This is a genomic window from Amycolatopsis sp. NPDC049252, assembly GCF_043197175.1.
In the GTDB taxonomy this organism is placed as follows: Bacteria; Actinomycetota; Actinomycetes; order Mycobacteriales; family Pseudonocardiaceae; genus Amycolatopsis.
This window is the reverse complement of record NZ_JBICSQ010000062.1, coordinates 1-55,155: the sequence shown is the minus strand read 5'-3', so window position 1 is coordinate 55,155 and position 55,155 is coordinate 1. Positions and strand designations below refer to the sequence as shown.

Genomic DNA, 55,155 nt, shown 5'->3' with positions numbered 1-55,155 from the left:
GAGTCCAAGGGCGGACGAAAGAGGTGAGCCCGTGCGGAGCCGTTCCTTCCGGCACAGTGTCCTGGCCGTTGTCGTGGCGCTCGGCGCAGCCGCCTGCACGACGTCGACGGCCGGCCGGCCCCAGCCGGTGCCGACCGTGACCGCGGCCGTCCCGGCGGGCGACCGGATCGACGTCGGGACCATGCACGTCACGGTGCCGAAGGGCGCGAAGTACACCACGCACAGCCAGGACGGCCTGCTCGACGGCTGCCTCACCGAAGGCACCGTGGTCTGCGAAGCACGGCTGCTGGACCTGCGCGAAGCCACTTCGGACCCCAACGCGCCCATCAACCTGCCGAGCGCGAAACGCCCCTTCGGCTGGTACACCGGCACCGACGTGCCGACGTGCATCACCGCGGCGTCGCCACCCGGGGAGGCCTCGGTGGCGACCGGCAGCAACCTCGTCGACTCCGGGTTCCGGCCGGTCGGGACCAAGAACGCCGAGTACGGCGCCTGGCAGGTCAGCTGCGAGGACGCGACGCAGAACAACAAGGTCCGGATGTGGTGGCTGCCGACGAGCAAGATCCTCGTCGTCGAGTACGGGTCCTTCGAGGGCTGGGACGCCAAGATGGACACCCTGCTCGCCGGCGCCACGTTCGCCTAGGCGACTTTTCTCAGGCCACCACGTCCAGCGCCGCGCGGATGATCGAGTCCGTGTCGATGCCGTGGTGGCGGTAGACCTCCTCCAGCGACCCGGACTGGCCGAAGCCGGTGACGCCCAGGGGCGCCGACGGGACGCGGTTGATCCCGGCGAGGAACGCCAGCGTGTGCGGGTGGCCGTCGAGGACGGTGACCAGCGGCCGGGCCCGCGCCGCCGGGAAGACCTGGTCGAGGATCCAGCTGTCGCCGCTCCCCTGCCCGGCCCGCGCCCGCGTCGCCTCGAACAGCAGGCCCGGGCTCGTCACGCAGACAACGTCCGCCTCGACGCCGACCTGCGCGAGCCGCTCGGCGGCCGCCAGGGTGTCCGGCACCAGCGCGCCCATCGCCGCGAGCGTGACCACCGGCGCTTCGGCACGGCGCAGCAGGTACGCACCCGCCACGACCTGGCGGCGACGGCGTTCGCGCGCGGCGGGATCGGCCGGGACGGCGGCCAGCGTCTGGTCGACCGGGCGCGTCGAGAGCCGGAAGTAGGACGACGTACCGCCCGCCTTGCCCAGCCGGCCCAGCGCCGCCAGCAGCGTCCACTCGGTGTCGATCGCGAACGCCGGTTCGTAGCTGACGCAGCCGGGCTGCTCGATGCCGATGGACGGCGTGGTGATCGACTGGTGCGCACCGCCTTCCGGGGCCAGCGTGACGCCGGACGGCGTGCCGATGAGGATCGACTGGCCGCCCGCGTAGATCCCGAACGACCACGGCTCCAACGCACGTTCGACGAACGGGTCGTACATGACACCGATCGGCAGCAGCGGCTCACCCCAGCGGCTCCAGGTGGCGCCGAGCTCGCCCAGCAGCCCGACCAGGTTCGTCTCGGCGATTCCCAGCTCGACGTGCTGGCCGGTGGGCTTCTCGCGCCAGTGCATGATCGTCTCGGGGTCGTCCTCGAACCAGTCGCGGCGCTCGATCGCCGACCAGACGCCGACCTTGTTGACCCAGCCGCCGAGGTTGGTCGTCGAGCTGACGTCGGGGCTGACCGTCACGACGCGCTTCGCCGCTTCGGGCGCTTCGCGCGTCAGGTCGAGCAGGACGCGTCCCAGCGCCGCCTGCGTCGTCGCGGTCCCGGACGGCGTCCGGCCGATGTCGACCGGCAGGTCCACCGAGGGCACAGCAGGGACGTCCGGACGGCGAAGGCGCGAAGCAACTTCGGCGCACAACGCAGCTTCGGACGATCCGTCCGCGAAGCCCTGCCACGGCGTTGAAAGGTCGGTACCGAGCGACCCGGCCAGTTCCTCCATCTGCTCCACGGTCAGCAGCGACGAGTGGTTCTGCGGGTGCCCCTGGGTCGGCAGGCCGCGGCCCTTGACGGTGTAGGCGAAGATCACCGTCGGCCGGCTGTCCGAAATGGACGCGAAGACCTCGTCGAGGGAGCCGAGGTCGTGGCCGCCGAGGTTCCGGATCGCGGCCAGCAGCGTCTCGTCGTCGAGTGACGCCACCAGGGCGGCGAGCGCGTCGTCGCCCGCCGGCAGCCGGTCGCGCAGCTGGGCGGCATCGCAGCGCAGCAGCCGCTGGTACTCGGGGTTCGGCATCGCGTCGATGCGCTCGCGCAGCTCCGCGCCGCCGGGCCGGGTGAACAGCTCCTCCAGCAGCCGCCCGTACTTCAGGGTCAGCACCTGCCAGCCGGCCGCGTCGAACATGCCCTGCAGCCGCCCGGCCGCGATGTTCGGCACCACGCGGTCCAGCGACTGGCGGTTGAGGTCGACGATCCAGACGATCTCACCCAGCTCGGCCACGGCCGGGTCGAGGATCGCCTCCCAGATCGCGCCCTCGTCCAGCTCGGCGTCGCCGACCAGGGAGTACTGCCGCCCGGTGCCCGCGTCACGCCCTCGTGTCGTCAGGTAGCGGCGGGCCAGCGCGCCCCAGATCGGCGCGGTCGCGCCGATGCCGACCGAGCCGGTCGAGTAGTCCACCGGGTCCGGGTCCTTGGCGCGGCTCGGGTAGCTCTGCAGCCCGCCGAACTCGCGCAGCGTCGGCAGCCAGTCCTCGTCCAGCTCGCCGAGCAGGTAGTTGATCGCGTGGAGCACCGGCGAGGCGTGCGGCTTCACCGAGACGCGGTCCTCGGGGCGCAGGTGCCGGAACCACAGCGACGTCATGATCGAGACCAGTGACGCGCACGACGCCTGGTGCCCGCCGACCTTGAGCCCGGACGGGTTGGGCCGCACCCGGTTGGCCTGGTGCACGATCGCGGTGGCGAGCCACAGCACCCGCCGTTCGATCGCGGCGAGCTCGTCCGAGCCGGTCGCCGGAGCGGTCGGGGAGGTCTGGGTCATCGTCGACACCTTTCGTGCAGGAAACGCCACCAGGACAGCACTGGCAGACGCATCGCACAACCGACGCCATCCGGACTGCGCAGAATGCACGCCGCCAGAGGATGGCTAGGTCTCCGGCTGGGCAGAATGCACGCGCTCCAGCAGCGGCTTCAGCCGGTACGGGACGAGCTCCCGCATGACGAGCGAGATGTTCGTCCGCTCCACCCCCGGCGAGGCGAGGATGTGCCCGGCGATCCGGTAGAGGTCGTCCGCGTCGACGGCGACGACCTGCACCATCAGGTCGCTCGCCCCGGTCAGCCCGCAGACCTCGGTCACCTCGGGGATCGCGGCCAGCGCGTCGGCGATTTCGGCGAGGCGCCGCTGGTCGACCTGCGCGTTGACGAACGCACGCAGCGGGTAGCCCAGCCGCGCCGGGTTGATGCGGCGCTCGAACGACTCGAGCACGCCGCGCTGGTCCAGGCGGGCGAGCCGGGCCTGCACCGTGTTGCGGGACAGGCCCAGGCGCTCGGCCAGGGCGACCGCTGTCGAGCGCGGGTCCGCGCCCAGCGCCAGGAGGAGCCGCGCGTCGATGTCGTCGATGGTGTCGGGCACGCCGCCGATCTTCGCAGGCCGTGAGCGGTGTCACTACGAGCGGGTTGCGATCCGACTGTTTCCGATATATCGTGAGCGTGTCGCAACAGTTCGAGAAAGGAACACAGACATGCGTAGGCAACGACACCCCTTCACGCAAGATCACCCCTTCGCCCGTGAACGCGGGCGCACCCCCTTCGGTGGTTTCGGCGACTTCCCCCCGGGCTTCGGCCCTGGAGGCGGACGCGGCCGGGGCCACGGTCCGGGCCGGCGCGGCCACGGTGGCCGTCGCAGCCGGCGCGGTGACGTCCGCGCCGCGATCCTGGCGCTGCTCGCCGAGCAGCCCCGGCACGGCTACGAGATCATCCGCGAAATCGGCGAGCGCTCCGGCGGCTTCTGGCGGCCGAGCCCCGGCTCGGTCTACCCGACGCTGCAGCTGCTGGCCGACGAAGGCCTGGTCATCAGCAAGGACGAGCACGGCAAGAAGCTCTTCGAGCTGACCGACGCCGGCCGCACCGCCGCGGAGGAGCAGGACAGCACCCCGCCGTGGGAGCAGATCGCGCAGGACGTCGACCCGACCGAGATCGGGCTCGCCAAGGCGGGCAAGAACCTCGCCGCCGCCGTCGTGCAGATCATGCGCGCGGGCACCGAGAGCCAGCAGGCCCGCGCGGCCGAGGTGCTCAACGACGCCCGGCGCTCGCTCTACGGCATCCTCGGCGAGGACGAGGACGAATCCTCGGCCCCCTCCGAAGAGACCGCCGAGTGACCTGGCAGGACGAGGCCGGTGGGCTTGACCCGCGTGTGCACGCGGTAGCCCACCGGCAGCGTCAGGTCGGTTTCCCGATTCCCGTTACGCTGCAAGGACTTCGCGATCGCCTGTTCGGCGACCGGTTTGCTGAATTCGATCTTCAGGACCGCTTCGAGGTCCGCGGCGGTCGCAAACCGCCACTCGGTGGCGACGCGGCGGCAGCCGAACCCGGCCCGGGCGAAGAACCTTTCGACCGCGGCCGGGTCGTACTGGGGTAGGTCGGCGCGCATCCAGCCGCCGTAGGGCTCGCTGGTGACGTCGAGATCGACGATCAGCACCACTCCGCCCGGCCGCAGCACCCGCTCGGCCTCCGCCAGCCCGGGCTCGCACCCGGGCCCGAAGAAGTACGCGGTGCGCGCGTGCACGACGTCGACGCTCGCGCTGCGGACCGGTAGCCGCTGGGCCCGGCCGTGCCGCACATCCACGTTCGCCAAGCCCCGTACCCGCTTCAGCGCGTCCCGTACCAGCGGCTCGTGCGGTTCGATCCCGAGCACCGAACGCGCTTCGCGCGCGAAGTGCGGCAAGTGGAACCCGTCGCCGCAGCCGACGTCCAGCACGTCCAGCCCGGCCCAGTCGCACTCCTCACGCAGCACGCGCCAGATCTCGCCGCCGCTGTCCTGCGCCCGGTTCTCCAGCTCGTAGTCGGCCTGGTAGTACCAGATGTTCGGACTCGGCACGACCTCCGCGCGCCGGGACGAGAACCGCACCGCTGCTCCTTCCGGGGCCTACTTCGCCGACAGTGATTTTCCGGCGTCGAAATCTTGGCGGAAACCTTACGGATCACGCCTAGAATTCGGTGGGTCTCGGGAGGAGCACTTCATGGCATTCGGCCCGCCCAGTACCCCGTCCCCGGTCCCGGCCGGAATTCCGTGCTGGATCGAGCTCGCCTGCCGCGAGCAGGCCATCGCGGAGAGATTCTACGGCGCCCTCTTCGGCTGGACCTACGCCACGCAACGAGATCCCGCGACGTCCGACGGGCGTTACGCGATCGCGACGCTCAACGAGCTCCCGGTCGGCGGGCTCTACCGCGCCGCCGAGGGCGCGCCGCTGGGCTGGATGCCGCACATCTCCGTGCCGCACACCGCGAGCGCGGCCGAATGGGTGGAACACCTCGGCGGCCGGCTGACGCTCGGCCCGATGCCGATCCCGCAGCGGGGAACGATCCTGCACGCCTACGACGCGTGCGGCGCGCCGGTGGTGTTCTGGGAGGTCCCGCCGGACTGGGAGTTCGTCACCGGCATCCCGAACACCTTCAGCGGCGCCGACCTCAACACCCACGACGGCGTCGCGGCGGATCACTTCTACACCAAGCTGTTCACGTACTCGAGCCACCAGATCGGCGACGGCGAATCGCTCGACTACGCCGAATGGCTCATCGAGCACCAGCCGGTGCTGTACCGCTACGTGATGGGCTCGGAGTACAGCCTCGACACCCCGCCGCACTGGCTCGTGTACTTCGACATCGACCCGGCACGCGGTGTCGACGCCGTCGCGGGCGAGGCGCTCATGAACGGCGGCACCGTGGTGATCCAGCCGTACGACACCCCGTTCGGCCGGATGTCGATCCTCGCCGACCCGGAGGGCGCGGTGTTCGCCGTGATCGACCACTCCCGCATCGCCGAAGGCTGGGGCCGCGCCGAGGTCGACGACCCCTACGACGACTGACGCCCGAGCGACGCCAGCACCACGACCAGCGCGTACCCGCCCGCCACCAGCCACATCCCGGTGGCGGGCAGCAGCGCGCCCACGAGCGCGACCCCGATCGCCCCGCCGGTCTGGCGCGACGCGTTGAGCACGCCGGCCGCCAGCCCGGCCTTGCCCGGCAACGAGTTCATGGCCAGCGACGTCATCGCGGGCATCGCGAGCGAACAGCAGCCGAACACCACCGAGACCACGACGAACGGCACCAGCGCGCGATCGGCGGGCAGCAGCGCGAAGCCCGCCGAACCGGCGAATCCGGCCAGCGCGCCGGCGATCATCGGGACGCGCGCGCCGAAGCGGCCGGTCAGGCGTCCGCTGAAGAACGCGTTGAGTCCCACCGCCAACGTCACCGGCACCAGCGCGAGACCGGCGGCGAGCGCACCCAGCCCCCACTGCCGCTGCAGGTACAGCGCCAGGGCGAACAGGGTGCCGTAGAGGCAGAAGTTGAACAGGCCGCCGATGCCGGTCGCCACCGCGAAGTTCCGGATCTTCAGGACGCCCAGCGGCAGCACGGGATCCGGCACCCGCCGTTCCACCACGACGAAGACTGCTCCGGCCACCACTCCCCCGGCGATCAGCACGAGCGTCGTCGGTGCGGACCAGCCCGCGTGACCGGACTCGATGAACCCGGCGACGAGGCAGGCCAGCGCGGCCGTGCCCGCCAGCTGCCCGGCCAGATCCAGCCGGGTCGACTCGTGCCGTGGCGGTTCGGCGACCGCCCGGCGCGTCAGGACGATCGCGACGATCCCGACCGGCACGTTCACGGCGAACACCAGCCGCCAGTCGGCCAGGCCGACCGCGAGCCCGCCGAGCACCGGGCCGGCGGCGAGGCCGACACCGCTCATCCCACCCCACACACCGAGCGCGCGGGCCCGTTCCCTCGGGTCCGGGAACTGGTGGACGATCAGCGCCAGCGACGACGGCAGCAGCGCGGCGGCGCCGGCCCCCTGCACGGCGCGCGCGGTGATCAGCCAGGCGGCCGAACCCGCGAGCGCGCAGCCGATGCTCGCGACCACGAAGACGGCGACGCCTGCTTCGAAAACCCGGCGGGACCGCCACCGGTCACCGGCCGCGCCCCAGGTGAGCAGGAACGCGGCGAGCGTCACGGTGTAGGCGTCGACCACCCACTGCAGCGCGGCGGTGGACGGCTCGCCGAAGTCGGTACCGATCGGCGGGAGCGCGAGGTTCACGATCGTCGCGTCGAGGGTGATCATCAGGAAGCCCAGGCAGACGGCGGCGAGCGCGAGCCTGGCCGGGGCGCGGATCTCGGTGGGCATGCCCCGAGTCAAACCCCTGGACACTTCGGTGGTCCACGAACCATCCCCTACCTCTGGTAGGCGGAACCTCCCACCGCAGGTCAGCCCAGCGGTACGAACGCCGAAAGCAGCAGCCAGGACACCACGGCCGAGGGCAGCAGCGAGTCGAGGCGGTCCATGATCCCGCCGTGCCCGGGCAGCAGCGTGCCCATGTCCTTGACGCCCAGGTCGCGCTTGATCAGCGACTCGACGAGGTCGCCCAGCGTCGCGGTCAGCACGATCGCGACCCCGAAGATCACGCCCTGCCAGACGTGGCCGTCGAGCAGCAGGCTGAGCGTCAGCGCTCCGGCCACGACCCCGCCGACCAGCGAACCGCCGAAGCCTTCCCAGGTCTTCTTCGGGCTGATGGTGGGCGCCATCGGGTGCTTCCCGCCGAGGACGCCGGCGATGTACCCACCGGTGTCCGAGGCGACCACGCCGATCAGGAAGGTCAGAACCCGGCCGACGCCGTCCGACGGCGGTACGAGCATCGCCGCGAAGGCGCCGAACAGCGGCAAGTAGGCGGCCGCGAACACCGACGCGCTGATGTCGCGCAGGTAGCCCTTCGCACCACCGGGCAGCCGCCAGAGCAGGCAGGCGAGCACGGTGAGGACGAACGCCGTCAGCGCGCCTTCCCGGCCGAACGGCCAGGCCAGCCAGATCATCGCCTGCCCGCCGACGAGCACCGGGATCATCGCGACGCGGGTGTCGGCGACCCGGCGCAGCACCCCGGCGAACTCGAAGGTGCCGACCGCGATCGCGACCGCGACGATCCCGATGAAGATGAAGCGCACGGTGAGCAGGGAGACGATGATCGCGGCGCCGAGCAGCAGCCCGACGCCGATCGCCGCGGGCAGGTTCCGGCCCGCCTTGGAGGCCTTCTCGCCTTGAGGCGTGGCAGCCGACGCATTCGCCTCAGCCGCCGGAGCAGCCTCGGAAGCCCCGCCCGGCACCGCCGAAGGCGAGGCGGCAGCCGCGGCAGAGCCGAACCCGGCAGCCGCAGTCGGCTGCGCGGATTCCGGCGAGGTGGCCGCTGTCGGCACACCGGTCCCGTTCGACTGCGCCAAACCCGGCGCCGTCCCGTTCGGCCGGGCCGATCCCGGCTCGCCGGGCGTGGCCGGTTCCGGCGTCCCGGGACCGGCCACCGGTTCTTCGCCGGTGGCGTCCACCCGGTCTTCGCGTTCCTCGCTCACCTGTGCCATCAGACCTCGAGCAGCTCGGCTTCCTTGTGCTTGACCAGCTCGTCGACCTTGTGCGAGTACGTGTCGGTGAGGTTCTGCAGTTCCTTCTCCGCGCGCACGACCTCGTCCTCGCCCGCTTCGCCGTCCTTGCCGATGCGGTCGAGCTCTTCCTTGGCCTTGCGGCGGATGCTGCGGATGGTCACCCGCGCGTCCTCACCCTTGCCCTTCGCGACCTTGACCATCTCCTTGCGCCGCTCCTCGGTGAGCTGCGGGATGACGATCCGGATGACCTGGCCGTCGTTGCTCGGGTTGACCCCGAGGTCGGACTCGCGGATGGCCTTCTCGATCGCGCCGAGCTGGGTCTGGTCGTAGGGCTTGATCAGCGCCATCCGGGCTTCCGGCACGTTCACGCTGGCCAACTGGTTCAGCGGGGTCGGCGCGCCGTAGTACTCGACGACGATGCGCGAGAACATCGACGAAGTGGCCCGGCCAGTGCGCACCGAGGTCAGGTCGTCCTTGGCGACGGACACCGCTTTTTCCATCTTCTCCTCGGCGTCGAGGAGGGTCTCGTCGATCACGGCTACTCCCGGTGTTGTGATGGTGTGGCGCTTGCTGATCCCAGCAGGTCTAGGCCGGCACCCCGTCGGCGGGGGTGCTGACCAACGTGCCGATTCTTTCACCACTCACCGCGCGGGCGATGTTCCCCTCGGTGAGCAGGTTGAACACGATGATCGGCATGTTGTTGTCCATGCAGAGGCTGAACGCCGTCGCGTCCGCGACCTTGAGGTCCCGCTCCAGGACCTCGCGGTGGGTGATCTCGCGGAACATCTCGGCGGTCGGGTCGGCCTTCGGGTCCGCGGTGTAGACGCCGTCGACGGCCTTGGCCATCAGCACGGCCTCGCAGCCCAGCTCGAGGGCCCGCTGCGCGGCCGCGGTGTCGGTGGAGAAGTACGGCATGCCGACCCCGGCGCCGAAGATCACGACGCGGCCCTTCTCCAGGTGCCGCTCGGCGCGGCGCGGGATGTACGGCTCGGCGACCTGGCCCATCGTGATCGCGGTCTGCACCCGGGTGGGCAGGCCCTCCTTCTCCAGGAAGTCCTGCAGCGCCAGGCAGTTCATCACGGTGCCCAGCATCGCCATGTAGTCGGCGCGGTCGCGGTCCATGCCCCGCTGCGACAGCTCGGCGCCGCGGAAGTAGTTGCCGCCGCCGATCACGACGGCGACCTGGACGCCGGTGCGGGCGACGTCGGCGATCTGCTGCGCGACCGAGTGGACGACATCCGGATCGACGCCGATCGAACCACCGCCGAACATCTCGCCGCCCAGCTTCAGCAGCACCCGCCGGTAGCCACCTTCGACCCGGTCACCCATCTATGTCGCCTCCTAGGCGCTTCGACTCTCGAAAATTCTTCTTCTGGACCCGCCAGTGCCCCGTCCCCGATGGACGGAGACGGGGCACTGGGGGTGAAACCTATACCCGGACCTGGCCTCAGGCCTGGCCGACCTCGAAGCGGGCGAACTTCGTGATCGTCACGCCGGCCGCGTCGAGCAGGGCCTTGACGGTCTTCTTGTTGTCCTTGACCGACGGCTGCTCGAGCAGGACGTTGTCCTTGTAGTAGGCGTTGACCTTGCCCTCGATGATCTTCGAGAGGGCCTGCTCCGGCTTGCCCTCTTCACGAGCGGTCTTCTCCGCGATGGAGCGCTCGTTCTCGACGATCTCGGCGGGCACCTCGTCGCGGGTCAGGTACTTCGCGCGCAGCGCGGCGACCTGCATGGCGGCGGCGCGGGCGGCCTCGGTGTCGTCACCGGTGAACTCGATGAGCACACCGACGGCCGGCGGCAGGTCCGAGCCGCGGCGGTGCAGGTAGTTCGTGGTCTGGCCCTCGAAGGCCACGACGCGGCGCAGCTCGAGCTTCTCGCCGATGCGGGCGGACAGCTCCTGCACGACCTCGTTGACCGTCTTGCCGTCCAGCTCGGCGCCCTTGAGGGCGTCCACGTCGCTGGTCTTGAGGGTCTTCGCGACCTCGACGATCTTCGCGGCGAGCGCCTGGAACTCGGCGTTCTTCGCGACGAAGTCGGTCTCGGAGTCGAGCTCGATCAGGACGCCGCCGTCGCCGGCGACGAGGCCCTCGGCGGTGGCGCGCTCGGCGCGCTTGCCGACGTCCTTGGCGCCCTTGATCCGGAGGAACTCGACGGCCTTGTCGAAGTCGCCGTCGTTCTCCTCCATCGCCTTCTTGCAGTCCATGAAGCCGGCGCCGGTCATCTCGCGCAGGCGCTTCACGTCAGCGGCGGTGTAGTTCGCCATTCTGCTAAATCCGTCCTTTTCAGGTACGTGAAATCCTTGGGGGGAGCTACGTCCGAGCGGCCGGGCCGGGAGCCGGCCCGGCCGCACGGACGGTGGTGCGTCAGGAGGATGCGGTCGCCTGCTCGGCGGGGGCCTCGGCCGGCGTCTCGACCGGAGCGTCCACGGCCGCGGCGGCCTCGGTCGCGTCGGCGGCGGCGGTCTCGGAGCCGGCGAGCAGCTCCTTCTCCCACTCGGCCAGCGGCTCGTCGGTGGCGACACCCGGCTCCGGCTTGGAGTCGGCGGACGCACCGTTGCGGCTGGAGCGCTGCATGAGACCGGCGGCCGCGGCCTCGGCGACGACCTTGGTCAGCAGCGCGGCCGACCGGATGGCGTCGTCGTTGCCCGGGATCGGGTAGTCGACCTCGTCCGGGTCGCAGTTGGTGTCCAGGATCGCGACGACCGGGATGTTCAGCTTGCGAGCCTCGCCGACGGCGATGTGCTCCTTCTTCGTGTCGACGATCCACACGATGCTCGGCACCTTGGCCATGTCGCGGATACCGCCGAGGGTCTTCTCGAGCTTGTCCTTCTCGCGGGTCAGCGTCAGGATCTCGCGCTTGGTGAGACCTTCGAAGCCGCCGGTCTGCTCCCGCGACTCGAGCTCCTTCAGGCGGAGGAGACGCTTGTGCACGGTCTGGAAGTTGGTCAGCATGCCGCCGAGCCAGCGCTGGTTCACGTAGGGCATGCCCACGCGCGAGGCTTCGGCCGCGATGGCTTCCTGAGCCTGCTTCTTCGTGCCGACGAACATGATCGTGCCGCCGTGCGCGACGGTTTCCTTGATGAACTCGTACGCACGGTCGATGTACGTCAGCGTCTGCTGCAGGTCGATGATGTAGATGCCGTTGCGCTCGGTGAAGATGTAGCGCTTCATCTTCGGGTTCCACCGACGGGTCTGGTGCCCGAAGTGCACGCCGCTGTCGAGCAGCTGCTTCATGGTGACGACGGCCATTGCCGGAATCAACCTCTTCTGTGTCGTGCGCGCCGGAGCCCTGGGACCCGCCGCGCTACTCGGTTTTGTCGCTCACGGCCGGGAGGCCGCTCGCCCTGGTGCTCGTGCCGGTGTCCGGACCCTGAAGCGAAGGACCTCAGGGACCGCCGGACACCGTGCGACTCGCCCGGCAAGGTGTTCCAAGGCCGGGGAACGCGCACGTGCACGCGAAGTCAGCCCGCTCACGCGGACCGCGGAAAAGATTCTACCCCCTGCCACCAGCCCCTCCCCCACCGGCGGCCACGGCCGGGCCGGGTTGTCCACATCCGGGTGAGTTGTCCACAGATTCGGACATCGGGCCCCATGACGTCCGAGGCTGCCGCAGGGTGGACGAGTGGAGTCGATCAGACGGTACGGACATCGGGCGCGGGGTCGCGCCACGGGGCTGCTCGCCCTGGTCACAGCGGTTTTCGCAGGGGCTGTGGTGCTCGCGGCTGAAGGAACCAGCCCTGGCCCGGCGAGGGCTGCACTGCTCGCGACCGGCCCACCTTTCGCCGATGCGGTGGCCACCGGCGCTGCCGCCGCGGAGGCCACGCCACACGCGGCGGCGAGGGCAGCCCCCGGCTTCGCGAGCGCTGCGGCACTCAGGGCGGAAGGGACCAGCTCCGATCTGGCGGGTGCCGCAGTGCTCACGGCGGAAACGGCCGGCCCCGACCTGCTGGCGGGTGCCGCAGCGCTAACGGCGGAAGCGGCCAACCCCGACCTCGCAAATGCCGCGGCGCTCACGACGGAAAGGACCAATCCCGACCTCGCGAGCGCTGCGCTGCTCACGGTGGAAGCGACTGGCCCCGGCCCCGCTAGCACGGCGGCGCTCGGGGCGGAATCGACTGGCCCCGACCTCGCGAGCACGGCAGCACTCGGGGCGGATGCGACCAGCCTCGCCTTTCCGGACCCCGTGCTACTCGCTGCCGAAGCGACCAGCACCGGCTTCCTCTCGGCCTACCCCGGCCTCGCGGCAACCGAGCCTACCGTGCGCGGGGCGACCGGCGCAGCTTCGACCGGGTTGTGGGGAGCCGAGCCGGAACCGACTGGCTCCAACTTCCCTCCGTCATCCGGGGCCCGGACCGTGCCTCAGCCGCGGCTTTCCTGGCCACTTTCACCCGTTCCGGTGGTTACCAAGTACTTCGACGCGCCGGAAACGCCGTACGGCGCCGGCCACCGCGGGGTCGACCTCGCCGCCGTGGCCGGGCAGGAGGTTCTGGCGGCCGATGCGGGTGTGGTCGTGTTCGCCGGGATCGTCGCCGGGCGGCCGGTGATTTCCGTGGACCACGACGGCGGCCTGCGCACCACCTACGAGCCCGTCTCGCCGAGGGTGGCCGCGGGTGACCAAGTGTTTCGCGGCCAGGTGCTCGGCACCGTCCTCGCCGGGCATCCCGGCTGCGCGGTCGCCGCCTGCCTGCACTGGGGTGTGCGCCGGGGCGAGGAGTACGTCGATCCGCTGTCGCTGACCGGTGAGGTCGGCGAGTACCGGCTCAAGCCGTGGGCCGGCGGGTCGTGATCAGCCGCCGGTCTGCTCGACCAGCTTGGCGCGCAGCCGCATGACCGCGCGGGTGTGCAGCTGGCTGACCCGCGACTCCGTGACGCCGAGAACCTTCCCGATCTCGGCGAGGGTCAGGCTCTCGAAGTAGTAGAGGCTCACCACGATCTTGTCGCGCTCGTTGAGCTGCCCGATCGCCTGCGCGAGCTGGCGGCGGTTGTCCTGGTCGACGAGCACCGCGACCGGGTCGACCGCGTCGTCGTCGGGCAGCGTGTCGACCAGCGAGCCGCTGTCCTTGCCCGCGGCCACCAGGTCCTCGAGCGCGACGACACTGGTGAGCTGCATCTGGCCGTAGAAGTCGCGCAGGTCGTCGAGGCCGATGCCGAGCTCGACGGCCAGTTCGGCGTCGGTCGGGGTGCGGTGCAGGCGGGCGCCCAGGCGCTCCATCGCGCGCTCGGCTTCCTTCGCCTTCGCACGGATCGCACGGGGAACCCAGTCCTGCGAACGGAGGTCGTCGAGGATCGCGCCGCGGATGCGCTGCATCGCGTAGGTCTCGAAGCGCAGGCCGCGCTCGGGATCGAACTTCTCGATCGCGTCGACCAGCCCGAAGATGCCGGACTGCACGAGGTCGCCGACGTCAACGTGGGTGGGCAGCCCGGTGCCGACCCGGCCGGCGACGTACTTGACCAGCGGGGCGTAGTGCAGCACGAGCCGGTCGCGCGACACCTGGTCCGGGCTGTCGGCGAACTGCTGCCACAGCGCCGCGATCCCGGCGTCGACGTCGTAAGCGGCCCGAGATTCCGCGGGCGCGTCAGCGTCACCGCGGGTGTTCACCCCGGCGGCTTCGGTGACGTGCGGTCCTGCGGTCATTGCACAGTCGTCCTCGGCGTGCGGCTCAGTGTCGTCTCCGTGCTCGTGCGGATGCGCGTGCGCCGCCAGGCCTGCTGGTGACGACCCCAGCGAGGCTCCCGCGGCCGCTTCAGGCCCTGGGATGCGCTCGGTCATGGATCGCTTTCAACCGGTCGACGGTTACATGAGTGTAGAGCTGCGTTGTGGCGAGCGTAGCGTGACCAAGCAGTTCCTGAACGCTCCTGAGATCGGCACCCCCTTCGAGCAGATGCGTCGCCGCCGAATGACGCAGGCCGTGCGGACCCATGTCCGGCGTTCCGGGCACCGCCGTGACGGCGTCGTGGACCACGCGGCGCACCGCGCGCGGGTCGACGCGTTTTCCCCGGACGCCGAGGAAGAGCGCGGGCTCGACGCCCCCACCGGCGCTTTCGGCGAGGATCTTCGGACGCCCCTCCTCGATCCAGTCGCCCAGCGCCCCGGCGGCCGGGACGCCGAACGGGACCACCCGCTCCTTCCCGCCCTTGCCGAGCACGGTCACGACACGACGGGAGAAGTCGGCGCCGCCGACGTCCAACCCGCACAACTCGGACACCCGGATGCCCGTGGCGTAGAGCAGCTCGACGATCGCGCGATCACGCAGTGCGATCGGATCGCGTTCGGCCGCGCCGGCCGCCGACGCGCGCATGACCTCTCCCGCCTGCCCGGCCCGCAGCACCCCCGGCAGGGTGCGGTGCGCCCGCGGGGCGGCGAGCCTGCCGCCGGGATCGGTGGCGAGGTGCTCGGCGCGGTGCGCCCAGGCGGTGAACGTCCGGGCCGAGGCGGCCCGCCGGGCGAGCGTGGTGCGGCCGGCACCACCGGTCTGCTGCGCGGCGAGCCACGCCCGCAGCCGGGCGAGGTCCAGATCCGCGAGTGCGCCCCCGGCCTCGGTGACGAACCCGAGGAGCGACACGGCGTCACCGACGTACGCGCGGACGGTGTGCGCGGACAGGCCGCGCTCGAGCCCGAGGTGCCGTTCGTAACCGGCGATGACGGCCTGTACCGGCTCGGGCAGCGTGGCCCGGAGCCCGCGCAGGTCCGGCCGGCGGGAGCGGGGTGGCGGCGGCATGGACGTCACGCTGCGCGAACATCCGCCGCCGGTCAAGGATCGCCACGCGGGCCCACCGGACCGGCCGAACACATTCGACGATTTCGCCAGGAATCCGTGGTGCTCACGCGCTTTGCCTCCGTCGTCGCCAACCCGCCTCGCCGCGTACCGCGAATCCATCGATTTCCAGTTCCGGGAGCAGCGCCCGCACCGTCCGCAGCGGCACGCCGGACTCGGTCGCGATCTCGGCGTCCGACCGGTCCCTGCGCACGGCCAGTGCCTCGTACGTGCGCAGGGCGTCGGGGCCCAGCCGGTCGGTCGGGCGTTTCGGCCGGGTCGGGGCACTCGCCTCCGCGACGCCGAAGAGGCCCACGCTCTCGAGGATTTCGTCGACCGTCGAAACCAGAGTCGCCCGGGACTCGCGGATCAGCGCGTGGCAGCCGGCCGACATGCCGGAGGAGGCGGGCCCCGGCAGTGCCATCACCACCTTGCCCAGGGCCCCGGCGGTGCTCGCGGTGTTGCGGGCGCCGCTGCGCCGCCCGGCCTCGACCACCAGGGTGCCTTCGGTGAGGGCGGCGATGAGCCGGTTGCGGACCAGGAACCGGTGCCGCGCCGGCGGGGTGCCGGGTGGGTATTCGCTGACGACCGCGCCGCCGCTGCGGGCGATCCGGTCGAGTAGCGCGACGTGGCCCGCGGGATAACCCGCGTCGAGGGCGCAGCCCAGCACCGCGACGGTGACCCCGGACGCGGCGAGCGCACCCCGGTGGGCGATGCCGTCGATGCCGTAGGCCGCCCCGGAGAAGACCGGCACACCCCGGGTGGCGAGCCCGTGGGAGAACTCGGCGGCGTAGTGCGCGCCGTAATTGGTCGAGGCCCGGGCCCCCACCACCGCGACGGCGCGGTCGGCCACGGTGCCGAGCGGGACGTCGCCGCTGACCCACAGCGCCAACGGCGGCACGGCCTCCGCGACCCCGCGCCGGGCGGCGAGGTCGAGGGAGAGAAGTGGCCAGGCGGGCCACTCGTCGTCCTCGGGTACGACGAGCCGCGCCCCGGCCGCCGCGGCCCGCGCGAAGTCCTGGGCGACGAAGTCGTACGCCCGGCGGGCTTCGGTGGCCTTCACGACGTCGCTCGGGCAGTCACCCCGCCGCACCCGGGCGGCGGCATCCACCGGCCCGTGTTCCGCCACGAAGGCAACGAGCGCTGGTACCGGTGGCTCGGCGACACGCAGCAGGTAGGCGCGGGCTCGGTGCAGTTCGTCAGGGCCCACACCACCTTCCCGCTCTCCGAGGGGCAGGGGCGAGCCGCTCGGGTCGACCTCCTCGGCAGGCCGTGAGCCGCCGCTCTCGGTTTGCGGCGGCGCTGGACGATCGATCGCGTAAGCCACGTCGGGCTGCTCGTTGAGGCTCACGCCGCCACCCGCTCTCGGAAGTCCAAGGCCGCGCCCACCTGTTCGGCTCCGGGGCGGGGCTCCCCGTCCAGGTCGGCGAGGGTCCACGCGATACGCAGGCAGCGGTCCGCGCCTCGGCCGCTCAGGGCCCCGCGGTCCATCGCGCGGTCCAGGAGGACCGTCGACTCGGCCGGGAGGGCGAACTCGCGCCGCAAGGACGGGCCCGGGACCTCCGAGTTCGCGCGCCAGCCGTGGTCGTGCCAGCGGTGGGCCGCGCGGGCGCGGGCTTCCAGTACCCGGGTGCGGACCGTTTCCGAGGACTCCGCCGTTCCCGTGTCGTGGGCGCTGATCGCGCTCAACGGACGGAGGCGGACTCGGAGGTCCACACGATCCAGCAGCGGGCCCGACAGGCGGCCGAGGTAGCGGCGGCGGGCCATCGGTGAGCAGACGCAGTCAGCCTCCTTCGGCGGGGCGCACGGGCACGGGTTCGACGCCAGCACGAGCTGGAACCGCGCCGGGTAGGTGATCGCGCCCTTCACCCTGGCGATGCGGACCTCGCCCTCCTCCAGCACCGTCCGCAGCGACTCCAGGCGCTGACTGCCGAATTCGCAGACCTCGTCCAGGAAGAGGACCCCGCGGTGGGCGCGGCTGATCGCGCCGGGCACCGCGAGCCCACTGCCGCCGCCGATCAGGGCCGGTACCGAGATCGAGTGGTGCGGTGCCACGAACGGCGGCACCGTGACCAGCGGCGACGACTTCGACAGCGAGCCGTCGACCGAGTGGACCGCCGTGACTTCCAAGGACTCGTCGGGCGACAGTGGCGGCAGCAAGCCGGGCAGCCGCTTCGCGAGCATCGTCTTGCCCACGCCCGGCGGGCCGGTGAGCAGCAGGTGGTGCCCGCCCGCCGCGGCGACCTCCAGGGCCCAGCGCGCCTCCGGCTGGCCGACGACGTCGGCGAGGTCCGGAACCTGCGGTGGCGTCGCCGGGGCGGGCGGTTCCGGGGCGACCAGGCCGGTTTCGCCCTTCAGCCACCCCACCAGGTCGCGCAGGTGGGTCACGCCGCCCACCTCGATGCCGTCGACCAGCGCGGCCTCGACGAGGGATTCCGCGGGGACGACGGCCCGTTCGTACCCGGCCGTGCGCGCCGCCAGCAGGCCGGGGAGGACGCCGCGGACCGCGCGGACCCGGCCGTCCAGGGCGAGCTCGCCGAGCAGGACCGTCCCGAGCAGCCGGGTCGCCGGGACGGCGCCCGTCGCCGCGAGCACGGCCGCCGCGATGCCGAGGTCGTAGGCCGAGCCGACCTTCGGCAGGTTCGCCGGGGACAGGCCCAGCGTCACCTTGCCGTCGGGCCAGGGCTGCCCGGAGTTGCGCACGGCCGAGCGGACGCGGTCCTTCGCCTCGCGCAGCCCGGCGTCCGGCAGGCCGACGAGGGTGACGCGGCTCAGCCCGCCGCCGAGGTCGGCCTCGATCTCGATGACACGGCCGTCGATGCCCAGCAGGGCGACCGACCAGGACTTGGCGATCGGCATCAGAACGCCGCCTCGATGTGCTGCAACCGCGGGCGGGTGCCGGCCTCGGCGAGGATCGTCACGACGTCGTAGCGGACCGGGCACCAGCCGATGCGGAACTCGCGCAGCCAGCGTTGCGCCGCGCGGCGGACCCGGCCCGCCTTCTCGTCGGTGACCGTCTCGGACGGCAGCCCGAACTCCGTGCCCGAGCGGGTCTTCACCTCGCAGAAGACGACGCGCGTGCGGTCGGTCAGGACGAGGTCGAGCTCGCCCTCGCGGCAGCGCCAGTTGCGAGCGAGCAGGACCAGGCCGCGGTCCTGCAGGTGCCGGGCGGCCAGGTCCTCGCCCCAGGTGCCGAAGTCGCGGCGGTGTCTCGCGAGCTGATCGGTGCCCGTCATCGTGTTTCGTCCCCTCGCCGCGCCGTTGCGGTCACCGAGGCGGTCCCGGTGATCACGGTGCGTGCGCCATCGACGGTGCCAGGGTGCGGGGCGGGGTCACCAGACCCGGATCGCCGGGTTGTGGACAACCGGGGGGATGTGGACAACTTCCCGGCCGGGAGACGTCGTGGGACCGGAAATGTCGGTGCGGTGTGCTATCGACGCCGGGCCCGGAGACGACAAAACCGGCGAAACCGCGCCGGTTCAGCGCGGTTTCGCCGGTTCGACGAGCTTGCTCAGCCCGAGAACGGGCCGTCCTCGGGAAGCCGGAGGTCCGGCTTGTCGAGCTCCTCGACGTTGACGTCCTTGAAGGTGATCACCCGCACGTGCTTGACGAACCGGGCGGGGCGGTACATGTCCCAGACCCACGCGTCGGACATGCGGACCTCGAAGTACACCTCGCCACCGCCGTCGCGGACCTGGACGTCCACCGCGTTGGCCAGGTAGAACCGCCGCTCGGTCTCCACCACGTACGAGAACTGGCCGACGATGTCGCGGTACTCGCGGTACAGCGAGAGCTCCATCTCGGTCTCGTACTTCTCGAGATCCTCTGCGCTCATGAAATCCGCGCCCCTCCTCGGGATCGTGCTCCTGCTCCGCCGGCGGAGCGTTCATTGTGACCTACGCCGGCGCCCGGGGCATGCAGCGGCAGGCTGAGTTGTGGGTCGAGAGCTTCGTCGAGGACGGCGGCCAGCCCGGCGCCGGCGTCCTTCTCCATGGCTTTCTCCAGTGCGGCGTAGGTCAGCACGACCGGCCGCGCGGGGCGCATGCCGTGCGCGATCGCCGCCGTGGCGACGTTCGTGTACGACCAGCGGTGGACGTCGCTGGGACCGTGTTCGCGCAGCGCCGCCAGGTGGTCCGACGTGCTGTAACCCTTGTGCACGTCGAATCCGTAGTGCGGCAGCTCGTCGTGGTGACCGGCCATGATGCGGTCTCGTGTCACCTTCGCCAACACGGAAGCGCCCGCGATGCACGCCACCGTCCGGTCGCCCTTGATCACGGCTGCGTTCGGGGCGGTCAACCCGGGAATGCGGAACCCGTCGGTGAGGACGTAACCCGGCGACACACGCAGGGCCGCCGCGGCGCGGCGCATGCCCTCGAAGTTCATCACCCGAATGCCGTAGAGGTCGATCTCCTCGTGCGGGATGACGATCACCGAATAGTCGACGGCCCGGGCCAGGACCAGGTCGTAGACCCGGTCCCGCGCCTTGGCCGTCATCAGCTTGGAGTCCGTCAGCTCGGTGAGCTTCGCCGCGTCACCCTGCTTGAGGACGCAGGCGGCGACCACCAGCGGCCCCGCGCACGCCCCGGCGCCGGCTTCGTCCACACCGGCGACCGGGCCGAGGCCACGGCGGTCGAGTGCGCCCTGCAGACCCCAGAAGAGGTCGCCGCGCACCACGGCCCGCGGCGGCCGGATCGGCTCGGCCGCGGTGAGGGGAACGGGAACTGTCAAGGCTGCATCACCCGTCTGCCGGCACGTCCGGGTGGCTAGCTCTTCCGCCCGGCCGCCCGGCGCAGTCCGGACTTGAGCTTGCGCCCGAGGAACAGCGTGGGCCACGCGCCCGCGATCCCGGCGCCGAGCGGAACACCGCTCTGCCACGCCGGCGCGCCGAGCGCGACCGGCTGGGCCGTTTCCTGCGGGTTGTGGTCGGTGATCCCGCCCCACCGGCCCGGCGGCAGGACGATGATCCGCGCCTTGCCGATGATGTTGCCCACCGGGACCGCGCCGTTCACGCCGCCGCCGCCCTGGAACCGGGAGTCGTCGGAGTTGTTGCGGTTGTCGCCCATGACCCAGACCATCCCCGCGGGGACCTTGACCGGCTCGAAGGGCTTCTCCGCCTGGTCGGACGGGTCCTCCCAGTGGACGTACGGCTCGTCGAGCGCCTTGCCGTCCACGACGACCCGGCCCTGCGGGTCGCAGCACTGGACGGTCTGGCCGCCGACCGCGATCACGCGCTTGACGAAGTCGCGCTCGTCCGGCGGGGCGAACCCGACCAGCGAACCGAGGCCGCGGAGACCGCGGACCACGATGTTGCTCGACTCCTGCGGCGGGATCTCGTTGTTGACCCACGCCGGCGGGCCCTTGAAGACGACGACGTCGCCCGGCCCGGGCTCGGTGAAGTCGTAGGTGACCCGGTCCACCAGGATCCGGTCACCGGTGCAGCCGGGGCACCCGTGGAGCGTGGCTTCCATGGACCCCGAGGGGATCATGAAGACCTTCGCGAGGAATGTCTGGATCAAGATCGTGAGCACCAGAGCGATCACGAGCAGGATCGGCAGTTCCTTCCAGAACGACCGTTTCTTGGCGGGCTTGGCGCGCCTGCGGCGGGAGCCCCCGCGCTCCTCGGAGCGGGACCGGCGGGGCTGGTCCTCCTCGGAGCGATCGGGGTCATCCTCAGGAGCGTTCTGGGACACGGGTTCGGCCACGTCGTCAGGCTACCGGTACCGGGTGATGGCTCAGTTAGCCGAAGCCGTCTCGCGGTTCTCGCGGCGCTCCTTGATCTTGGCCTTCTTGCCGCGCAGGTCGCGCAAGTAGTACAGCTTCGCGCGCCGCACGTCGCCGCGCTTGTGGACCTCGACCTCGGCCACGTTCGGCGAGTGCACCGGGAAGGTGCGCTCCACGCCGACACCGAAGGAGACCTTGCGCACGGTGAAGGTCTCCCGGATGCCGCCGCCCTGACGGCGGATCACGACGCCCTGGAAGACCTGGTTGCGCTCACGGTTGCCCTCGATGACGCGGACGTGCACCTTGAGCGTGTCGCCCGGGCGGAAGGCCGGGATGTCGGAACGCAGCGACTGCTTGTCCAGCGCGTCCAGGGTGTTCATCGGTGGTCCGTCCTCGTCTTCGTATGGCTTGCGTACAAGTCCCCGGGCGCGCAACGATGCCGCTGCGGGCGACCCAGGGGGCTGATGGCGGGCTCGTGAACGAGGAAGTCCACTCACGCCAACCTGTCAAGTATTACAGACCGGGTTCCGGCGGAAGCACCGGCCCCCGCGCCTGCTCGGGATCCAAGCCCTCCAGGACCCCGCGATCGTGCTTGTCGAGGCTACCTTCCGGCAGCCGGGCCAGAAGATCGGGGCGCCGGCGGGCGGTGCGCTCCAGGGCCTGGTCGCGCCGCCAGCGGTCGATCAGGGCGTGGTTGCCGGACCGCAGCACGTCGGGCACGGCCAGGTCCCGCCAGACCTCGGGACGCGTGTAGCTGGGCCCCTCGAGCAGGCCGTCGGAGAACGAGTCCTCGGCGGCCGAGCGGACGTTGCCGAGCACCCCGGGCAGCAGCCGGACGACGGCCTCGACCATGACGAGCACCGCCGCCTCGCCGCCGACCAGGACGTAGTCGCCGATCGACACCTCGTCCACCGGCATCCGTCGGGCGGCGTCGTCGACGACGCGCTGGTCGATGCCCTCGTACCGGCCACACGCGAAGACCAGGTGCTTCTCCTCGGCGTACGCGTGCGCGAGCTCCTGCGTGAAGGGCCGCCCGGCCGGCGTCGGCACGACCAGCCGGGTCTCCGGACGGCAGACGTCGTCCAGCGCCGGGCCCCAGATCTGCGGCTTCATGACCATGCCGGGGCCGCCGCCGTACGGCGCGTCGTCGACCGCGCGGTGGACGTCGTGGGTCCATTCGCGCAGGTCGTGCACGCCGACCTCGATCAGGCCGCGGTCGATCGCCCGGCCCAGCAGCGCGGCGCGCAAGGGGTCGAGGTACTCGGGGAAGATCGTGACGACGTCGATCCGCAAGCGGTCACCAGTTCCAGTATTCGGTGGCCTCGGCGTGCCAGGGCGACTCGACCTGCTGGTCGATCGTGAAGGCCATGCCGAGCCCCTGCGCGATCCTGATGTCCCGGCGCAGCGTCTCGCGGATCGGCGAGCCGGCGGGCAGGTTCTGGTCGGACGACCAGGACTCGCTCTGCGTGATGCACGTCCGCGTGCCGAACTTCGCCGAGCCGCACGGCGCGGGCGCGTGCCAGGTCTGGACGTGCTTGAACCGGAAGCTCCGGCCGCTGCCCCGCTCGGTGACGGTGCCCTCGGCGCTCAGCTGGTAGTCGGAGGGCGGCACGGTCCACCGGACGTAGTGCTGCCGTCCCCCGTGTGGGGGCAGCGGTGTGCAGCTGCCGCTCTGGCAGATCGACTCGCTGGTGACGCGTTCGGTGTAGTACGTACCGTTGTCGTCCCAGCCGTCGAGCAGCACCCAGTCGCCGTCGCGGACGAAGTGCTCCGCGTACGACGGGGGCCAGGCGACCGGGTCACCCCAGGAGATCCGCGATTCGGTGGCCGACTGCGGCGACCACGCCCACTGGTAGGCCTTCTCCCCCGGCGGCGCGAACTGGCCGGCGCTGCGCTGGAACATCATCGAGAAGTCGCCGTAGACCGGGCTCGCGGCCTGCGCGGGCGGTGCGGCGAACGTGGCAACCAGCAGAGCGGCGGCCACGCAGAGAGCCTTCCTCATTCGGCGTCCAGAAGCCCTTCCGGCGGGTCCAGCACGACACGCCCGCCCGCGACGTCCACCGTGGGGACGATCGCCCGGACGAACGGGACCAGCACGTCACGGCCGTCGACGTCGAGCTCGAGGAGCTCGCCCGCGGGCGAGTGGACGACCTCGACGACCTTGCCGACGACGGTCCCGTCGAGCAGCTCGGCCCGCAGGCCGGCCAGCTCGTGGTCGTAGAACTCGTCGGGGTCGGTCGTCGGCGGCAGCGCGTCGGTGTCGACGAGCAGGAGGGCGCCGCGCAGCGTCTCGGCGACGTCGCGGGTCAGGACCTCCTCGAAACGCACCAGCAGCCGCCCGCTGTGTTCGCGGGCGGCTGCGATGGTGAGATCCCTTTTGCTGCCGTCGCGCAGCTTCGTCGTGACGACCGCACCGACCTTGAACCGCTCTTCCGGCGAATCCGTGCGCACGTCCACCGCGAGTTCCCCGCGGATTCCGTGCGCCTTGGCGATGCGGCCTGCTACGACGTCCATCTGACCGTTCTCTGAAAGGTCTGGATCAGCGGTCGGTGTCGACGACGTCCACGCGGACGCCGCGGCCACCGATGCCGCCCATGACGGTGCGCAGGGCGGTCGCGGTGCGTCCGCCCCGGCCGATCACCTTGCCGAGGTCGTCGGGGTGCACGTGCACCTCGAGCGTGCGGCCACGGCGCGTGGTCAGCAGCTCGACCCGGACCTCGTCCGGGTTGTCGACGATCCCGCGCACCAGGTGCTCGAGGGAGTCAGCCAGAAAGCTCACTCGGCCTTCTCACCCTCGGTGGCTTCGGCCTTCTCGGCCTCGGCCTTCTTGGGGGCGGACTTCTTCTTCGGCGTGGTGGCCTCGGTGGAGGGCTCCTCGCCGGCCGCGGCCAGTGCGGCGTTGAACAGGTCCTGCTTGGACGACTTCGGCTCGGCGACCTTCAGGGTGCCCTCGGTGCCCGGCAGGCCCTTGTACTTCTGCCAGTCACCGGTGATCTCGAGGAGACGCTGGACCGGCTCGGTCGGCTGCGCGCCGACACCCAGCCAGTACTGGGCACGCTCGGAGACGACCTCGATGAGGCTCGGCTCCTCCTTCGGGTGGTACTTGCCGATCGTCTCGATGGCCTTGCCGTCCCGGCGGGTGCGCGCGTCGGCGACGATGATGCGGTAGTACGGCGCACGGATCTTGCCGAGGCGCTGCAGCTTGATCTTGACGGCCACGGGTGTGGGTACTCCTCAAATCTCTCTGGTGCTGGGGTGGGCGCACGCGGTCCGAGTGGGGACACGGAAGCGGGCACCCGAAGGTCACAGCTTTCGCGCGGTGAGAGGGTCCGGCGGAAGCAGGCAGTGCACCATTCTGCCAGACGGGGTCCGGCGCCCCTGAAAGTGGCCTCAGAAAGAGGCCACGCCCAGCGCCCCGAGCAGGATGGTGAGCGCCGGGAGGAAGTTGTTCACCTGGTGCGCGACGATGCTCGCCGGCAGCCGCCCGGTGACGAGCCGCGCCAGCCCGATCGGCACCGCGATGACCAGCAGCAGGGTGGTCCGCAGCGGCTCGAGGTGGCTGGCCGCGAAGACCGCCGTCGAGAGCAGGAACGCGGCGACGCGGCCCCAGCGCTCGCTGCGCCACTGCAGCCGTTCGGCCGCGCCCCAGAGCAGGCCGCGGTAGATGACCTCCTCGCAGATCGGGCCGAGCAGCCAGAGGTAGACGAACATCACCACGGCCGCCGACACCGACATCTGCCGGTCCTCGACCAGGGCGCTGATCGCGGACGTCGCGTTGGCGTCGCCGACCAGCCGCGTCCAGAGGTAGGCGGCGACGGTCGTGAAGACCAGGCCGATGCAGCCGTACTTGAAGCCGACGCGCACGTCGGCCCAGCGCCACTCGATCCGCAGGTCGACGATCGGCCCGTTGCCGCGCACGTAGGTGACCAGCACCGCGACGGCGGCCGCGATCATCGTCGGCAGCATCGTGCCCAGCAGCACGACGCGGATCGGCAGCGGGCCGGGGCCGGTGTCGCCGACCAGCACGGACACGAACGCGGCCGAGGCCAGCAGGACCACTTCGACGAGCAGGAACGCCCCGAACCCCCAGCGGTGCGCGGGCGCCGGCGCCAGGAACGCTTCGGGCCCGGCGGGCACAGCAGGGTCGTCGGGGGGCGGCAGTGCGTCGGGAAGGGGCTCCCGAGGCTGGGAAGTGGTCACGCCTGCCCTCCGCGGGTCGCTCGGCTCCTGCCCCGAGCCTAGCGGCCGGAATGTGATCGCACAGTATCCGTCCAACTACTGTCCACGATCTTCGCAAGCACTCAGTGCGTGTCTCAGTGCGCGACGAACAGCAGCACCGCGGGCGGCAGGTTGTTGGCCGCGTGCGCGATCACCCCGGCGCTCACCCGGCCGGACAGGTGCCGGGCCAGCCCGATCGCGATGCCCTGGCCGAACAGCGCGATCGTGCGCGTCGGCTCGCCGTGCAGCTGGGCGAACACGAGCGCGGTGAGCACGAGCACCGCCCAGGGCGGGATCCGGTGGAACGACAGGGCTTTCCAGAGCGTGCCGCGGACCAGCAGCTCCTCGGTCAGTGGGGCGCCGGCGATGACGATCACCGCGGCCAGCACGAGCCAGACCGTGTCGCCGTCGAAGGTGTCGGCGAGGTCGGTGAGCGGGCTGTCGGAGACGTCGTCGGCGCCGTAGACCGCGATCAGCACCAGGTTGAGCCCGTAGCCGACGACGAGCGCGAGGGCGCCGCAGGCGAGGCCGATCCGGACGTCGCGCCAGGTCGGCGTGAGCCCGAAGTCGGCGCGCAGGCCGTGGCCCCAGAGCCAGGAGCCGGCGGCCGGGCCGAGGCCGAGCAGCAGGTTGGGCACGAAGGCCAGCAGCAGGAGCGGGCCGATGTCCCGCAGCTCGAGAGGGTCGAACTCGCCGACGTTGCGGTTGACCGCCGCCGCGATGATCAGGTTGATCAGGTAGTAGCCGGCGATCCCGGCGAAGAACGCCACGAAACACCAATGCGCCCCCAGTACGCGCCGTGCGCCGTCGTCGTCCGTCACAGGTCCAACGCTAAAGTGCCGCTCCCGCAAGGAAAACGGCGGGGGTCACGCGTACACGACGCCGCCGAGCACGATGTGCTCCGGGTGCCGCAGAACGCCCAGGTCCTCGCGCGGATCGCTCGCGTAGACGAGCAGGTCCGCGGGCGCGCCGTCGGCGATGCCGGGGTGGCCGAGCCAGTCGCGGGCGGCCCAGGACGCGCTCGCGAGGGCCTGCTCCCGGGTCATGCCCGCGCCGTGCAGCGCCTCGATCTCGTCGACGAGCCTGCCGTGCTCGACCATGCCGCCCGCGTCGCTGCCCGCGAAGACGCGGACGCCCGCTTCGATGGCCGCGGCGACCATCTCGCCGACGCCGGCGTGCAGCGCGCGCATGTGGTCCGCGTACGCCGGGTACCTGCCGGCCTTGTCCGCGATGCCCGGGAAGTTCTCGATGTTGATCAGCGTCGGCACCAGCGCGACGTCGTGGCGGGCCAGCTCGGACAGCTGGTTGGCGCTCAGGCCGGTGCCGTGCTCCAGGCAGTCGATGCCGGACGCGATCAGTCCCGGCAGCGCGGCCTCGCCGAACACGTGCGCCGTGACGCGGGCGCCGTGCTCGTGCGCGACCTCGACGGCTTCGGCGAGGACGTCGTCCGGCCACAGCGGCGCGAGGTCGCCCACACCGCGGTCGATCCAGTCGCCGACCAGCTTGACCCAGCCGTCGCCGTCCTTCGCCTGCTCGGCGACGGCGGCCGGCAGCTGCGAAGGATCGTCCAGCTCGATGCCCAGGCCCGGGATGTAGCGCTTGGTCAGCGCGAGGTGCTGCCCGGCGCGGATGATCGTCGGCAGGTCGGCCCGCCGCTGCAACGGCCGGACGTCGATCGGCAGGCCGCAGTCGCGGATCAGCAGCGTGCCCGCGTCGCGGTCGGTGACGGCCTGGGCCTCGGCCTCTTCGAGCGAAACGGGCCCGCCGACGCCGATGCCGGGGTGGCAGTGCGCGTCGACCAGCCCGGGCACCAGGAAGACGTCACGGGCGAGCGTCTCGGCGCCGGGCACCGGCTCGAACGAGATCCGGCCGCCGGTGATCCAGAGTTCCCCGGACTCGCCGCCGGGCAGGATCACCCCGGCGGCGTGGAGCGCGGTGCTCAATTGTCCTTGGGGTTCTTCGGCAGCTTGAACTTCGACGGGTCGAAGCCCGGGACGTCGTTCATCCCGCCGAGCTTGGACAGGTCGGGCATGCCGCCCGGCAGCTGACCACCCGGGGGCAGCATCGGCATGCCGCCGGGGAAGCCGCCGCGGACCTTGGGCTGCGTGGGGCCGCGGCCCTTCTTGCCCTTCTTGCCCTTGCGCGACTTGGAGCCGCCGCCCCCGCCGCCGAAGCCGAACCGGCCGGCCATCTGGGCCATCATCTTGCGGGCCTCGAAGAACCGGTTGACCAGGTCGTTGACCTCGCGCACGGAGACGCCGGAGCCGTTGGCGATGCGCAGGCGGCGCGAGCCGTTGATCATCTTCGGGTCGTCGCGCTCGGCCGGGGTCATGCCGCGGATGATCGCCTGCAGCTTGTCCAGGTGCTTGTCGTCGACCTGGGCCAGCTGGTCCTTCATCTGGCCGGCACCGGGCAGCATGCCGAGCAGGTTGCCGATCGGGCCCATCTTGCGGACCGCGAGCATCTGCTCGAGGAAGTCCTCCAGGGTGAGCTGGCCGCTGGACAGCTTCGCGGCGGCCTTCTCGGCCTGGTCCTGGTCGAAGGCCTGCTCGGCCTGCTCGATCAGGGTCAGCATGTCGCCCATGCCGAGGATCCGCGACGCCATCCGGTCCGGGTGGAAGGTGTCGAAGTCCTCGAGCTTCTCGCCGTTGGAGGCGAAGAGGATCGGCTGGCCGGTGACCTCGCGGACCGACAGCGCGGCACCACCGCGGGCGTCACCGTCGAGCTTGGTGAGCACGACACCGGTGAAGCCGACGCCGTCGCGGAACGCCTCGGCCGTGGTCACGGCGTCCTGGCCGATCATCGCGTCGACGACGAACAGCGTCTCGTCCGGCTGCACGGCGTCGCGGATGTCCGCGGCCTGCTTCATCAGCTCTTCGTCGACGCCCAGGCGGCCCGCGGTGTCGACGACGACCACGTCGTACTGCGCGTGCTTCGCCTCGGCGATGGCGCGGCGGGCGACGTCGACCGGGTCGCCGACGCCGTTGCCCGGCTCGGGCGCGAAGGTCGTGACGCCGGCGCGCTCCCCGACCACCTGCAGCTGCGTGACGGCGTTGGGGCGCTGGAGGTCGCAGGCGACCAGCAGCGGCGCGTGGCCCTGCTTCTTCAGCCACATCGCGAGCTTGCCGGCCAGCGTCGTCTTACCGGCGCCTTGAAGGCCGGCGAGCATGATCACGGTCGGCGGGGTCTTCGCTAGGTTGAGCCGCCGGGTCTCGCCGCCGAGGATCCCGACGAGCTCCTCGTTGACGATCTTGACGACCTGCTGCGCGGGGTTGAGCGCCTGGGAGACCTCGGCGCCCTTCGCCCGTTCCTTGATCCTCGCGATGAAGGTCTTGACCACGCCGAGGGCGACGTCCGCCTCCAGCAGCGCGATGCGGATCTCGCGCGCGGTGGCGTCGATGTCGGCGTCGGACAGCCTGCCCTTGCGCGTGAGCGTCTGAAGGGCGGCGGTGAGCCGATCGGACAGGGTGTCGAACACGGGTGTGCACGCTCCAGCTGGGTCGAGAGTGGCGCGCCGGACCAGGCCGGCCTCTCCCAGAGTAGTCGCTCCGGGTCTCCCACCTCGCGGGTACGCGAAAGTCGCGCACGCGATTAGTACACATAGGCGTACTACCTTGCGCACGAGCCGTCCCTAAAATTGGCTTTAACTTCCGAAATTCACTGGTCGACCGAGACGGATTCGGTAAACATGTGCGTATGACTTCTGCGACCAGAGCCCGGCCGTCGCTCGCCGAACCGGCCTCCGACGCCGACGAACCGGTCCCGCTGCGGCGGATCGCCGGCCTCTTCCGCCCGCACCGCGGGCCCCTCGCCGCACTGTTCGCGCTGATCGTCCTGCAGGCCGGGCTCGGCGTCGTCTCGCCGTTCCTCCTTCGCGAGATCCTCGACGACGCGCTCCCGCACCGCGACACGCTGCTGATCAGCCTCCTGGCGGCGGGGATGATCGTCTGCGCGGTCGGCAGCGGCTCGCTCGGCGTCGCGACGACCGGGCTGTCCAACACCATCGGCCAGCGCGTGATGAACGAGCTGCGCGTGTCGGTCTACGGCCACCTGCAGCGGATGTCGCTCGGCTTCTTCACCCGGACGAAGAGCGGCGAAGTCCTCTCGCGGGTGTTCAACGACATCGGCGGTGTCGACAACGTCATTACCACGACCGCCGGGTCGATGGTGCAGAACGCCACCACGACGATCGCCATCACGGTCGCCCTGATCGCGCTGGACTGGCAGCTCGCGGCGCTGTCGCTGATCGTCGTCCCGCTGTTCCTGCTGTTCACGCTCCGGCTGGGCAAGAAGCGGCGAACGCTGGCCCGCGGCCGGACCCGGCGGATGGCCCGGCTGACGACGATGGTCGAGGAGTCCCTTTCGGTCACCGGCGTCCTGCTCGCCAAGACGATGGGCAACGAGCGGGCGATGCGGGAGCGCTTCGGCGACGAATCGCGCGAGATCGCGTCGCTGGAGCGCGCCGCCGCGCTGGCCGGGCGGTGGCAGACCGCGTCGCGGGCGATGAGCCTCACGGTCATCCCGGCGCTGGTCTACTGGATCGCCGGGCTGGCCCTCGCGGGCGGCGCGTCGCCGATCTCGCTCGGCACCGTCGTGGCGTTCACCAGCATGCTCAACCGGCTGGTCGCGCCGGCCAGCGCGATGCAGACGATCGGGCAGAACGTGGCGACGTCCAAGGCCCTGTTCGGCCGGATCTTCGAGGTGCTCGACCTGCGCGTCGAGATCAGCGACAAGCCGGACGCCGGCGTGCTGGACGTGCGGCGCGGCGACGTCTCGATGCGCGGCGTCTCCTTCCGCTACGACGAAGACGGCCCGCTCACGCTGAAGGACATCGACCTCGACGTCCCGGCGGGGACGACCACGGCGCTCGTCGGCTCGACCGGCTCGGGCAAGACGACGCTCGCGTACCTCGTGGCGCGGCTGTACAAGGTGACGTCCGGCTCGGTGGAGATCGACGGCACCGACATCCGCGACGTCACCCTGGCGTCGCTGGCCGCGGGCGTCGGGATGGTGTCGCAGGAGACCTACCTGTTCCACGACACCGTGCGGGAGAACCTGCGCTTCGCGAAGCCGGACGCGACCGACGAGGAGATCGAAGCGGCCGCGAAGGCCGCGCACATCCACGACACCCTGGCCGGGCTGCCCGAGGGGTACGACACGGTCGTCGGCCAGCGCGGGTACCGCTTCTCCGGCGGCGAGAAGCAGCGGATGGCGATCGCGCGGATCCTGCTGCGCAACCCGCCGGTGCTGATCCTCGACGAGGCGACCAGCGCGCTCGACAACCGCACCGAGCGGTCGGTGCAGGCCGAGCTGGACCGCCTCGCCACCGGCCGCACGACGCTGACGATCGCGCACCGGCTGTCCACTGTGGAGCACGCCGACCAGATCGTGGTGCTGCACGAGGGCCGGATCGTGGAGCGGGGGACGCACGAGGAGCTGCTGGCGCGCGACGGCCGCTACGCCCGGTTGGTGCGCGGAACCGCCTAATCTGGGCGCATGCACCCCGATTCCGACGTCGCGTCACCGGTCAGCGCGGACCCCGAGCTGGCCGACCTGGCGCGGCAGGTGCGCGAGGGCGTCGGGCGGTTGAACTGGCGGATGCGTGCCGAGCGCGACCTGGGCGGCCCGGGCCCGGCGGTGCTGGCGGTGCTGAGCAGGCTGTACCGGGCGGGCACGCACACGCCGTCGGAGCTGGCGGCGGCGGAACGGCTGCAGCCGCAGTCGCTGACCCGGATCCTGGCGTGGGTGACCGAACGCGAGCTGGTCACCCGCACCCCCGACCCGGACGACGGGCGCCGCTCGCTGATCCGCATCACCCCGGCCGGCCTGGCGGTGCTGCGGGAGTACAGCATCCAGCGGGAACGCTGGCTGGCGGCGGCCATGGAGTCGACGCTGTCCCCGACCGAGCGGCAGCTGCTGAGGCTGGCGTCGGAACTGATGATGCGCGTGGCGGACGCTTGAAAGCTGCCGCGGAGACCCCTCGTCCCCTCCGCGGCAGCCTTCAAGACACCCCCTTTTCGCACCGCCTCCCCGCGGTGCGGGTCCCGGGAACGGACCGCTCCTCCCTCGGCCCGCCCCGGAACCCCTGGTGTCTGGACGGCACACCTCCCCAGGGGCCGTCCCGACCCCCTCACCAGCGGTTCCGGCATCCGCTGGCAGGAGGAAGTCTGCCGCGGCGCGGCGGCCACCAGCAGTGGGAGAACCCTCAATTACCCATGGGTAGTACTACTCAAGACGTCTTCGAGCGGCTGCGCGACGCAGCCCGCTTCGCCGTCGTACGCGCCTTCGCCGCGCGAGCCGCGGCAGCGCGCGCCTTCGTGACGGCCGCGGTGCGCTCGTCCTCCGCCTCGGCCGCGCTCTCCTGCAACGCCGCCAGCAACCGGGTGACGCCCTCGGACTGCTCGGCGGCCGTCGGCTGGACGACCTCGGCGCCGTCGATCTTCGACCGGATCAACGCGTCGAGGGCCTCGCGGTAACGGTCGGGGTAGCGGCCGGGGTCGAACTCGCCGGTCAGCTCCTCGACCAGGCTCACCGCGCGCCGCAGCTCGCCGGGCCGGATGTCGACGTCGGCGTGCCGGAACGGGAAGTCCGGCGTGCGCACCTCGTCCGGCCACAACATCGTTTCCAGGACGAGCACCTGGTCGCGCACCCGCAGCGCGCCGAGCACCTCACGGCGGCGCAGCGCCACCGTGACCAGCGCGATCCGGCCCGACTGCTGCAGGGCCTCGCTGAACAGCACGTACGGCTTCGTCCCGGCCGGCTCGGGCTCGAGGAAGTAGCTCTTCGCGAACCAGATCGGGTCGACGTCGGCCAGCGGCGCGAAGCCGCGGATGTCGATCGTGCGGCCGGGCATCGGCAGTGACGCGAGCTCGTGGTCCGACAGCAGCACGACGTCACCACCGGGGACCGGATAGCCGCGGACCATCTGCTCGGGCGGCACCTCGGCGCCGTCGACCTCGCAGACGCGCTTGACCCGGACGCGGCCGCCGTCGGTGCGGTGCACCTGGTGCAGCGGGATCTCGTGCTCCTCGGTCGCGCTGTACGCCTTCACCGGAATGGCGTAACTGCCGAACCCGATCGTGCCCGTCCACACCGCCCGCATAGGAGCCACCTCCGCAGCTCCAGGCTAGGCGGGCGAGCTTGCGGGACGACAGCTACAAACGGGTGTCGGGCGCGACGGATTCGCTCACGCATTCGAACGACGGGGTGACCTCGTCGAGCGCCTCGGCCGAGCAGCGGGCCGCGATGGCCGCCTCGCGCAGCACCTCGGCGACCACCTCGACGTCCAGCGGCGGTGCCGCGGCGAGCGCCTCCGAACCGGTCTCGACGCGGCGGGCGAGCCCGGCCAGCGCGTGGGAGATGGCCTCCTGCCCGGCGACCAGCTGCGCGACGACGTCGGTGAGCTCGGCCGTGGTGGCGCCCGGGCCGCCGCAGCGCAGGCCCGCGGCGAGTTCCTCGGCGCACGCACGCAGATGGGTGGCGACGACCGTCGGCGGCAGTGTCAGCTGTGGCGGATCCTGCATCGCGCACCCCCTCAGGCCGGTCAGAGCAGCCATAGTGCCACCGCACACGGCGTCACCGGACACGACACACCGCCGCCTGCATATTTGACCGATCGTTCTCGATGACGCTAGGGTTTTGATCATGTCCCGGGTCAAGGAGTTCGACGTCGACGAAGCCTGTGACGCCGCCTTGGCGCTCTTCCGGCGACAGGGCTACGAGGCGACGTCGGTCAGCGACCTCGTCACACACCTCGGCGTTGCGAAGGCGAGCCTGTACGCGACGTTCGGCACGAAGCACGACCTCTACGTCACGGCATTGAAGCGCTACGCCGAGCAGACGGACGCGCGTGTCATGGCCGAGCTTTCCCGGCCCGGCCCCGGGGTGCCCGCCGTGCGCGGGCTCCTCGACGGCTACGTGGCGGACATCCTGGGCGAAGCGGGTCCCATCGGCTGCTTCGTCGTCAACGCGGCCATCGAGCTCCTCCCCCGCGATCCGGAGGTCGCGCGAGTCGTCGAGCGCAGCTGGGACACCCTCGAGGTGGCGCTCACGATGGCGCTGGAACGCGCGAAGGCCCAGGACGAACTACCCGGCGACAGCGACCCGGCGACCCTCGCCCGGTTCCTGCTCACCGTGCTTCAGGGCCTGCGTGTCCTGGGCAAGGGCACGGACGCGGCGAGCCGGCTGAAGGCGGCCGTCTCGCAGGCGATGCGCGTACTCATTCAAGAATGATCGGACCAGAAAGAAGGCACTCAATGGGGGCACGGTTCGCAGGCAAGGTCGTCCTGGTGACGGGCGGCAGCTCGGGCATCGGACGGGCGACGGCACGCGCGTTCGCCGACGAAGGCGCGACCGTGGTCGTCGCCGGGCGCGACGAGCAGCGGCTCGCCTCGGCGGTACAGGAGATCGGTAGCTCGGCCAGCGCGATCGTCGCGGACGTCACCGACTCCGCGGACGTCGCGCGCATGGTCGAGACGGTCGTCGCGCGGCACGGCGCACTGGACGTCGCGTTCAACAACGCCGGCATCCTCGGCGAACCGGCGGCCACCGGCGATCTGCGCGAGGACGTCTTCGACGCGGTGGTCGGCACCAACCTCACCGGCACCTGGCTGTGCATGAAGCACGAAATCGCCCACATGCGGGCGCACGGCGGTGGCGCGATCGTCAACATGGCGTCGAACATCGGCTCGCACGGCCGGCTCCCCGGCATGGCGGCCTACGCCGCGTCGAAGGCCGCGGTGAGCGTGCTGACCCGCACCGCGGCGCGCGACCACATCGCCGAGGGCGTCCGCGTGAACGCCGTCAGCCCGGGTGCGACGGACACCGAGATGTCGTTGCGGCCCGGCGAGACGGATGCGGACCGCGCCGAGCGGCTCAAGTCCGCGATTCCGCTGGGCCGGGTGGGTGCCACCGCCGAAGTGGCCGCAGCGGTGCTGTGGCTGGCTTCGGACGAGGCGGGGTTCACGGTCGGCCACGACCTGGTGGTCGACGGCGGCGCGACCGCCTGAGCGGCCCCACCCGGGCCCGCGTCACTTCAGGATTCACGGTTGCGCATGGTGACGATCCCCTCTCGTACCGGGACGGACGGTGTGCGGCGTGGGTTCAGGACTCGCGATTGCGCACGGGGCTCCCCTTTCAGGCGTCGCGGCGGGTGGGCTTGGGTTCAGGACTCGCGGTTACGCATAGAGCTCCCTCCAGGCGTTGCAGCAGGTGGGCTTGAAGTCAGGACTCGCGGTTACGCACAGGGCTCCCCTTTCAGGCGTCACGGCAGGTGGACTTGAAGTCAGGACTCGCGGTTACGCACAGGGCTCTCCCTCCAGGCGTCGCGGGCGGGTGGCACGGGATCAGGACTCGCGGTTACGCACGGCAGCTCTCCTCTCGCGCGGGACGGACAGAACTGCGGTGGCTCAGGATTCGCGGTTGCGCACGACGGCCTCCCTCCGGCGATCCACGGCGGACATCGGGACGCGGGGGGCTCAGGATTCGCGGTTGCGCATGGCGGCGGCCTCCCCTCACTGGTCCGATCGTGTGGCAATCATCGATCGCGGCCGCCCGGTGTGATGGGGTGGAAGCGGATCGTCGGATCACCCACGGGAGTTGCACCGCCTTGAGTATGGACGGCGCCCATCCGGCCGAACCCCGTGCGGGTCGCGTTCGGGGGATGCTGAGTCCTGGTCACTGGACCCTCTGGCGGCAGCGCGGGTCACTGATCTCCTACGTCTTCCTGGTCGAGTCGGTGGCGCTCGTGGCCACCGTCTGGACCGCCGTCGCGGTGCCCGTGCGGCTCTGGGACCTGGTCGTCCTCGCCGTCCTGGCCGTGCTCGGCGTGCTGCAGGCCGAGCTGGGCCGGCAGATCGAGCGCGTCCGGCGGCTGGTGTCCGACACCCCGCACATCAACCTGACGTCGGTCTGGACGTTCGCCGGCGTGCTGCTCCTGCCGCCCGCGCTCGTCGCCGCCCTGGTCGTCGTCCTGTACGTGCACCTGGCGACGCGCAGCCTCGCGCGGATGAAGCGCGTCCCGCCGTTCCGGACCGCGCTGAACGCGACGCTGGTCGTCGTCACCTGCTACTCGGCCGAGTTCGTCCTGCACCGCCTCGGCGTGCCGGACATGTACTCGGCGCTGACGTCCGGCTGGCGCGGCGTCACGGCGATCACGCTGGCCGCGGTGGCGTACTTCCTGGTCTCCGCGATCACGATCGTCCCGGCGCTGACGATCACCAAGCGCACGGTGAAGGCGTTCTTCGGTGGCCTCGGCGACAACCTCCTCGAGGTCGCGACGCTGTGCCTCGGCCTGCTCACGGCGTTGACGCTGGCGACGCTGCCCGCACTGGCGATCGCCATCGTGCCGCCGCTGCTGGTGCTGCACCGGGCGGTGCTGATCAAGCAGCTCGAGATCGCCGCGACGACCGACGAGAAGACGGGCCTGTTCAACACGACCGGCTGGCACCTGCTGGCGTCGCGCGAGCTGGCCAGGGCGCAGCGCAGCACGCAGAGCAGCTTCGGCATCCTGATGATCGACCTGGACCACTTCAAGCTGATCAACGACCAGCACGGCCACCTCGCGGGCGACACGGTCCTGCGGGCCATCGCGACCACGATCAAGAACGCCGTCCGCGACTACGACTCGGTCGGCCGCTTCGGCGGCGAGGAGTTCGTCGTCCTGCTCCCGGACATCGGCCCGGCCGCCGTGCTCGCGGTGGCGGAACGCATCCGCGCGGCCATCGCGGCGCTGGAAGTCGAGTACGAGGACGGCAACCAGGTGCGCCTCATCGACGCCCTGTCGGCCTCGATCGGCGTAGCGACCTACCCCGACGGCGGCACGGCCGTCGACCGCCTGCTGCAGGCCGCGGACAAGGCCCTCTACCGGGCCAAGGACGCGGGCCGCAACAAGGTCGTCGACGGCACCGCCATCGCCTAGGAAGCCGTAGAGCTATCGGGGTTCAGCCGCCAGAGATCGCCGAGGACCTTCAGCAGAGTCTCCTGTCGCCCTTCGAGGACGGCCGGAGTCCACTCGGGGCTGTCGAGCACTTGTCCGGTCAGGACGAACGGCGGCCAGCTCGTCTTCTCGAAGTACTTGGTCTTCTTCACTTCGAACTCGAGGTTGCCGGCTTGGGAATTCTTCCGCCTCGAAAGCAGGACGAGGTTCGCCAGGCGGTGAACCCAATACAACCGCTCCTGCGGAGTGAACTCCGTAGTCCATGTGCTGTCTGCTGCGGGCGATTGGGGTAAAACGTGTTCCACACTGATCAGTGGGGAGTGTTCGTAGCTCTTCCCACCGTCCGACAGCGCAGAATCGAGGCGTAACAGCACGTACTGACGAATCCGTGTGACTGTGTAGATCTCGGCGTTGAGCCTCTCGACGGTCGCCGCTCGTTCGTCAGCGGACAACTGGAGCGGGGACTCGTCCGCATAGAGGTCGCGTTCCTTTTCCATCCAGTCCAGGACGCGTCCGTAACGCTCGATCCGGCGAGTGATGTCCACCCGGCGGACGAGCATGCTCGCCGCGAGTCTTTCGAGGTCGACCAGGAAGCGGAGAAGTTCTGCGGAATCGGCGGTCGGACGACTGAAGTAGCTGATGGCCGGAGGGATCCAGTCGGTGTTGTCCAGCTGTTTCAGCCAGCCCAGGAGTCTGTTGATCGCTTCCTCGTCGGGGCCTCCGGCGTAGCTCGCACGCGTGACCGCCTCGAAGGCGTCCGAGTACGGAACCAGCACGTCGTCGATGAACTTCTTGCCATCCGACACGCGCTGCAGGACCGACGCGCGGAACTCCTTCAAGATCGACTCACGAGCTTTCGTCTTCGCGTACACCATGCGGATGTGAGAGAAGAGATCGCCGAAGTCGCTGCGACCGAGATCGTCCTCTTCCCGGGCCCACTTGGTGGTATAGGCGTCCTGGTCGACTTCCACGATGCGGCCGATGATCTCCGCCTTGAGGATGTCGGTGTGCGTGAGATCCAAGCCGCGCTCGTTGAGCACCGAGAAGATGCGGTAGGCCGACTCGAAATCGGCAGTCGACACCACGACCAGGTACGTGTGCTGGTCGATGAACGAGACCAGACGCTCGCGCTCCACCATCTCCAGTTCGCTCAACCGAGCCTTGAGCTGGAGTGCGTTCTCGACCAAGCGTGCCTGGCTGTCGGGTCGCACGTCCACCAAGGACGCAAGCAGAGCGTTGCCTTCTCGTTCCTGAATGTACTTCTCGAAGAAGCCCTGGTCCTGGTTTCGCAGACGGAGACGAGGTTGATCCGCGGTCTGCTTGATCGGATCTCCCTTCTGGAAGATCCGCTTCTCCAGTGAAGCGGCAAAGGGTGGCGAGACGCAGTCGCGGAGAACGCTCAGCAGCACCGTGAGAGTGGTGAGACGCTGCTGCCCGTCGACCACCTCGGCCAGTGCTTGCTTTTCCGCTTTGACCAGCACGATGCTGCCAAGGAAGTAGGGATCGGCTTCGGTGAGCGAGTCCTTGGCGCGAGAAGCGGCGAGAAGGTCGTCGAACATCTCCCCCGCCTGGTCGGTCGTCCACGCGTATGGGCGCTGATAACGAGGGATCGTGAAGTGGTAGTCGTCGGTGAAGATGTCGCCGACAGTGTGCTCCGCTGCTTGGATTTTCGTCCCGGCCATGCGGAAGATCTCGGTGGCGAGACACCGGCTGTTACAAGATCCACCGCATCCTTCGGGAAGCTGTGGCCAAAACGGCCCGCTCAACCTCCCAGCCCGCTCGTCGACGGCACCGCCATCGCCTGATCCACTCCCCTTTCTCCAGCCCTTGACCAGGTGACTTGTCATTTTTGCTCGCTTGAGCTAACTTTTGCTCATGCGAGCAAGAACGTTCACCGAGTCCGGCAGGCGGGCCCAGATCGTGCGGGCGGCGATCGAAGTGATCGCCGAGGACGGTTACGCCAAGGCGTCGTTCAGCCGGATCGCGAAGCACGCGGGTCTGTCGAGCACCGGCATGATCAGCTACCACTTCGCGGGCAAGGACGACCTGCTCGCGGTGTGCATCACCGAGATCGAACGGGTCACCGGGGCGTTCATGCAGCCGCGCATCGACGCCGCCGTCGGGCACGTCGCGCAGCTGCGCGCCTTCGTCGAAGCCAACGTCGCGCTCGTCGGGGAGCACCCCGCCGCGATCCGGGCACTGATCGACCTGGTGAAGAACGCCGGCTCGCAGAGCGACGCCGTCAACGGGCGGCTCGCGTTGTTCGAGGAGCACTTCCGCACCGGACAGGCGGCCGGCGCCTTCGGCCGTTTCGACCCGCGGACCGCGGCACTGGCGCTCACCAGCGGCCTCGACGCCGTCGTCGCCACCGCGGCCGCCGCCGTACCCGAACCAGCCGAGCTCACGCGCATCGGCCGTGAACTCGCCGACCTCTACGTGCGGGCGACCGCACCCGAAACCACTGGGGAACCCGCATGATGATCGAACAGAAGTCCGAGCCCGACGCCGGCCTGCGCCGGGTCATCCGCGCCAACGTGCTGAACGTCGTGTTCGAAGTGATCGTGCCGATGGCGCTGTTCTACGGCCTGCGCGCGGCGGGCGTCAGCCAGTGGTGGTCGCTGATGGCCGGCATCCTGGTCGCCGCGCCGTACGTGCTGTGGACGATCGCGCGCAACCGCAAGGTCGACCTCGTCGCCCTGGTGACGCTGAGCGTCATGGTGCTGTCGGTGGTGCTGGGCCTGCTCTCCGACGACCCGCGCACGCTGGTGATCCGCGAAGGGTGGACAGCCGCACTGGGTGGCGTGTTCGGTGCGTGGATGCTGGTCACGGTGTTCATCGGGCGGCCGGCGCAGCTGACGCTGGGCCGCACGATCGCCGAGGTCAAGCGCGGTGCCGAGGGCGCGGACGCGTGGGCGTCCCGCTGGGACACCGACGCCCGCTTCCGGCGCGGCCTGCGGATCAACACGGCCGCCTGGGGCGGCGTGCTGGTGGCCAGCGCGATCGTGCACATCGTGCTCGTCTACACCTTGCCGATCGACCTGATCTCGCTGGTCACCACCGTGCAGTGGTTCGCCATGCTGGCCGCCCTGATCGTCTGGCACGTCTGGTACCTCAAGAAGGAGAACCTGGATGCCTGACGTCCTGATCGCCGGCGCCGGCCCGACCGGCCTGCTGACCGCGTTCGAACTGGAGCGCGCCGGGCTCGACGTGCTGGTCCTGGAGCGCGACGCCCGCCCGACGACGCAGTCGAAGGCACTCGGCCTGCAGCCCCGGTCGGTCGAGGTGCTCGCCGACCGCGGCCTGCTCGCCGCGATCGAACCGCACATCGAGGCCCGGCTGCCCGGCGGGCACTTCTCGAACATCCCGATCGACTACACCGACCTGCCGTCCCGCTTCCCGTACCAGCTCGGCGTCGAGCAGGTGCACGTCGCGGCGGCGATCGAAGCGCGGCTGCGCACGCCGGTGCTGCGCGACGCGGCCGTCACCGCGGTGGTGCAGGACGACGAGGGCGTCACGGTCACCGCGGGCGGCCAGGAGTACCGGGCGGGGTGGCTGGTGGCGGCCGACGGCGGCCACAGCACCGTCCGGACGCTGCTGGGCGCCGCGTTCCCCGGCCGCTCGGCGCGGATTTCGCTGGTCGTCGCCGATCTCACGCTCACCGGGAAGCCCGACGGCTACGCCGACGAGTGGCGGCTGCCGTCCCAGGCCTCGGGGTTCCTGCTGCCGCTCGCCGGTGGCCGGCACCGCCTGGTCGTCGTCGGCGAGGAGCAGCAGCGGCTCGGCCGCGACGAGCCCGTCACGGCCGGCGAGTTGCAGCGGGCGCTGACCGCCCTGCACGGGCCGGGGTTCGAGGTGGGCGAGGTGCTCTGGGCGTCCCGGTTCGGCGACGCGTCCCGGCAGCTGGAGCGCTACCGCCACGGCCGGGTGCTGTTCGCGGGCGACGCCGCGCACATCCACCTGCCGGTCGGCGGCCAGGGACTCAACCTGGGCCTGCAGGACGCGGTGAACCTCGGCTGGAAGCTGGCCGCGCACGTCCGCGGCCACGCTCCCGGCGGTCTGCTCGACAGCTACCACGACGAGCGGCACCCGGTCGCCGCCCGCGTGCTGGTCAGCACCCGCGCGCAGGCGGTGCTCGGGGTGCCCGACCCCGACGCGGTGGCCGTCCGGGAGATCGTCACGGGCCTGATCGCCGTCCAGGAGGCCCACCGCACGCTCGCGGCGGAGATCTCGGGCATCGGTGTGACCTACCCGGGTGTTTCCGGCCGCGCGGTCGACGTGCCGTCCACATCGGACGGTCGTGCGGTCCTGGTCGGCGCGGAGCTGCCGCCGGGGTGGGCCGACCGCGTCGAGACCCGTCCCGGTGCCGGGCCGCAGCTCGTCCGGCCCGATGGTTACGTGGTCTGGAACGGCGGCCCGGGTTTGGAAAACGCGCTGGCCACGTGGTTCGGCGAGCCCGCGGTCGTGCTGGGGTGAGGGTGCCTGAGCCGGGTGACGGCCCGGCTCAGGCACCACTCGTTCAGGAAGCCGCGGCCATTACCGCCTGCTCGACCTCGCGGCGCCAGCCCGGCTCGATGCGGCCGCTGCGGGGCGTCACCGCGAACGAGTCGACCACCGCGCCGCCCAGCGTCGCCACCTTGGCCCAGCGGACTTCCGCGTCGCAGCGGCGCAACGCCCCGGCGACGCGGAACAGCAGGCCGATCCGGTCGGCCGCCCGGAGTTCGAGGACCACCGTATCGGGGCCGCTCGTCTCGTCGTCGAACCACAACACCTTCGGCGCGACCGACGCCGCGTCGGGTGAGCCGTAGTCGCGTTCCTTCGCCGCCAGTCGTTGCGTCAGCGGCAAAGTACCGGCGACCGCGCGGGCGAACTGCTCGCGCAGCAGCGTCACCTCCGGCAGTGAACCGAACTTCGGTGACGCTGTGAAGATCCCGGCGCGCCCGCCGTCATGGCCGCGCAGGATCGCCGAGTGCACCTCCATCGAGTTCAGCGCCAGCACACCGGCCGCCGGGGCCAGCAGCTCCGCGCGGGCCGGCACGGCCAGCAGCACCGTGACGACCTTGCCCTGCGTGCTGATCCGGACCTCGCCGTTTCCCGAGGCGACGGCCTGCGCGACGAGCTCGCGCTGTTCGGAGTCCATCGGCTCGGGTGCGGTGAACCCCTTGCCGCGCAGCACTTCCTCACACCCGGTGACCAGCTCGGCGAGCAGCCGGGCCTTCCAGTCCGTCCAGACCCCGGGCCCGGTGGCCAGCGAGTCGGCCTGGGTGAGCGCGTGCAGCAGCTCGACCAGGACGAGGTCGCCGTCCAGGGTCTTCACCACCCGCGCCACGGTGGCCGGCTCGCTGATGTCGCGCCGCGTGGCGGTGTGCGGCAGCAGCAGGTGGTGGCGGACCATCGCCGAGACCGTCGCGGCGTCACCCGTGTCGAGCCCGAGCCGGGCCGCGACCTGGGCGGAGATCTTGGCGCCCAGCTCGGAGTGGTCGGCGTCGCGGCCCTTGCCGATGTCGTGCAGCAGCGCGCCGACCAGCAGCAGGTCCGGCCGCGGCACCGTGGTGGTCAGCTTGGCCGCCTCGACGCAGGTGCGCACGAGGTGCCGGTCGACCGTCCACTGGTGCACCGGCGACCGCGGCGGCAGATCGCGGACCGCGCCCCACTCGGGGAACAGCCGGGACCACAGACCGGTCCGGTCGAGCGACTCGACGGCGTCGACCAGGCCCTCCCCCGCGCCCAGCAGCTCGACGAGGGCGTTCAACGCCTCGGCGGGCCACGGCGCGCGCAGCTCGGGCGCGGACTCGGCCAGTGCCTTCAGGGTGCCGAGCGCGATCGGCTTTCCGGTGCGCGCCGACGCCGCGGCGACCCGCAGCAGCAGCGCCGGGTCCTTCGCCGGCACGGCGTCACGGGCCAGCGAGACCTCGTTCCCGTGCAGCACCACGCCTTCGGCGAGCGGGGTGCGCGACGGCCGCCGCCCGAACCGCGCCTTCGGTGGTTCCACAGTGGACCGGAGCGCGACGTCCAGCGCGTACGCGATCGTGCGTCCCGCGCCGGACAGCTTGCGCGCCAAGGTGAAACGGTCACCGAAGCCGAGCTCGGCGGCCACCAGCTCGGCCTCCGGCGCGGACAGGACGTCCCGCTCGCGCCGGATCTCGCGCCGCAGCTCGGTCCGGACGTCGAGCAGGAGTCCCTTGGCCTCCAGCAGTTCCTCGCCCGGGCGGGCGGTGAGCTGCGCCGCGGCCAGCGCTTCCAGGACGGCGAAGTCCCGCAGCCCGCCCCGCCCGTGCTTGAGATCGGGTTCGGCGGACTGCGCGATCTCACCGCTGCGGGTCCAGCGCTGCCGCACCGACGCCGTCAGATCGGGGATCTGCTTGCGTGCGGTGCGGCGCCACTGGTCCCGCGCCGCCGTGACGAGGCGGCCGCTCAGCTCGGCGTCCCCGGCGAGGTGCCGGGCGTCGAGCAGGCCCATCGCCGTACGAAGATCCTCCGAAGCGACCTTCAGCGCTTCGCCGGGCGTGCGGACCGAGTGGTCGAGCCCGACTTTCGCGTCCCACAAGGGATACCAGAGCGCGTCCGCGATCTCGCCGACCCTGCTGTTGCCGTTGTGCACCAGCAGCAGGTCGAGATCGGAGAACGGCACCAGCTCCCGGCGGCCGAGCCCGCCCACGGCGACCAGCGCGACACCCGGTTCCGCGGTGTCGACGCCGGCCGCCGAAGCTCCCCTGCCCAGCCAGAACTCGTAGAGGTCGACCAGGGCCGCCCGCAACGCGGACGCCCCCAGCCTCCCGTGCCTGCCCTCGAGCAGTCGCTCGGTGGCCTTGACCAGTTCGCCCCCGTCGGCCATCCCAGACGCCTATAGAGCGTCCGTGCCGCGCTCGCCGGTCCGTACCCGGATGACCGTCTCGACCGGCGTCACCCACAGCTTGCCGTCGCCGATCTTGCCGGTGTGCGCGGCCGTGGTGATGGCGTCGAGCACCTTCTCCACGTTGGTGTCGTCGGTGACGACCTCGATCTTCAGCTTGGCCACGAAGTCCACCGAGTACTCCGCGCCGCGGTAGACCTCGGTGTGACCCTTCTGGCGGCCGTAACCCTGGACTTCGCTCACCGTCATGCCCAGCACGCCCAGCTGCTCCAGCGCGGAGCGGACGTCGTCCAGCGTGAACGGCTTCACAATCGCCGTGATGAGCTTCATGCCTTGCTCTCCTCGAGTTTCGCGGCCGGAGTGGACTTGACCGGGATGGTGGACGGCGAGCCGAGGCCGCCGCCGGACAACCCGGTGAAGTCGTACGCGCTCTCCGCGTGCTGGGCCTCGTCGATGCCGGTGACCTCGTCCTCCGTGCTGACCCGGAAGCCGCCGGCCTTCTTGATCGCGAAGCCGATGATGAAGGTCAGCACGAAGGAGTACACCAGCACCGCGCCCGCCGCCGCGGCCTGCCTACCCAGCTGGGTGAAGCCACCGCCGTAGAACAGGCCGTCGGCGCCGAGCGAGTTCACGCTGGTGGTGCCGAAGAAGCCGATCAGCAGGGTGCCGACGATGCCGCCGACCAGGTGGACGCCCACGACGTCGAGCGAGTCGTCGAAGCCGAAGCGGAACTTGAGCGAGACGGCCAGGGCGCAGAGAGCACCGGCGATGACGCCGATCGCGATGGCCCCGAGCGGGCTCACGAAACCACACGCCGGGGTGATGGCGACCAGGCCGGCGACCGCGCCGGAAGCCGCGCCGAGGGTGGTGGGCTTGCCGAACTTGAGCTGCTCGACCAGCAGCCAGCCGAGGACGGCGGCGGCGGTGGCGACGGTGGTGTTGGTGAAGGCGACCGCGGCGAGGTCGTTGGCGGCCAGCGCCGAACCCGCGTTGAAGCCGTACCAGCCGAACCACAGCAGGCTGGCGCCGAGCAGGACGAACGGCACGTTGTGCGGGCGGCCGGTGTCCTTCGGCCAGCCCTTGCGCTTGCCGAGCACGATCGCCAGCGCGAGACCCGCGGCACCGGCGTTGATGTGGACCGCGGTACCACCGGCGAAGTCGAGTGCCTTGAGGTTGTTGGCGATCCAGCCGCCGACGGCGTCCGCGCCGATGAAGCCGTTGAACGAGAACACCCAGTGCGCGACCGGGAAGTACACGACCGTCACCCAGATGACGACGAACAGCGTCCAGCCCCAGAACTTCGCGCGGTCGGCGATGGCGCCGGAGATCAGCGCGGGCGTGATGATCGCGAACATCAGCTGGAACATCACGAAAGCGAGCACCGGCAGCGCGTCCGAGCCCGGCCACGCGACCTCGGGCGAGGAACTGGTGGCGGCCGTCACGAAGCCGGCGAGCTTGCCGACGGTGTTGCCGAGCCCGGCGAGGTCGAAGTTACCGACCAGGCCGCCGAAGGCGTCGTTGGAGAACGACATCGAGAAGCCGTACAGAGCCCACAACACCCCCACCACGGCCAGCGCGATGAAGTTCATCATCAGCATGTTCAAGACGCTCTTCGCGCGGACCATGCCGCCGTAGAAGAAGGCCAGTCCCGGTGTCATGAGCATGACCAGCGCGGCGCTGGCCAGTACCCATGCGGTGTCTCCTGCGTTCAGCACATCGTCCTCCCGTGCCCTGGGTTCATGCGAAGGCAGTTTTGGCGCGCGGTGTTTCACGGGACGGCTCGTCAGGTTTCACCCGCGTGAACTGTCCGCGCCACGTTGTTACGTCCAGGTTTCCCAGGACCTGTGCTGAAGTGTCCGGTTGCGAAACCTCGTGGTCGAATATCCCCATGACTTCAGCCGACCGCGGGAATGACCCACTGCCACCCCGGGTCGTGGAAGCGTTGCGATGTTCGGTGTGCGGCGACCCGATCGGGCTAACCGACCGCACACTGCGTTGCAGCAACCGCCACTCTTTCGATCTAGCGCGACAGGGTTACGTGAACTTGTTGCACGCGCGAATCCCAGCCGGTACGGCGGACACCGCGCCGATGGTTGCGGCGCGCGCGGACTTCCTCGAGTCGGGCGTGTACCGCGCCCTCGCCGACGAACTGGCGCGGGTCTGCGCGGACGCCGACGGCCTGGTGATCGACGCGGGCGCGGGCACGGGTTACTACCTGGCCCACGTCCTGTCCGCGGCCCCGGCAGCGACCGGCCTGGCGCTGGACGTCTCGGCGGTGGCCCTCCGCCGCGCGGCCCGCGCCCACCCCCGCCTGGGCGCGGCGGTGTGGAACCTGTGGGAGCCGTGGCCGGTAGGCGACGAGGTGGCGTCGGTCCTGCTGAACGTCTTCGCCCCACGCAACGGCCCGGAGTTCCACCGCGTCCTCCGCCCCGGCGGGCTGCTGACGGTCGCCTCGCCGACCCCGGACCACCTCCGCGAGCTGGGCGACCTGGTCCTGACGGTGGACGACCGCAAGGAGGAGCGCCTCGACGGCACCCTCGGCGAGTACTTCGCCCGTACGGGCCGCACGGAGGTCCGCCGGACGGTGGAGCTGACCCCGCAGCAGGTACGCCAGGCGGTGGAGATGGGCCCGGCAGGCCACCACCTGGACCGCGACGGCCGCCGGGAGCGTCTCGAAGCGCTGACCGAGGCACAGGAGGTCACGGTGTCGTTCGCGGTCTCGACGTACCGGCGCCTGTGACGCGGTGGTTCTGTGGCGGTGCTTGGACGGGCCTATGCGCAGGCCGTGCCGCCGCCGCGAACAGGCGCTCGCCGCCCTCGGCGCCGCGGACGGCGGTCCCCTCACCCTTACCGCCACTACCTGCCGCCCCCTCTCACCACCGCCGCGAGCTGCGGTTCCCGCCCTCCCTCCTCTCGTGCCTTCAGGTGCTCCACGTCCGCAAAACTGTGTCCAGGCCCTCCAGCGCCCTCCCCGCGTCGGTCGGGCGCGTCTGGGAGGGTGGAGGCGTGAAGCCCGACTGGACCGCCCCCGCGACCCTGCTCGCGGATCCGGAGTGGGTGCGGGCCCGGATCGGCGGCGCGGCGAAGCTCTACGGCTGCGCGCGGCCCGAGGTCCTCGGCACGATCTGGTGGTATTCGCTCTCCTCGGTGCTCGTTGCGCCCGCACTCGAAGGCCTGGTCGCCGGGATCCTCGTCGACCCGGCGCTCGCGGCGATCAAGCTGGATCTCGTCGCTGACGGCCGCTTCCTCGGCGCCCGCTCGACCCGCCCTCTGTCCGGTGGGCTGCCCGAGCTGGGCACGGCGTTCGCCGGGGCGCTCGGCACCGCGATCACGACGATCGTCACCGTCACCGGCGCCCGCGAACGCGCGCTGGGCGCGATCGCCACCGACTCGATCGCCAATCGGCTCCTCTGGACGCCGGATCCGGAGCGCGCGATGACCCTGGCCGAGCCGCTGGTGGCAGCGATCGGCCTCGGCCTGCCGAAGCCGCGCTTTATCCGCGTCGGCCGCACACCCGCTGTCCGCCGTGCCTCGTGCTGCCTGATCTACGAAGCCGGCAACCCGAAGTGCGTGAGCTGCCCACGTCAGACGCCGTCGGAGCGCGAAGGCCGCCTTCGCTCGGCCTTGGGCTGACCCGTCAGTCGAGGACGGCGACCTCCAGCCCACGCAGCCGCTCCGGGTCCGCGATGACCTCGATGCCGGTGATCCGGTCGTTGACGACGGTGAAGGACAGGACGACCGACAGCCGTCCGCCGCGCACCATCAGCAGACCGGGGACGCCGTCGACGAGCGCCAGTCCGCTGGCGCGAGCCCGCGTGGACGCCAGCAGCGCTCCCTTGCGGACGCTGGCGACCCCGCGCAGCATGACCGGTGCCCGGCTCGGGCCGACGAAACGGTCGGCGTGCAGGACGACGTCCGGATCGAGCAGGGACAGCAGCGCCTCGAAGTCGCCACCGCGCGAAGCGGCCAGGAAGGCTTCGACGACCTTGCGCCGCCGGGACACGTCCGCGTCCGCCGCGGCACCGCCCTTGATCCGGCGACGGGCGCGGCTGGCGAGCTGTCGTGTTGCGGCCGGAGTCTTGTCGATCATCGGCGCGATGTCGTCGAACGGCACCGCGAACATGTCGTGCAGCACGAACGCGACCCGCTCGGCCGGCCCGAGCGAGTCGAGCACCACCAGCAGGGCCAGCCCGACCGAGTCGGCCAGTTCGGCCTCCTGCTCGGGGTCGCGGACGTCCGCGTCCGGCTCCGGCTGCTGGTCCAGCGGCTCTTCGCGGTGGTTGCGCCGGGTGCGGAGCATCGAGAGGCACACCCGTACGACGACGGTGGTCAGCCACGCGCCGACGTTCTCCACGTCACCGGTGTCGGTGCGGTCGAACCGCAGCCAGGCCTCCTGGACGGCGTCGTCGGCCTCGCTCGCCGAGCCGAGCATCCGGTAGGCGACCGCCCGCAGCCGGGGGCGCTCGTGTTCGAACCGCTCGGTCAGTGCGTCCACCGTGTCCCGATCCTTTCGCGCCGGCGTTCGTAGCAGTAGACCCCGCGGTGACCACCGATGTGACACGAACGCCACGCCACCTGGCGTGATCTCGGTCATCGCCTCCCAGTCGTCCCGCCGTCTCAGTCCTCGGCGCGGTCCGGCACCCCGGCGGCCGCCCGGCGCAGGGCCTCGGCCAGCAGCGCCGCCGGTTCGGAGAGCGGGCCCGGCAGCCGGGCCAGCACCACGCGGCGCCGTTCCGACGGCCCGCCCCGCACCGTCACCACCCGCACCCCCGGCGGCACGGCCTCGGCCAGCGAAGCGGGCAACGTCGTCAGGCCGCACCCGGCCGCCACCAGGTTCAGCTTGGCGAGCCAGTCCCGGGCGGTGTGCGCGATCTCCGGCCGCTCGTCGAGTCCGGGCCACACGCCCATCAGCGTGTCCTCTCCCGCCGACGGCCCCGCGATCCAGCGCTGCCCGCGCAGGTCGGCGACGTCGACCGCGTCCGCGCCGGCCAGCGGGTGCCCCGCGGGCACGGCGAGGCACAGCGTGCGCTCGGCGAGCGTCTTGAGGCGCAACGCCGGGGTTTCGGAGTCCGGCGGCCGGAACGGTGGCACCGAACCCAGCACCGCCAGGTCCACCGCACCCGCACGCAGCGCGCGCACCAGGACCGGCGTCGTGCCTTCCCGGGTGGTGACGCGCACCGCCGGGTGAGTACGCCGCAGTTCCGCCACGGCACGCGGCACCAGGACGGCGCCGGCGCTGGGGAACCAGCCGAGCCGCACGCTCCCGCCGTCGGCGGGCAGCCCGGCCAGCTCGCGCCCCGCGGCGTCGATCTGGTCCAGCACCGCGATCGCCCGGCGCAGCACGACGTTCCCGGCGACAGTCAGGCGAACCCCGCCGGGACGCCGTTCCAGCACCGGTGTTCCGGCCACGCGTTCGAGCGAGGCGATCTGCCGCGACACCGCGGACTGCGTGTAGCCCAGTGCCGCCGCGGCCGCCGTGAGCGTGCCCCGGTCGGCGACCTCCCGGAACACGCGGAGGGCCACCAGGGAGACGTCACCGAAGTCCATGACGTTCACGCATACCAGGCTTGCCTGATTCTCGCTGGGCGCATGATCGTGCCGAACGTAGCGTGCAGGTATGACACGCACCGCCGTGGTGACCGGAGCCAACCAGGGCCTCGGATTCGCTCTCGCCCAAGGACTCGCCACCCACCTCCTTCCGGAAGACCTCGTACTCCTCACCGGTCGCGACGCCGGACGCGTCGCAGCCGCCGCCGAACGCGTCGTCGCGGACCCCTCGACGCGCAGCCGCGTCGAGGGCCGTGTCCTCGACGTCTCCGACGCCGACGCCGTCGCCCGCTTCGCCACCGACCTCGGCAAGGTGGACTTCGTGCTGTCCAACGCGGTCGGCCCGCTCGACCCCGGGCGGCCCCAGGCCGAGCAGGCCGACGTCTTCCTCGACGTCGCCAACGGCGGCACCTACGCGGTGCTGCGCTCGTTCGGCCCGATCCTGCGCCCGGGCGGCAGGCTGCTCGTCGTCGCCAGTTCGCTGGGCACCCTCGGCCACCTGCCCGAGGCCCTCCGGCCCCGGTTCGACGGCGTGCCACTCGACAACGTCGAGCGGGCCGTCGAGGATTGGCGCGCTGCGATCCACGCCGGCCGGGCCCAGGAGCTCGGCTGGCCGGAGTGGATCAACGTGCCCTCGAAGGTCGCCCAGGTCGCCGCCATGCGCGCCGTGGCCGCGGACCGCCGGGAGCGCGACCTCGCCGACGGCACCCTGGTCGCGGCGGTCTGCCCCGGCTTGGTGGACACCCGCGCGTCACGCCCGTGGTTCGCCGACTTCAGCCAGGCCCAGACCCCGGAACAGGCCGCGCAGGCGGTGCTCGATCTGGTCCTCGACGACCTCGACCCGTCGACGTACGGCGAGCTGATCCGCTTCGGCCACGTCCTGCCCTGGCACAGCGGCAGCCCGACCCGCCACGAGGAACTGATCGGCTAGCCACGCCCACGCAGAACCGTCGCCTCGGCTCACGCGACACCGAGCAGCGTTCCGCCCGTCGACCACCGCGCGAGCCCGGACCGTCGGTACCACCAGCTCAGAGCACGCAGAACTCGTTGCCCTCCGGGTCCGCCATCACGATGTGATCCGGCCGGCCACCCGTTTCGTACTCGTGCAGCACCGTCGCACCCGCCGCCGTGAGACGGGCGACCGCCTCCACGACCCGCTCCCAGCGCATCTCCCCGTCGACCTCGCGGCCGCCACCCGCCTGGATGTCCAGGTGCACCCGGTTCTTCACGACCTTGTGCTCGGGAACCTTGAGGAAGCTCAAGCTCGGGAGAACGCCTTCCGGGTCGGTCAGGTACGCGCCGTCGTCCCATTCCTCCTCGGGCACACCGAAGTCGGTGAACCACGCTTCCCAGCTGGCGAACCCGGCCGGCGGCGGCCGCTCGATGTAGCCGAGGGCCACCGCCCAGAACCTCGCGAGCACGCGGGGCTCCGCGCAATCGACCGTCAGACTCCAGCGCACCGTCACCGGCGCAGCGTATCGGCCAACAGCGCCACCGCCCCCTTCGCAACAGCGATTCCCCGTGCCGAGACGTGACCTTCGTCCAGTGGCGCCACCGGATCGGACACCATGACGCTGGTGACCAGTGAACGGCCGTCGGCGGTGCGGGCCAGGTAGTTCAGGGTCAGCACACCGGGTTCACTGCCGCCCTTGAACCAGACCTCCGGGAACTTCGCCTTGTCGAGGCCGAGCCCGCCGTCGTTGAGCGACAACGCGTGCCCGATCTCCGGCTGGTTTTCCTTCTGCAGCCCGGAGAACGCCCGGCAGATGTCGTCCGGCGAGGCGAACCACTCGAGCTCGTCGATCTTCTCTGGTTCGGACCATGAGGTGAGGCCGGTGAGCGGGAGCCGCTCGAGGCCGGCGACCGCCGCGGGACGCGCCCAACGCGGCAGGGCCAGGTAGGCATCGGCGCGGGCCGGGTACTGCGTGGCCTTGAGCTCGAACAACGCCTTCGTCGTCAGGAACGGGATGTTCGCCGACGGCCGCTGGTTGCCGAACGCGATGAGCTGCCGCTGCACTGCGTCGCGCCCGAGCCTGCGGATCAGGTGGTCGGTGGCGGTGTTGTCGCTGATCGAGATCATCTTGTCGGCGTACTCCGACAGCGGGAGCCGCGTGCCGGCCGGCTGGTTCTGCAACACACCCGAGGGCAGGCTCTTCCAGTCGTCGCGGATCGCGAGCTGCTCGGTCCAGGACGCCTTGTGCTCCGCCACCGCCTTGCCGAGCGCCCCGAGGACGTAGAGCTTGAACGCCGAGCCCAGAGGCCGTTGCACGTTGTCCTGTACGCCGTGCACGTCACGGCAGCGGCCGTCCGGCAGGATCTCCGACGCGCCGAACGAGACGCGGCCGCCGAGCGCCGCGAGCTGGGCGTCCAGCTCCGGCCACGACGACGGCACCGGGTCGTCCGGGGTCGCCCGCAGCCCGTCGATCAGCCCGGTCTGGTCGACGTGGAGGGCCAGCAGGTAGTCGTCCGCCGACCCGTGGACCGCCGCCTCGATGTGGTCGGGAGCCTCGGTGACGACTCGCTTCACTTCGAGCCGGCCGAGCCCGGTCAGCGCGGCGTTGATACCCGCGCTCCCGCCCGCCGCGGTCAACAGGACCTGCGCGATGTGTTGCCGCAGCTCGGTATCGGCCACCGGGACCCGCCCGGTGGCGTCGACGACCCATTCGAGCTGCTGTCCCGCCGTGGGTACTTCGGCGGCGTGGGCGGCCGGGGCCACCAGCGGTACCAGGACCGCGATCACGCCTGCGATTGCTGTTTTCATCGTTCCCCCTGTTCGCAACTGCGCTCACATCTGTTCGGCCGGCCGGATCCACAGCCCGGCCACCTGACCGTCCTCGCGGTAGGTCACCTGCACGGTCCGCTCGCCGGCCTCGAAGGCCAGTGGCAGGTGGACGATCGTGTAGTCCCCCGCCGACCGCGCGTACGGCTCTCCCATCCGCTCGTAGCGTCCGACCGATCCGGCCAGCTGCGTCCAGGCGAGCCGCAGCTCGTCCTCGCCGACCGAGGCGAGCATGCGGTCGTCGAAGTCCCGGCGCACCTCGTGCCACCGGCACCCGATGAGCTCGACCACGAGCTCCTCGGCGCGGTGAATCGCGTCGGGCCGCTTCAGTTCCGTCATCGACGCACCCGTCGCCGGATCGACCGGCCGGCCGAACCGCTGGAAAGCGGCCTGCCGGCTGGTGCCCAGCAGGTCACCGATCTCCTGCCAGGTGTGCCCGGCCGCCCTGGCCGCGTCCACGGTGTCCCGCAGTGTCGCCTCGGCGTCGCGGACCTTCCGCAACGCCGAGGCGACCGCGGCCAAGGGTTTGTCCGGCACGGTGTCAAGAGTGGATTGACGACCGGCTGTTGTCAAGTCATTCTTTACGTGCGTTCGCTGCCGGCGGGCAGCGCTCCGGCACGTGGCGTCGCAGTACTGGCGATTTCGGCCAGCGCCGCGACGAGGTGGCAGCGGCTTGCCACACACGGCACATTTCATACGTTCGAGTGTAGCGCACGGAATGCCAAAGCGTGCTAACCTCGGCAGCACGAAATGGCCACGCCCACCACCTGGGAGGCGTGGCCGACCGAAGGGGAGGACGGTTACGGTGAGGACCGATGAGTGAACGCACCTGGGGCTTCCGGACCCGCGCACTGCACGCGGGCGGCACGCCCGACCCGGCGACCGGCGCCCGTGCCGTGCCGATCTACCAGACCACGAGCTTCGTCTTCGAGGACGCGGCCGACGCGGCGAACCTGTTCGCACTGCAGAAGTACGGCAACATCTACAGCCGGATCGGGAACCCGACCGTGGCGGCGTTCGAGGAGCGGATCGCCAGCCTCGAAGGCGCGATCGGCGGGGTCGCCACGGGCAGCGGCCAGGCCGCGGAGTTCCTCACCTTCAGCGCGCTCGCCGAGGCGGGCGACCACATCGTGTCGGCGAGCGGCCTCTACGGCGGCACGGTCACCCAGCTCACCGGCACCCTCCGGCGGTTCGGCGTGGAGACGACGTTCGTCAGCGGCGGAATCGACGACTACGCCGCGGCGATCACCGACCGGACCCGGCTGCTCTACACCGAGGTGATCGGCAACCCCGGCGGCGGCATCGCGGACCTCGCCGCGCTGGCGGACCTGGCGCACTCCCACGACATCCCGCTGGTGGTCGACGCGACGCTGGCGACGCCGTACCTCTGCCGCCCGGTGGAACACGGCGCGGACATCGTGCTGCACTCGGCGACGAAGTTCCTCGGCGGCCACGGGACAACGCTCGGCGGGATCGTCGTCGAGTCGGGGAAGTTCAACTGGGGCAACGGGAAATTCCCCCGGATGACCGAGACCGTCGAGAGCTACGGCGGCCTCAAGTACTGGGAGAACTTCGGCGAGTACGCCTTCTGCACACGGCTTCGCGCGGAGCAGCTGCGGGACATCGGCGCGGTCCTCTCACCGCACTCGGCTTTCCTGCTGCTGCAAGGAGTCGAGACCCTGCCCCAGCGGATGGACGCGCACGTCGCCAACGCCCGCGCCGTGGCCGAGTACCTCGAAGCGCACCCGCGCGTGGCGTGGGTGTCGTACGCGGGCCTGCCGGCGCACCCGCACCACGACCTGGCGAAGAAGTACCTCCCCGCCGGGCCCGGGGCGGTGTTCTCGTTCGGCATCGACGGCGGTCGCGCCGCCGGCGAGACGTTCGTCGAGTCGGTGGAGTTGTTGTCACACCTGGCGAACGTCGGGGACGCCCGCACGCTCGTGATCCACCCGGCGTCGACGACCCACGCGCAGTTGTCGGAGGACCAGCTCACAGCAGCCGGTGTGGGCCCGGACCTGATCCGGCTGTCGGTCGGGCTGGAAGACGTCGAGGACATCCTCTGGGACCTCGACCAGGCACTGGGCAAGGCGGTGGCCGGATGACGTACGCCGTCGGCGCCGTCGAGCGGCGCGGGATCCTGAACCGGACGAAGTCGGTGACGCTGGTGGGCGCGTCCGCGAACCCGTCGCGGCCGAGCTACTTCGTCGCGACCTACCTGCTCTCGTCGACGCGGTACGAGGTCAACTTCGTCAACCCGCGCCTGGACACCCTGCTCGGGAAGCCGGTGTACGCCTCACTCAAGGATGTGCCGGGCGATCTGGACCTCGTCAGCGTGTTCCGGAAGCACGACGACCTGCCGCAGGTGGCCGAGGAAGTGATCAACGCCGGCGCGCGGACGTTGTGGCTGCAACTCGGGTTGTGGCACGAACCGGTGGCCGACCGGGCGCGGGAGGCGGGTCTGGACGTCGTGATGAACCGGTGCGTGAAGATCGAGCACGCGCGGTTCGCCGGTGGCCTGCACCTGGCCGGGTTCAACACCGGCGTGATCAGCTCACGGAGGCAGTCGGCACCCTAGGGAAGAGCTCGCCCGTTCCCGTCGTTGGCCCGGATATGACCGAGAAACTGGGGATCACCCTGTCCGGTGGTCCGACCGCACTTCTGGAGCTGGGCGGAGTCCGGCTGCTCACCGACCCGACGTTCGACCCACCGGGTGACCACTCGATCGGGCAGCGCGTACTGGTCAAGACCGAGGACTCGGTGCTGGCCGAGGACGCAGTCGGCGTGGTGGACGCCGTGCTGCTCTCCCACGATCAGCACCCGGACAACCTGGACGATCGCGGTCGCGACTACCTCCGGACGGTCCCGCTGACCCTGATCACACCCAGCGGTGCCGAGCGGCTGGGCGGGACCGCCCGTGGCCTGGCGCCTTGGGAGGAGACGCGGGTCGGGCGGCTCACGGTCACTGCTGTCCCGGCGTTGCACGGGCCTGAGGGCGCGGAGCAGCTGGCCGGTGACGTCACCGGGTTCGTGCTCGGCGGCGAGGGCCTGCCGACGGTGTACGTCAGCGGGGACAACGCGTCGGTGGACCTGGTGCGGGAGATCGCGTCGCGGTTCAGCGTCGACGTCGCGGTGCTGTTCGCCGGCGCCGCGAGGACGAAGCTGTTCGACGGGGCTCCCCTGACGTTGACCAGCGCAAACGCCGCCGAGGCGGCGAAGGTGCTCGGCTCGGCGAAGGTCGTCCCGCTGCACTTCCGGGGCTGGCAGCACTTCAGCGAGGGCCCGGACGTACTACGGAAGGAGTTCGAAGCGGCCGGTCTGGCCGACCGGCTGGTGCTGCTCGAACCCGGGGAGCGCGCAGAGGTCTGACTCGGGCCCGTGAGAGGCTGGCCGCATGGCCAAACCGACGCCGCTGCAGTTCCGGAACATCCTCGTCGCCCTGCTGGCGGCGGCGGGTTGCGTGTGGAGCATCGTGGCCGGCCTGCCGTGGTGGGTCAGTGCGATCATCGGCTGCGCGTGCGTCCTGTCGCTGGCCTCGGCCTACCTGAACCGTCCCGACGCGGGCTGACCACGGGTCGCCGACGAGGTGTTCAGCACTCGTCGACGACCCGCGAGTTCAGGCGGAGATACCGCCAGCTGAGCCGCACGTGCGGGACAGCGCCCGGTCCCGCACGCACGCCGGGCTCGGACGATCGGCACGGCATGCCCCGCCGACCGCGACAGCCTCACGGCTCACGGCTCACGGCTCACGGCTCACGGCTCACGGCTCACGGCTCACGGCTCACGGCTCACG

The 55,155-nt window shown here is 71.1% G+C and carries 57 protein-coding genes; 19 read left to right on the top strand and 38 right to left on the bottom strand.

Features of this window, described 5'->3' with window-relative positions; translation table 11 throughout:
- The first annotated feature begins 31 nt into the window (after positions 1-31).
- Entirely contained in the window at positions 32-643 is a 612-nt protein-coding gene (locus ACGFMK_RS37550) for a hypothetical protein (RefSeq protein ID WP_392773720.1), read from the top strand.
- A 10-nt stretch (positions 644-653) separates the two neighbouring features.
- On the opposite strand, the gene ACGFMK_RS37545 is transcribed toward ACGFMK_RS37550, so the two are convergent.
- On the bottom strand, positions 654-2,963 hold the full coding sequence (locus tag ACGFMK_RS37545) for a pyruvate dehydrogenase (RefSeq protein ID WP_392773718.1): 2,310 nt from the start codon (positions 2,961-2,963) through the stop codon (positions 654-656).
- Positions 2,964-3,068: 105 nt separating this feature from the next.
- The gene (locus tag ACGFMK_RS37540; protein WP_392773716.1) at positions 3,069-3,554 is read right to left on the bottom strand and encodes an Lrp/AsnC family transcriptional regulator; all 486 of its coding nucleotides are present in this window, start codon (positions 3,552-3,554) and stop codon (positions 3,069-3,071) included.
- A gap of 109 nt (positions 3,555-3,663) precedes the next feature.
- Here ACGFMK_RS37540 and ACGFMK_RS37535 point away from each other — a divergent pair, with 109 nt between their 5' ends.
- Positions 3,664-4,299, top strand: a complete 636-nt coding sequence (locus ACGFMK_RS37535) for a PadR family transcriptional regulator (protein WP_392773714.1) — start codon at positions 3,664-3,666, stop codon at positions 4,297-4,299.
- Here ACGFMK_RS37535 and ACGFMK_RS37530 read toward each other — a convergent pair.
- On the bottom strand, positions 4,236-5,048 hold the full coding sequence (locus ACGFMK_RS37530) for a class I SAM-dependent methyltransferase (RefSeq protein WP_392773712.1): 813 nt from the start codon (positions 5,046-5,048) through the stop codon (positions 4,236-4,238). The two genes, ACGFMK_RS37535 and ACGFMK_RS37530, sit on opposite strands and share 64 nt — an antisense overlap.
- A gap of 112 nt (positions 5,049-5,160) precedes the next feature.
- On the opposite strand from ACGFMK_RS37530, the gene ACGFMK_RS37525 reads away from it, so the two are divergent.
- Complete coding sequence (locus tag ACGFMK_RS37525; protein ID WP_392773710.1) at positions 5,161-6,006, top strand: VOC family protein; 846 nt, start codon at positions 5,161-5,163, stop codon at positions 6,004-6,006.
- On the opposite strand, the gene ACGFMK_RS37520 is transcribed toward ACGFMK_RS37525, so the two are convergent.
- The 6 genes from ACGFMK_RS37520 to rpsB all read right to left on the bottom strand — a co-directional run bounded on the left by ACGFMK_RS37520 (position 5,994) and on the right by rpsB (position 11,808).
- Entirely contained in the window at positions 5,994-7,319 is a 1,326-nt protein-coding gene (locus tag ACGFMK_RS37520) for an MFS transporter (RefSeq protein ID WP_392773708.1), read from the bottom strand. The two genes, ACGFMK_RS37525 and ACGFMK_RS37520, sit on opposite strands and share 13 nt — an antisense overlap.
- Positions 7,320-7,399: 80 nt before the next feature.
- Complete coding sequence (locus ACGFMK_RS37515) at positions 7,400-8,539, bottom strand: phosphatidate cytidylyltransferase (RefSeq protein ID WP_392773706.1); 1,140 nt, start codon at positions 8,537-8,539, stop codon at positions 7,400-7,402.
- Complete coding sequence (gene frr, locus ACGFMK_RS37510; RefSeq protein WP_392773704.1) at positions 8,539-9,096, bottom strand: ribosome recycling factor; 558 nt, start codon at positions 9,094-9,096, stop codon at positions 8,539-8,541. The genes ACGFMK_RS37515 and frr overlap by 1 nt, the downstream gene beginning before the upstream one ends.
- A gap of 49 nt (positions 9,097-9,145) precedes the next feature.
- Positions 9,146-9,889, bottom strand: a complete 744-nt coding sequence (pyrH, locus tag ACGFMK_RS37505) for a UMP kinase (protein WP_003065595.1) — start codon at positions 9,887-9,889, stop codon at positions 9,146-9,148.
- 118 nt (positions 9,890-10,007) lie between these two features.
- On the bottom strand, positions 10,008-10,823 hold the full coding sequence (gene tsf / locus ACGFMK_RS37500; protein ID WP_392773702.1) for a translation elongation factor Ts: 816 nt from the start codon (positions 10,821-10,823) through the stop codon (positions 10,008-10,010).
- Between the two features lie 100 nt (positions 10,824-10,923).
- Complete coding sequence (rpsB, locus tag ACGFMK_RS37495) at positions 10,924-11,808, bottom strand: 30S ribosomal protein S2 (protein ID WP_392773700.1); 885 nt, start codon at positions 11,806-11,808, stop codon at positions 10,924-10,926.
- Between the two features lie 1,105 nt (positions 11,809-12,913).
- Here rpsB and ACGFMK_RS37490 point away from each other — a divergent pair.
- Positions 12,914-13,345 (top strand): M23 family metallopeptidase, encoded by a 432-nt coding sequence (locus ACGFMK_RS37490; RefSeq protein WP_392773727.1) that lies wholly within the window; start codon positions 12,914-12,916, stop codon positions 13,343-13,345.
- On the opposite strand, the gene ACGFMK_RS37485 is transcribed toward ACGFMK_RS37490, so the two are convergent.
- The 18 genes from ACGFMK_RS37485 to ffh all read right to left on the bottom strand — a co-directional run bounded on the left by ACGFMK_RS37485 (position 13,346) and on the right by ffh (position 28,731).
- Positions 13,346-14,194, bottom strand: coding sequence for a FliA/WhiG family RNA polymerase sigma factor (locus ACGFMK_RS37485; protein ID WP_392773698.1), 849 nt, complete (start codon positions 14,192-14,194; stop codon positions 13,346-13,348).
- A gap of 109 nt (positions 14,195-14,303) precedes the next feature.
- Positions 14,304-15,278, bottom strand: coding sequence for a tyrosine recombinase XerC (locus ACGFMK_RS37480; RefSeq protein ID WP_392773697.1), 975 nt, complete (start codon positions 15,276-15,278; stop codon positions 14,304-14,306).
- Between the two features lie 103 nt (positions 15,279-15,381).
- Positions 15,382-16,524, bottom strand: coding sequence for a DNA-processing protein DprA (gene dprA, locus ACGFMK_RS37475; protein WP_392773695.1), 1,143 nt, complete (start codon positions 16,522-16,524; stop codon positions 15,382-15,384).
- Positions 16,525-16,661: 137 nt separating this feature from the next.
- Positions 16,662-18,173: a YifB family Mg chelatase-like AAA ATPase gene (locus tag ACGFMK_RS37470; protein ID WP_392773693.1), complete on the bottom strand. Its 1,512-nt coding sequence runs from the start codon at positions 18,171-18,173 to the stop codon at positions 16,662-16,664.
- Positions 18,173-18,550: a YraN family protein gene (locus ACGFMK_RS37465; RefSeq protein WP_392773691.1), complete on the bottom strand. Its 378-nt coding sequence runs from the start codon at positions 18,548-18,550 to the stop codon at positions 18,173-18,175. Before ACGFMK_RS37465 ends, ACGFMK_RS37470 begins: the two co-directional genes overlap by 1 nt.
- Positions 18,551-18,825: 275 nt before the next feature.
- Positions 18,826-19,149, bottom strand: coding sequence for a DUF2469 domain-containing protein (locus ACGFMK_RS37460; RefSeq protein ID WP_003096226.1), 324 nt, complete (start codon positions 19,147-19,149; stop codon positions 18,826-18,828).
- On the bottom strand, positions 19,146-19,988 hold the full coding sequence (locus ACGFMK_RS37455; protein WP_323335745.1) for a ribonuclease HII: 843 nt from the start codon (positions 19,986-19,988) through the stop codon (positions 19,146-19,148). The genes ACGFMK_RS37460 and ACGFMK_RS37455 overlap by 4 nt, the downstream gene beginning before the upstream one ends.
- Positions 19,989-20,077: 89 nt before the next feature.
- Positions 20,078-21,016, bottom strand: a complete 939-nt coding sequence (gene lepB / locus ACGFMK_RS37450; RefSeq protein WP_392773689.1) for a signal peptidase I — start codon at positions 21,014-21,016, stop codon at positions 20,078-20,080.
- 30 nt (positions 21,017-21,046) lie between these two features.
- Positions 21,047-21,415 carry a 50S ribosomal protein L19 gene (rplS, locus tag ACGFMK_RS37445; RefSeq protein WP_155545319.1) on the bottom strand — a complete coding sequence of 123 codons (369 nt, stop codon included), beginning with the start codon at positions 21,413-21,415 and terminating at the stop codon, positions 21,047-21,049.
- 133 nt (positions 21,416-21,548) lie between these two features.
- Positions 21,549-22,328: a tRNA (guanosine(37)-N1)-methyltransferase TrmD gene (gene trmD / locus ACGFMK_RS37440; protein WP_392773687.1), complete on the bottom strand. Its 780-nt coding sequence runs from the start codon at positions 22,326-22,328 to the stop codon at positions 21,549-21,551.
- Between the two features lie 4 nt (positions 22,329-22,332).
- Positions 22,333-23,037: a hypothetical protein gene (locus ACGFMK_RS37435; protein WP_392773685.1), complete on the bottom strand. Its 705-nt coding sequence runs from the start codon at positions 23,035-23,037 to the stop codon at positions 22,333-22,335.
- The gene (rimM, locus tag ACGFMK_RS37430) at positions 23,034-23,549 is read right to left on the bottom strand and encodes a ribosome maturation factor RimM (protein WP_323335435.1); all 516 of its coding nucleotides are present in this window, start codon (positions 23,547-23,549) and stop codon (positions 23,034-23,036) included. The genes ACGFMK_RS37435 and rimM overlap by 4 nt, the downstream gene beginning before the upstream one ends.
- Positions 23,550-23,574: 25 nt before the next feature.
- The gene (locus tag ACGFMK_RS37425; protein ID WP_003103110.1) at positions 23,575-23,814 is read right to left on the bottom strand and encodes an RNA-binding protein; all 240 of its coding nucleotides are present in this window, start codon (positions 23,812-23,814) and stop codon (positions 23,575-23,577) included.
- Positions 23,811-24,254 (bottom strand): 30S ribosomal protein S16, encoded by a 444-nt coding sequence (gene rpsP / locus ACGFMK_RS37420; RefSeq protein ID WP_392773682.1) that lies wholly within the window; start codon positions 24,252-24,254, stop codon positions 23,811-23,813. Before rpsP ends, ACGFMK_RS37425 begins: the two co-directional genes overlap by 4 nt.
- Positions 24,255-24,425: 171 nt before the next feature.
- Positions 24,426-25,235, bottom strand: a complete 810-nt coding sequence (locus ACGFMK_RS37415) for a CPBP family intramembrane glutamic endopeptidase (protein WP_392773680.1) — start codon at positions 25,233-25,235, stop codon at positions 24,426-24,428.
- A 113-nt stretch (positions 25,236-25,348) separates the two neighbouring features.
- Positions 25,349-26,074, bottom strand: a complete 726-nt coding sequence (locus tag ACGFMK_RS37410; RefSeq protein WP_392773679.1) for a CPBP family intramembrane glutamic endopeptidase — start codon at positions 26,072-26,074, stop codon at positions 25,349-25,351.
- A gap of 45 nt (positions 26,075-26,119) precedes the next feature.
- Positions 26,120-27,196 (bottom strand): amidohydrolase family protein, encoded by a 1,077-nt coding sequence (locus tag ACGFMK_RS37405; RefSeq protein WP_392773677.1) that lies wholly within the window; start codon positions 27,194-27,196, stop codon positions 26,120-26,122.
- The gene (ffh, locus tag ACGFMK_RS37400) at positions 27,193-28,731 is read right to left on the bottom strand and encodes a signal recognition particle protein (RefSeq protein WP_392773675.1); all 1,539 of its coding nucleotides are present in this window, start codon (positions 28,729-28,731) and stop codon (positions 27,193-27,195) included. Before ffh ends, ACGFMK_RS37405 begins: the two co-directional genes overlap by 4 nt.
- Before the next feature lie 218 nt (positions 28,732-28,949).
- Between ffh and ACGFMK_RS37395 the strand changes: the two genes are divergently transcribed.
- Positions 28,950-30,740 (top strand): ABC transporter ATP-binding protein, encoded by a 1,791-nt coding sequence (locus tag ACGFMK_RS37395; RefSeq protein ID WP_392773673.1) that lies wholly within the window; start codon positions 28,950-28,952, stop codon positions 30,738-30,740.
- A 9-nt stretch (positions 30,741-30,749) separates the two neighbouring features.
- A complete protein-coding gene (locus ACGFMK_RS37390; RefSeq protein WP_392773672.1) occupies positions 30,750-31,214 on the top strand; it encodes a MarR family winged helix-turn-helix transcriptional regulator in 465 nt (154 codons plus the stop codon).
- A 268-nt stretch (positions 31,215-31,482) separates the two neighbouring features.
- On the opposite strand, the gene ACGFMK_RS37385 is transcribed toward ACGFMK_RS37390, so the two are convergent.
- Both ACGFMK_RS37385 and ACGFMK_RS37380 read right to left on the bottom strand, forming a co-directional pair.
- Positions 31,483-32,355, bottom strand: coding sequence for a Ku protein (locus tag ACGFMK_RS37385; RefSeq protein ID WP_392773670.1), 873 nt, complete (start codon positions 32,353-32,355; stop codon positions 31,483-31,485).
- Between the two features lie 52 nt (positions 32,356-32,407).
- Complete coding sequence (locus ACGFMK_RS37380; RefSeq protein WP_392773668.1) at positions 32,408-32,776, bottom strand: hypothetical protein; 369 nt, start codon at positions 32,774-32,776, stop codon at positions 32,408-32,410.
- 121 nt (positions 32,777-32,897) lie between these two features.
- On the opposite strand from ACGFMK_RS37380, the gene ACGFMK_RS37375 reads away from it, so the two are divergent.
- The 3 genes from ACGFMK_RS37375 (at position 32,898) to ACGFMK_RS37365 (ending at position 36,171) form a co-directional block, all read left to right on the top strand.
- Positions 32,898-33,485: a TetR/AcrR family transcriptional regulator gene (locus tag ACGFMK_RS37375; RefSeq protein WP_392773667.1), complete on the top strand. Its 588-nt coding sequence runs from the start codon at positions 32,898-32,900 to the stop codon at positions 33,483-33,485.
- A gap of 23 nt (positions 33,486-33,508) precedes the next feature.
- A complete protein-coding gene (locus ACGFMK_RS37370; RefSeq protein ID WP_392773665.1) occupies positions 33,509-34,261 on the top strand; it encodes a glucose 1-dehydrogenase in 753 nt (250 codons plus the stop codon).
- A 605-nt stretch (positions 34,262-34,866) separates the two neighbouring features.
- On the top strand, positions 34,867-36,171 hold the full coding sequence (locus ACGFMK_RS37365) for a GGDEF domain-containing protein (RefSeq protein ID WP_392773664.1): 1,305 nt from the start codon (positions 34,867-34,869) through the stop codon (positions 36,169-36,171).
- Here ACGFMK_RS37365 and ACGFMK_RS37360 read toward each other — a convergent pair.
- Positions 36,168-37,871: a DUF262 domain-containing protein gene (locus ACGFMK_RS37360; protein WP_392773662.1), complete on the bottom strand. Its 1,704-nt coding sequence runs from the start codon at positions 37,869-37,871 to the stop codon at positions 36,168-36,170. The genes ACGFMK_RS37365 and ACGFMK_RS37360 overlap by 4 nt on opposite strands.
- 193 nt (positions 37,872-38,064) lie before the next feature.
- Here ACGFMK_RS37360 and ACGFMK_RS37355 point away from each other — a divergent pair, with 193 nt between their 5' ends.
- The 3 genes from ACGFMK_RS37355 to ACGFMK_RS37345 are packed head-to-tail and all read left to right on the top strand — an operon-like array spanning position 38,065 to position 40,662.
- Positions 38,065-38,667 (top strand): TetR/AcrR family transcriptional regulator, encoded by a 603-nt coding sequence (locus ACGFMK_RS37355; RefSeq protein WP_392773660.1) that lies wholly within the window; start codon positions 38,065-38,067, stop codon positions 38,665-38,667.
- Positions 38,664-39,326 (top strand): VC0807 family protein, encoded by a 663-nt coding sequence (locus tag ACGFMK_RS37350; RefSeq protein WP_392773659.1) that lies wholly within the window; start codon positions 38,664-38,666, stop codon positions 39,324-39,326. The genes ACGFMK_RS37355 and ACGFMK_RS37350 overlap by 4 nt, the downstream gene beginning before the upstream one ends.
- Positions 39,319-40,662, top strand: a complete 1,344-nt coding sequence (locus ACGFMK_RS37345) for an FAD-dependent oxidoreductase (RefSeq protein WP_392773657.1) — start codon at positions 39,319-39,321, stop codon at positions 40,660-40,662. The genes ACGFMK_RS37350 and ACGFMK_RS37345 overlap by 8 nt, the downstream gene beginning before the upstream one ends.
- Before the next feature lie 43 nt (positions 40,663-40,705).
- Here ACGFMK_RS37345 and ACGFMK_RS37340 read toward each other — a convergent pair whose 3' ends face one another.
- Genes ACGFMK_RS37340 through ACGFMK_RS37330 form a run of 3 tightly spaced genes read right to left on the bottom strand, consistent with a single transcriptional unit; the run spans position 40,706 to position 44,754 of the window.
- Positions 40,706-43,021 (bottom strand): [protein-PII] uridylyltransferase, encoded by a 2,316-nt coding sequence (locus tag ACGFMK_RS37340; RefSeq protein ID WP_392773656.1) that lies wholly within the window; start codon positions 43,019-43,021, stop codon positions 40,706-40,708.
- Between the two features lie 9 nt (positions 43,022-43,030).
- Positions 43,031-43,369 (bottom strand): P-II family nitrogen regulator, encoded by a 339-nt coding sequence (locus ACGFMK_RS37335; protein ID WP_093952295.1) that lies wholly within the window; start codon positions 43,367-43,369, stop codon positions 43,031-43,033.
- Positions 43,366-44,754, bottom strand: a complete 1,389-nt coding sequence (locus tag ACGFMK_RS37330) for an ammonium transporter (protein WP_392773654.1) — start codon at positions 44,752-44,754, stop codon at positions 43,366-43,368. Before ACGFMK_RS37330 ends, ACGFMK_RS37335 begins: the two co-directional genes overlap by 4 nt.
- Before the next feature lie 173 nt (positions 44,755-44,927).
- On the opposite strand from ACGFMK_RS37330, the gene ACGFMK_RS37325 reads away from it, so the two are divergent.
- Positions 44,928-45,779, top strand: coding sequence for a putative RNA methyltransferase (locus ACGFMK_RS37325; RefSeq protein ID WP_392773652.1), 852 nt, complete (start codon positions 44,928-44,930; stop codon positions 45,777-45,779).
- A 266-nt stretch (positions 45,780-46,045) separates the two neighbouring features.
- A complete protein-coding gene (locus ACGFMK_RS37320) occupies positions 46,046-46,672 on the top strand; it encodes a (2Fe-2S)-binding protein (RefSeq protein ID WP_392773651.1) in 627 nt (208 codons plus the stop codon).
- A gap of 4 nt (positions 46,673-46,676) precedes the next feature.
- On the opposite strand, the gene ACGFMK_RS37315 is transcribed toward ACGFMK_RS37320, so the two are convergent.
- Positions 46,677-47,534, bottom strand: a complete 858-nt coding sequence (locus ACGFMK_RS37315) for a sigma-70 family RNA polymerase sigma factor (RefSeq protein WP_392773649.1) — start codon at positions 47,532-47,534, stop codon at positions 46,677-46,679.
- A 122-nt stretch (positions 47,535-47,656) separates the two neighbouring features.
- Positions 47,657-48,586, bottom strand: coding sequence for a LysR substrate-binding domain-containing protein (locus ACGFMK_RS37310; RefSeq protein WP_392773725.1), 930 nt, complete (start codon positions 48,584-48,586; stop codon positions 47,657-47,659).
- A 70-nt stretch (positions 48,587-48,656) separates the two neighbouring features.
- Between ACGFMK_RS37310 and ACGFMK_RS37305 the strand changes: the two genes are divergently transcribed.
- On the top strand, positions 48,657-49,517 hold the full coding sequence (locus ACGFMK_RS37305) for an SDR family NAD(P)-dependent oxidoreductase (RefSeq protein WP_392773647.1): 861 nt from the start codon (positions 48,657-48,659) through the stop codon (positions 49,515-49,517).
- 97 nt (positions 49,518-49,614) lie between these two features.
- On the opposite strand, the gene ACGFMK_RS37300 is transcribed toward ACGFMK_RS37305, so the two are convergent.
- The 3 genes from ACGFMK_RS37300 to ACGFMK_RS37290 are packed head-to-tail and all read right to left on the bottom strand — an operon-like array spanning position 49,615 to position 51,902.
- Positions 49,615-50,034: a VOC family protein gene (locus ACGFMK_RS37300; RefSeq protein ID WP_392773723.1), complete on the bottom strand. Its 420-nt coding sequence runs from the start codon at positions 50,032-50,034 to the stop codon at positions 49,615-49,617.
- Positions 50,035-50,048: 14 nt separating this feature from the next.
- The gene (locus ACGFMK_RS37295) at positions 50,049-51,347 is read right to left on the bottom strand and encodes a serine hydrolase (protein ID WP_392773645.1); all 1,299 of its coding nucleotides are present in this window, start codon (positions 51,345-51,347) and stop codon (positions 50,049-50,051) included.
- Positions 51,348-51,371: 24 nt separating this feature from the next.
- Positions 51,372-51,902, bottom strand: coding sequence for a DUF3887 domain-containing protein (locus ACGFMK_RS37290; RefSeq protein WP_392773643.1), 531 nt, complete (start codon positions 51,900-51,902; stop codon positions 51,372-51,374).
- Positions 51,903-52,180: 278 nt separating this feature from the next.
- Here ACGFMK_RS37290 and ACGFMK_RS37285 point away from each other — a divergent pair, with 278 nt between their 5' ends.
- The 4 genes from ACGFMK_RS37285 to ACGFMK_RS37270 are packed head-to-tail and all read left to right on the top strand — an operon-like array spanning position 52,181 to position 54,930.
- Positions 52,181-53,467: an O-acetylhomoserine aminocarboxypropyltransferase/cysteine synthase family protein gene (locus tag ACGFMK_RS37285; RefSeq protein WP_392773642.1), complete on the top strand. Its 1,287-nt coding sequence runs from the start codon at positions 52,181-52,183 to the stop codon at positions 53,465-53,467.
- The gene (locus ACGFMK_RS37280; protein ID WP_392773640.1) at positions 53,464-53,940 is read left to right on the top strand and encodes a CoA-binding protein; all 477 of its coding nucleotides are present in this window, start codon (positions 53,464-53,466) and stop codon (positions 53,938-53,940) included. Before ACGFMK_RS37285 ends, ACGFMK_RS37280 begins: the two co-directional genes overlap by 4 nt.
- Positions 53,941-53,975: 35 nt before the next feature.
- The gene (locus ACGFMK_RS37275; protein WP_392773638.1) at positions 53,976-54,731 is read left to right on the top strand and encodes an MBL fold metallo-hydrolase; all 756 of its coding nucleotides are present in this window, start codon (positions 53,976-53,978) and stop codon (positions 54,729-54,731) included.
- A gap of 25 nt (positions 54,732-54,756) precedes the next feature.
- Positions 54,757-54,930 carry a hypothetical protein gene (locus ACGFMK_RS37270; protein ID WP_392773637.1) on the top strand — a complete coding sequence of 58 codons (174 nt, stop codon included), beginning with the start codon at positions 54,757-54,759 and terminating at the stop codon, positions 54,928-54,930.
- Positions 54,931-55,155 lie beyond the last annotated feature (225 nt).

What these genes read in the sequence shown, in the direction of transcription:
- ACGFMK_RS37365 (WP_392773664.1), top strand. Translation starts at nt 34,867, where the DNA reads ATGGACGGCGCCCATCCGGCCGAACCCCGTGCGGGTCGCGTTCGGGGG.
- ACGFMK_RS37305 (WP_392773647.1), top strand. Translation starts at nt 48,657, where the DNA reads ATGACACGCACCGCCGTGGTGACCGGAGCCAACCAGGGCCTCGGATTC.
- ACGFMK_RS37310 (WP_392773725.1), bottom strand. Translation starts at nt 48,586, where the DNA reads ATGGACTTCGGTGACGTCTCCCTGGTGGCCCTCCGCGTGTTCCGGGAG.
- rpsB (WP_392773700.1), bottom strand. Translation starts at nt 11,808, where the DNA reads ATGGCCGTCGTCACCATGAAGCAGCTGCTCGACAGCGGCGTGCACTTC.
- ACGFMK_RS37480 (WP_392773697.1), bottom strand. Translation starts at nt 15,278, where the DNA reads ATGCCGCCGCCACCCCGCTCCCGCCGGCCGGACCTGCGCGGGCTCCGG.
- ACGFMK_RS37395 (WP_392773673.1), top strand. Translation starts at nt 28,950, where the DNA reads ATGACTTCTGCGACCAGAGCCCGGCCGTCGCTCGCCGAACCGGCCTCC.
- ACGFMK_RS37360 (WP_392773662.1), bottom strand. Translation starts at nt 37,871, where the DNA reads ATGGCCGGGACGAAAATCCAAGCAGCGGAGCACACTGTCGGCGACATC.
- ACGFMK_RS37435 (WP_392773685.1), bottom strand. Translation starts at nt 23,037, where the DNA reads ATGAGGAAGGCTCTCTGCGTGGCCGCCGCTCTGCTGGTTGCCACGTTC.
- ACGFMK_RS37370 (WP_392773665.1), top strand. Translation starts at nt 33,509, where the DNA reads ATGGGGGCACGGTTCGCAGGCAAGGTCGTCCTGGTGACGGGCGGCAGC.
- ACGFMK_RS37385 (WP_392773670.1), bottom strand. Translation starts at nt 32,355, where the DNA reads ATGCGGGCGGTGTGGACGGGCACGATCGGGTTCGGCAGTTACGCCATT.
- rimM (WP_323335435.1), bottom strand. Translation starts at nt 23,549, where the DNA reads ATGGACGTCGTAGCAGGCCGCATCGCCAAGGCGCACGGAATCCGCGGG.
- ACGFMK_RS37485 (WP_392773698.1), bottom strand. Translation starts at nt 14,194, where the DNA reads ATGACCGCAGGACCGCACGTCACCGAAGCCGCCGGGGTGAACACCCGC.
- ACGFMK_RS37280 (WP_392773640.1), top strand. Translation starts at nt 53,464, where the DNA reads ATGACGTACGCCGTCGGCGCCGTCGAGCGGCGCGGGATCCTGAACCGG.
- ACGFMK_RS37335 (WP_093952295.1), bottom strand. Translation starts at nt 43,369, where the DNA reads ATGAAGCTCATCACGGCGATTGTGAAGCCGTTCACGCTGGACGACGTC.
- ACGFMK_RS37525 (WP_392773710.1), top strand. Translation starts at nt 5,161, where the DNA reads ATGGCATTCGGCCCGCCCAGTACCCCGTCCCCGGTCCCGGCCGGAATT.
- ACGFMK_RS37270 (WP_392773637.1), top strand. Translation starts at nt 54,757, where the DNA reads ATGGCCAAACCGACGCCGCTGCAGTTCCGGAACATCCTCGTCGCCCTG.
- ACGFMK_RS37520 (WP_392773708.1), bottom strand. Translation starts at nt 7,319, where the DNA reads ATGCCCACCGAGATCCGCGCCCCGGCCAGGCTCGCGCTCGCCGCCGTC.
- ACGFMK_RS37465 (WP_392773691.1), bottom strand. Translation starts at nt 18,550, where the DNA reads ATGACGGGCACCGATCAGCTCGCGAGACACCGCCGCGACTTCGGCACC.
- ACGFMK_RS37380 (WP_392773668.1), bottom strand. Translation starts at nt 32,776, where the DNA reads ATGCAGGATCCGCCACAGCTGACACTGCCGCCGACGGTCGTCGCCACC.
- tsf (WP_392773702.1), bottom strand. Translation starts at nt 10,823, where the DNA reads ATGGCGAACTACACCGCCGCTGACGTGAAGCGCCTGCGCGAGATGACC.
- ACGFMK_RS37285 (WP_392773642.1), top strand. Translation starts at nt 52,181, where the DNA reads ATGAGTGAACGCACCTGGGGCTTCCGGACCCGCGCACTGCACGCGGGC.
- ACGFMK_RS37340 (WP_392773656.1), bottom strand. Translation starts at nt 43,021, where the DNA reads ATGGCCGACGGGGGCGAACTGGTCAAGGCCACCGAGCGACTGCTCGAG.
- ACGFMK_RS37515 (WP_392773706.1), bottom strand. Translation starts at nt 8,539, where the DNA reads ATGGCACAGGTGAGCGAGGAACGCGAAGACCGGGTGGACGCCACCGGC.
- ACGFMK_RS37390 (WP_392773672.1), top strand. Translation starts at nt 30,750, where the DNA reads ATGCACCCCGATTCCGACGTCGCGTCACCGGTCAGCGCGGACCCCGAG.
- ACGFMK_RS37350 (WP_392773659.1), top strand. Translation starts at nt 38,664, where the DNA reads ATGATGATCGAACAGAAGTCCGAGCCCGACGCCGGCCTGCGCCGGGTC.
- ACGFMK_RS37295 (WP_392773645.1), bottom strand. Translation starts at nt 51,347, where the DNA reads ATGAAAACAGCAATCGCAGGCGTGATCGCGGTCCTGGTACCGCTGGTG.
- rplS (WP_155545319.1), bottom strand. Translation starts at nt 21,415, where the DNA reads ATGAACACCCTGGACGCGCTGGACAAGCAGTCGCTGCGTTCCGACATC.
- pyrH (WP_003065595.1), bottom strand. Translation starts at nt 9,889, where the DNA reads ATGGGTGACCGGGTCGAAGGTGGCTACCGGCGGGTGCTGCTGAAGCTG.
- ACGFMK_RS37470 (WP_392773693.1), bottom strand. Translation starts at nt 18,173, where the DNA reads ATGCCGATCGCCAAGTCCTGGTCGGTCGCCCTGCTGGGCATCGACGGC.
- ACGFMK_RS37375 (WP_392773667.1), top strand. Translation starts at nt 32,898, where the DNA reads ATGTCCCGGGTCAAGGAGTTCGACGTCGACGAAGCCTGTGACGCCGCC.
- ACGFMK_RS37355 (WP_392773660.1), top strand. Translation starts at nt 38,065, where the DNA reads ATGCGAGCAAGAACGTTCACCGAGTCCGGCAGGCGGGCCCAGATCGTG.
- ACGFMK_RS37345 (WP_392773657.1), top strand. Translation starts at nt 39,319, where the DNA reads ATGCCTGACGTCCTGATCGCCGGCGCCGGCCCGACCGGCCTGCTGACC.
- ACGFMK_RS37460 (WP_003096226.1), bottom strand. Translation starts at nt 19,149, where the DNA reads ATGAGCGCAGAGGATCTCGAGAAGTACGAGACCGAGATGGAGCTCTCG.
- ACGFMK_RS37535 (WP_392773714.1), top strand. Translation starts at nt 3,664, where the DNA reads ATGCGTAGGCAACGACACCCCTTCACGCAAGATCACCCCTTCGCCCGT.
- ACGFMK_RS37325 (WP_392773652.1), top strand. Translation starts at nt 44,928, where the DNA reads ATGACTTCAGCCGACCGCGGGAATGACCCACTGCCACCCCGGGTCGTG.
- ACGFMK_RS37545 (WP_392773718.1), bottom strand. Translation starts at nt 2,963, where the DNA reads ATGACCCAGACCTCCCCGACCGCTCCGGCGACCGGCTCGGACGAGCTC.
- ACGFMK_RS37275 (WP_392773638.1), top strand. Translation starts at nt 53,976, where the DNA reads ATGACCGAGAAACTGGGGATCACCCTGTCCGGTGGTCCGACCGCACTT.